The organism is Coraliomargarita parva, from assembly GCF_027257905.1.
In the GTDB taxonomy this organism is placed as follows: Bacteria; Verrucomicrobiota; Verrucomicrobiia; order Opitutales; family Coraliomargaritaceae; genus Coraliomargarita_A; species Coraliomargarita_A parva.
Genome location: NZ_JAPZEI010000009.1, coordinates 115,344 through 173,014, shown reverse-complemented (window position 1 = coordinate 173,014; position 57,671 = coordinate 115,344). Strand labels below are relative to the sequence as shown.

At 56.4% G+C, this 57,671-nt stretch carries 47 protein-coding genes (2 of these 47 cut by a window edge); 26 read left to right on the top strand and 21 right to left on the bottom strand.

Annotation, left to right across the window (positions count from 1 at the left end; all coding sequences use genetic code 11):
* The 5 genes from O2597_RS14200 to O2597_RS14180 all read right to left on the bottom strand — a co-directional run.
* Window positions 1-329: the 5' portion of an ExbD/TolR family protein gene (locus tag O2597_RS14200; RefSeq protein ID WP_269525911.1), read on the bottom strand. It extends 85 nt beyond the left edge of the window; 329 of the gene's 414 nt are visible here — the first part of the coding sequence; its start codon is at window positions 327-329; its stop codon lies off the left edge, out of view.
* 181 nt (window positions 330-510) lie between these two features.
* Window positions 511-2,133 (bottom strand): DUF11 domain-containing protein, encoded by a 1,623-nt coding sequence (locus tag O2597_RS14195; protein WP_269525910.1) that lies wholly within the window; start codon window positions 2,131-2,133, stop codon window positions 511-513.
* A gap of 245 nt (window positions 2,134-2,378) precedes the next feature.
* The gene (locus tag O2597_RS14190; protein WP_269525909.1) at window positions 2,379-3,140 is read right to left on the bottom strand and encodes a succinate dehydrogenase/fumarate reductase iron-sulfur subunit; all 762 of its coding nucleotides are present in this window, start codon (window positions 3,138-3,140) and stop codon (window positions 2,379-2,381) included.
* Window positions 3,141-3,172: 32 nt separating this feature from the next.
* On the bottom strand, window positions 3,173-5,116 hold the full coding sequence (locus tag O2597_RS14185; RefSeq protein ID WP_269525908.1) for a fumarate reductase/succinate dehydrogenase flavoprotein subunit: 1,944 nt from the start codon (window positions 5,114-5,116) through the stop codon (window positions 3,173-3,175).
* Window positions 5,117-5,137: 21 nt separating this feature from the next.
* Window positions 5,138-5,953 carry a succinate dehydrogenase cytochrome b subunit gene (locus O2597_RS14180; protein WP_269525907.1) on the bottom strand — a complete coding sequence of 272 codons (816 nt, stop codon included), beginning with the start codon at window positions 5,951-5,953 and terminating at the stop codon, window positions 5,138-5,140.
* 348 nt (window positions 5,954-6,301) lie between these two features.
* Here O2597_RS14180 and pyrG point away from each other — a divergent pair, with 348 nt between their 5' ends.
* From pyrG to O2597_RS14130, 10 genes are all read left to right on the top strand, one after another.
* On the top strand, window positions 6,302-7,897 hold the full coding sequence (gene pyrG, locus O2597_RS14175) for a CTP synthase (protein WP_345783018.1): 1,596 nt from the start codon (window positions 6,302-6,304) through the stop codon (window positions 7,895-7,897).
* A gap of 7 nt (window positions 7,898-7,904) precedes the next feature.
* On the top strand, window positions 7,905-8,522 hold the full coding sequence (locus O2597_RS14170; RefSeq protein WP_269525905.1) for a hypothetical protein: 618 nt from the start codon (window positions 7,905-7,907) through the stop codon (window positions 8,520-8,522).
* A 74-nt stretch (window positions 8,523-8,596) separates the two neighbouring features.
* Window positions 8,597-9,142, top strand: a complete 546-nt coding sequence (locus tag O2597_RS14165) for a DUF5069 domain-containing protein (protein WP_269525904.1) — start codon at window positions 8,597-8,599, stop codon at window positions 9,140-9,142.
* A 60-nt stretch (window positions 9,143-9,202) separates the two neighbouring features.
* Window positions 9,203-10,000 (top strand): indole-3-glycerol phosphate synthase TrpC, encoded by a 798-nt coding sequence (locus O2597_RS14160; RefSeq protein ID WP_269525903.1) that lies wholly within the window; start codon window positions 9,203-9,205, stop codon window positions 9,998-10,000.
* Window positions 10,001-10,102: 102 nt separating this feature from the next.
* Window positions 10,103-10,924, top strand: coding sequence for a 16S rRNA (adenine(1518)-N(6)/adenine(1519)-N(6))-dimethyltransferase RsmA (gene rsmA, locus O2597_RS14155; protein ID WP_269525902.1), 822 nt, complete (start codon window positions 10,103-10,105; stop codon window positions 10,922-10,924).
* Window positions 10,925-11,027: 103 nt separating this feature from the next.
* The gene (locus O2597_RS14150; RefSeq protein WP_269525901.1) at window positions 11,028-12,776 is read left to right on the top strand and encodes an ATP-binding protein; all 1,749 of its coding nucleotides are present in this window, start codon (window positions 11,028-11,030) and stop codon (window positions 12,774-12,776) included.
* A 48-nt stretch (window positions 12,777-12,824) separates the two neighbouring features.
* Window positions 12,825-14,159 carry a dicarboxylate/amino acid:cation symporter gene (locus tag O2597_RS14145; protein ID WP_269525900.1) on the top strand — a complete coding sequence of 445 codons (1,335 nt, stop codon included), beginning with the start codon at window positions 12,825-12,827 and terminating at the stop codon, window positions 14,157-14,159.
* A gap of 54 nt (window positions 14,160-14,213) precedes the next feature.
* Entirely contained in the window at window positions 14,214-14,672 is a 459-nt protein-coding gene (locus O2597_RS14140) for a RidA family protein (RefSeq protein WP_269525899.1), read from the top strand.
* A 31-nt stretch (window positions 14,673-14,703) separates the two neighbouring features.
* Window positions 14,704-16,170: a S1C family serine protease gene (locus O2597_RS14135; protein WP_269525898.1), complete on the top strand. Its 1,467-nt coding sequence runs from the start codon at window positions 14,704-14,706 to the stop codon at window positions 16,168-16,170.
* Window positions 16,163-17,617, top strand: coding sequence for a PDZ domain-containing protein (locus O2597_RS14130; protein ID WP_269525897.1), 1,455 nt, complete (start codon window positions 16,163-16,165; stop codon window positions 17,615-17,617). Before O2597_RS14135 ends, O2597_RS14130 begins: the two co-directional genes overlap by 8 nt.
* Before the next feature lie 20 nt (window positions 17,618-17,637).
* Here the strand turns inward: O2597_RS14130 and queF are convergent, their stop codons facing one another.
* Window positions 17,638-18,012 carry a preQ(1) synthase gene (gene queF / locus O2597_RS14125; RefSeq protein WP_269525896.1) on the bottom strand — a complete coding sequence of 125 codons (375 nt, stop codon included), beginning with the start codon at window positions 18,010-18,012 and terminating at the stop codon, window positions 17,638-17,640.
* A gap of 138 nt (window positions 18,013-18,150) precedes the next feature.
* Here queF and uvrA point away from each other — a divergent pair, with 138 nt between their 5' ends.
* On the top strand, window positions 18,151-23,793 hold the full coding sequence (gene uvrA / locus O2597_RS14120) for an excinuclease ABC subunit UvrA (protein ID WP_269525895.1): 5,643 nt from the start codon (window positions 18,151-18,153) through the stop codon (window positions 23,791-23,793).
* Between the two features lie 100 nt (window positions 23,794-23,893).
* Window positions 23,894-25,009 (top strand): AAA family ATPase, encoded by a 1,116-nt coding sequence (locus O2597_RS14115; RefSeq protein WP_269525894.1) that lies wholly within the window; start codon window positions 23,894-23,896, stop codon window positions 25,007-25,009.
* Window positions 25,010-25,082: 73 nt separating this feature from the next.
* On the opposite strand, the gene O2597_RS14110 is transcribed toward O2597_RS14115, so the two are convergent.
* The 4 genes from O2597_RS14110 to O2597_RS14095 form a co-directional block, all read right to left on the bottom strand.
* Window positions 25,083-25,325: a hypothetical protein gene (locus O2597_RS14110; protein ID WP_269525893.1), complete on the bottom strand. Its 243-nt coding sequence runs from the start codon at window positions 25,323-25,325 to the stop codon at window positions 25,083-25,085.
* A 128-nt stretch (window positions 25,326-25,453) separates the two neighbouring features.
* Window positions 25,454-29,278 (bottom strand): hypothetical protein, encoded by a 3,825-nt coding sequence (locus O2597_RS14105; protein WP_269525892.1) that lies wholly within the window; start codon window positions 29,276-29,278, stop codon window positions 25,454-25,456.
* A 115-nt stretch (window positions 29,279-29,393) separates the two neighbouring features.
* Window positions 29,394-30,023: a hypothetical protein gene (locus O2597_RS14100; protein WP_269525891.1), complete on the bottom strand. Its 630-nt coding sequence runs from the start codon at window positions 30,021-30,023 to the stop codon at window positions 29,394-29,396.
* 161 nt (window positions 30,024-30,184) lie between these two features.
* Window positions 30,185-32,239, bottom strand: coding sequence for a VIT and vWA domain-containing protein (locus O2597_RS14095; RefSeq protein ID WP_269525890.1), 2,055 nt, complete (start codon window positions 32,237-32,239; stop codon window positions 30,185-30,187).
* Window positions 32,240-32,395: 156 nt separating this feature from the next.
* On the opposite strand from O2597_RS14095, the gene O2597_RS14090 reads away from it, so the two are divergent.
* Both O2597_RS14090 and O2597_RS14085 read left to right on the top strand, forming a co-directional pair.
* The gene (locus O2597_RS14090; RefSeq protein ID WP_269525889.1) at window positions 32,396-33,874 is read left to right on the top strand and encodes a sigma-54-dependent transcriptional regulator; all 1,479 of its coding nucleotides are present in this window, start codon (window positions 32,396-32,398) and stop codon (window positions 33,872-33,874) included.
* An 82-nt stretch (window positions 33,875-33,956) separates the two neighbouring features.
* On the top strand, window positions 33,957-35,120 hold the full coding sequence (locus O2597_RS14085) for an ATP-binding protein (protein WP_269525888.1): 1,164 nt from the start codon (window positions 33,957-33,959) through the stop codon (window positions 35,118-35,120).
* Between the two features lie 8 nt (window positions 35,121-35,128).
* Here the strand turns inward: O2597_RS14085 and O2597_RS14080 are convergent, their stop codons facing one another.
* On the bottom strand, window positions 35,129-35,986 hold the full coding sequence (locus O2597_RS14080; protein WP_269525887.1) for a GNAT family N-acetyltransferase: 858 nt from the start codon (window positions 35,984-35,986) through the stop codon (window positions 35,129-35,131).
* A gap of 157 nt (window positions 35,987-36,143) precedes the next feature.
* Here O2597_RS14080 and O2597_RS14075 point away from each other — a divergent pair, with 157 nt between their 5' ends.
* From O2597_RS14075 to O2597_RS14065, 3 genes are all read left to right on the top strand, one after another.
* Window positions 36,144-37,517: a type IV pilus twitching motility protein PilT gene (locus O2597_RS14075; RefSeq protein WP_269525886.1), complete on the top strand. Its 1,374-nt coding sequence runs from the start codon at window positions 36,144-36,146 to the stop codon at window positions 37,515-37,517.
* A gap of 17 nt (window positions 37,518-37,534) precedes the next feature.
* Window positions 37,535-38,584 carry a type IV pilus twitching motility protein PilT gene (locus O2597_RS14070; protein ID WP_269525885.1) on the top strand — a complete coding sequence of 350 codons (1,050 nt, stop codon included), beginning with the start codon at window positions 37,535-37,537 and terminating at the stop codon, window positions 38,582-38,584.
* Between the two features lie 79 nt (window positions 38,585-38,663).
* Window positions 38,664-39,284 (top strand): acyl carrier protein phosphodiesterase, encoded by a 621-nt coding sequence (locus tag O2597_RS14065; RefSeq protein ID WP_269525884.1) that lies wholly within the window; start codon window positions 38,664-38,666, stop codon window positions 39,282-39,284.
* Here the strand turns inward: O2597_RS14065 and O2597_RS14060 are convergent.
* Together O2597_RS14060 and O2597_RS14055 are read right to left on the bottom strand one after the other, a co-directional pair.
* A complete protein-coding gene (locus O2597_RS14060; protein WP_269525883.1) occupies window positions 39,225-40,169 on the bottom strand; it encodes a DMT family transporter in 945 nt (314 codons plus the stop codon). The genes O2597_RS14065 and O2597_RS14060 overlap by 60 nt on opposite strands.
* Before the next feature lie 77 nt (window positions 40,170-40,246).
* Complete coding sequence (locus tag O2597_RS14055) at window positions 40,247-40,993, bottom strand: enoyl-CoA hydratase-related protein (protein ID WP_269525882.1); 747 nt, start codon at window positions 40,991-40,993, stop codon at window positions 40,247-40,249.
* A 211-nt stretch (window positions 40,994-41,204) separates the two neighbouring features.
* On the opposite strand from O2597_RS14055, the gene O2597_RS14050 reads away from it, so the two are divergent.
* A complete protein-coding gene (locus tag O2597_RS14050; RefSeq protein ID WP_269525881.1) occupies window positions 41,205-41,564 on the top strand; it encodes a hypothetical protein in 360 nt (119 codons plus the stop codon).
* Here O2597_RS14050 and O2597_RS14045 read toward each other — a convergent pair.
* Window positions 41,561-41,776, bottom strand: coding sequence for a hypothetical protein (locus O2597_RS14045; RefSeq protein ID WP_269525880.1), 216 nt, complete (start codon window positions 41,774-41,776; stop codon window positions 41,561-41,563). The two genes, O2597_RS14050 and O2597_RS14045, sit on opposite strands and share 4 nt — an antisense overlap.
* Window positions 41,777-42,060: 284 nt before the next feature.
* Here O2597_RS14045 and O2597_RS14040 point away from each other — a divergent pair, with 284 nt between their 5' ends.
* Entirely contained in the window at window positions 42,061-43,605 is a 1,545-nt protein-coding gene (locus tag O2597_RS14040) for an OpgD/OpgG family glucan biosynthesis protein (protein ID WP_269525879.1), read from the top strand.
* Between the two features lie 10 nt (window positions 43,606-43,615).
* Here O2597_RS14040 and O2597_RS14035 read toward each other — a convergent pair whose 3' ends face one another.
* Both O2597_RS14035 and O2597_RS14030 read right to left on the bottom strand, forming a co-directional pair.
* Complete coding sequence (locus O2597_RS14035) at window positions 43,616-43,903, bottom strand: hypothetical protein (RefSeq protein ID WP_269525878.1); 288 nt, start codon at window positions 43,901-43,903, stop codon at window positions 43,616-43,618.
* A 134-nt stretch (window positions 43,904-44,037) separates the two neighbouring features.
* Window positions 44,038-44,838 (bottom strand): tRNA threonylcarbamoyladenosine dehydratase, encoded by an 801-nt coding sequence (locus tag O2597_RS14030; protein ID WP_269525877.1) that lies wholly within the window; start codon window positions 44,836-44,838, stop codon window positions 44,038-44,040.
* Between the two features lie 150 nt (window positions 44,839-44,988).
* Between O2597_RS14030 and O2597_RS14025 the strand changes: the two genes are divergently transcribed.
* Entirely contained in the window at window positions 44,989-45,588 is a 600-nt protein-coding gene (locus tag O2597_RS14025; protein ID WP_269525876.1) for a nitroreductase family protein, read from the top strand.
* A 623-nt stretch (window positions 45,589-46,211) separates the two neighbouring features.
* On the opposite strand, the gene O2597_RS14020 is transcribed toward O2597_RS14025, so the two are convergent.
* The 3 genes from O2597_RS14020 to O2597_RS14010 form a co-directional block, all read right to left on the bottom strand.
* Entirely contained in the window at window positions 46,212-47,999 is a 1,788-nt protein-coding gene (locus O2597_RS14020) for a UTP--glucose-1-phosphate uridylyltransferase (protein ID WP_269525875.1), read from the bottom strand.
* A gap of 30 nt (window positions 48,000-48,029) precedes the next feature.
* The gene (locus tag O2597_RS14015; RefSeq protein WP_269525874.1) at window positions 48,030-49,994 is read right to left on the bottom strand and encodes a phospho-sugar mutase; all 1,965 of its coding nucleotides are present in this window, start codon (window positions 49,992-49,994) and stop codon (window positions 48,030-48,032) included.
* A 136-nt stretch (window positions 49,995-50,130) separates the two neighbouring features.
* Complete coding sequence (locus O2597_RS14010) at window positions 50,131-50,433, bottom strand: FtsB family cell division protein (protein WP_269525873.1); 303 nt, start codon at window positions 50,431-50,433, stop codon at window positions 50,131-50,133.
* A 76-nt stretch (window positions 50,434-50,509) separates the two neighbouring features.
* Between O2597_RS14010 and O2597_RS14005 the strand changes: the two genes are divergently transcribed.
* The 4 genes from O2597_RS14005 to uxuA all read left to right on the top strand — a co-directional run bounded on the left by O2597_RS14005 (window position 50,510) and on the right by uxuA (window position 54,897).
* The gene (locus tag O2597_RS14005; RefSeq protein ID WP_269525872.1) at window positions 50,510-51,328 is read left to right on the top strand and encodes an ExeA family protein; all 819 of its coding nucleotides are present in this window, start codon (window positions 50,510-50,512) and stop codon (window positions 51,326-51,328) included.
* Between the two features lie 54 nt (window positions 51,329-51,382).
* The gene (locus O2597_RS14000) at window positions 51,383-52,111 is read left to right on the top strand and encodes a hypothetical protein (protein WP_269525871.1); all 729 of its coding nucleotides are present in this window, start codon (window positions 51,383-51,385) and stop codon (window positions 52,109-52,111) included.
* Window positions 52,112-52,123: 12 nt separating this feature from the next.
* Window positions 52,124-53,674: a sulfatase gene (locus O2597_RS13995; protein ID WP_269525870.1), complete on the top strand. Its 1,551-nt coding sequence runs from the start codon at window positions 52,124-52,126 to the stop codon at window positions 53,672-53,674.
* Between the two features lie 173 nt (window positions 53,675-53,847).
* Window positions 53,848-54,897: a mannonate dehydratase gene (uxuA, locus tag O2597_RS13990; RefSeq protein WP_269525869.1), complete on the top strand. Its 1,050-nt coding sequence runs from the start codon at window positions 53,848-53,850 to the stop codon at window positions 54,895-54,897.
* Window positions 54,898-55,190: 293 nt separating this feature from the next.
* On the opposite strand, the gene O2597_RS13985 is transcribed toward uxuA, so the two are convergent.
* Both O2597_RS13985 and O2597_RS13980 read right to left on the bottom strand, forming a co-directional pair.
* A complete protein-coding gene (locus tag O2597_RS13985) occupies window positions 55,191-55,826 on the bottom strand; it encodes a ThuA domain-containing protein (RefSeq protein ID WP_269525868.1) in 636 nt (211 codons plus the stop codon).
* A 16-nt stretch (window positions 55,827-55,842) separates the two neighbouring features.
* The gene (locus O2597_RS13980) at window positions 55,843-56,487 is read right to left on the bottom strand and encodes a hypothetical protein (RefSeq protein WP_269525867.1); all 645 of its coding nucleotides are present in this window, start codon (window positions 56,485-56,487) and stop codon (window positions 55,843-55,845) included.
* Between the two features lie 191 nt (window positions 56,488-56,678).
* On the opposite strand from O2597_RS13980, the gene O2597_RS13975 reads away from it, so the two are divergent.
* Window positions 56,679-57,059, top strand: a complete 381-nt coding sequence (locus O2597_RS13975) for a SpoIIAA family protein (protein ID WP_269525866.1) — start codon at window positions 56,679-56,681, stop codon at window positions 57,057-57,059.
* A 109-nt stretch (window positions 57,060-57,168) separates the two neighbouring features.
* On the top strand, window positions 57,169-57,671 hold the 5' portion of the coding sequence (locus O2597_RS13970) for a FecCD family ABC transporter permease (RefSeq protein WP_269525865.1). 556 nt of this gene lie beyond the right edge of the window; only the first 503 of its 1,059 coding nucleotides appear in the window; it begins with the start codon at window positions 57,169-57,171; its stop codon lies beyond the right edge, outside the window.

The following is a 57,671-nucleotide window of genomic DNA, read 5'->3' as shown; positions in this document are numbered from 1 at the left end:
GGTGTCTCCTGGCTCGCGCGCACATGGATGCGAAGATCCGGCTTCTCCTCCAGGCACTGCCGTATCACGCTCTTCATCGCGGCGAGGTCTCCGCGTACCGATCCGACGTAGATATGCCCCGCCTCGTCGATTGAAACCGTTCCCCTGTTCGACAAGTCCTTCGGGACCTCGCTTTCCCAAGACTCAGGCAGCGCCACTTCCACCCGACGCCCCGCCTGCGCCAAGGTACTGACAGTCATGAAAAAGACCAGAAGCAGGAACACCATATCGATCATCGGAGTCATCGGGAAGTCTTCCTCCGGTGGACGTATCGATTTCCGGCGCGCCATAACTTCACATAGATGAGTCAATTTAAGCATGCATGTCGACACGAAAAGTTGACTACTGGAACGGGGGCTCCCAAAGCCGATCAGCCTGCCCGAATCTCAGACCTCCCCCTCATCGGCAATGAACCAAAAAAAGAGGCGCCCGCACATGCGGACGCCTCTGAAAGATCCGACCAGTCGGGTCTTAGTAGACCTGAGTGGATTCTTCTTCCGGAACCGGGCTCTTAAGGAGATCGGAGTTCATTTGTGCCTTGAAACGGGCGTCACCTTCAGTGACAGCCTTGGCCTTGACACGGAACTCGATGATTTCCTTGGCCTTGAGTACCGGATATGCTGCGAAGCTCACGTTACGACCGGAGATGGTGCCTTGAGTGGCACCTGAAGCAGAGACCACTTCGAGGTTGGACGGAAGTGCCACATTGAGTGTGACGTTGGTATCCGGAGCCGTACCTTGGTTGGTAATCTGCAAGATGTAGGTGGTTTCTTCACCAACGAGAAGCGGGTCTTCCGTATCGATCACCTCGATCAGGAGGGCCGGATAGCCACGCCATTCGGTGCAGGCGTCATCCGAAGCGCTCAGACCATAAGCCGAACAATCCGCAGCAACTTGGTTGCAGTAAGTGCCATCCTGAAGACCGAGAGCAGTCAGCTCGAACTTCTTGGATTCGCCTGCAGCCAGAGAGGTGATCCAAGTCGCGGTGTTGCCGTCGATTTGTGCACCCGGAGCCGACAGAAGCTTGTTCTGCGACGGCACGGTATCGGTCACGACCACATCGCTAAGCGGCACATCGCCGGTGTTGGTGGCAGTAATGGTGTAGGAGGCTTGCTTGCCAACGAACTGCATCGGAGTGCCGTCCTTGACCACGTCGAGGCCAGCTTCGACAACCTTGATGCATGCATCGTCCTGAGCCGAGCCAGCATTCGAGGAAGAGACCATCGCGACATTGCAGTGCTCACCCTTTGCAGTTACGGTGGTATTGACCGTGATGTCACGGCTTTCCCCCGGAGCAAGGGTTCCGATTTCGGTCACCAGCTCGCTGCTGCCGCTTTCGTGGGCCACGCCAGCGGGCAGTGTATCGGTGACAACCACGTCATAGGCACAGAAGTTACCTGTGTTGGTCACTGTAATATTCCACGGCACACCGGCATTGAGCAGAACTTGCTCATCCGGAGTCGACTTCACGATAGCCAGTTCCGGCACACCCACAGTCGTGGTGGTGCAAGCTTCCGGGTACGCTTCGATCGTTGCGCAATTGCTCAACTCGGCGACAGCAGTCGGAGTCACAGTCAGGCTAAGCGGCACAGAATCACCCTTTTCCAGATTGTAGAGGGTCCATGTGACGGAGCTGCCCTTCACTTCAGCTTCAGGGCTGCTGGACACATAAGTGGTGCCTTCAGGAATAGCTTCCTCGACCACAACCTTCTTCACCTTGTCCTTGGCGGTCACGGTGTAGCTGTAGGTGTAGGGCTCGTTCAGGGCCACTTGAGCCGGTGCGCTCTTTTCCAAGCGGACAAGATACTTGTCCACATAATCGGTCACCGTACCGGGAGTGCAGTCCTCGGCCGCAGGAGCCGGCGCCGCTTGTGCAACCGGAGCAGCCTGGGCAGCCGGAGCCGCAGCCTTATTCGTGTTAAAATCGTGTATGTGACGATTGATGGAAGGTGTTTGAAGATTAAACACCGTCGTGTTGGGAGAGTCTGACACCGTGAAGTTTTTGCCCTCGTCAACGTTACGTGCAGCAGAAAGCTGGGCAACGGAGAGGAACATCATACCTGTCAGTGCAGAAGCCCCGAGGAGCTTATTCATGATATTCATAGGTTTGCAGTTGTATGGTTAGGTTTGAGAAATGCGGGAAATGCCCACAGATAACACATAAGTGACTTGTAATAAGCACTTAGACAGTAACAAAGCACAGTTTTAAATCGAGACAAATCCTCGGTAAACTTTGGTTATGAAAATTTCATCCTTTTAGGAAATTTGTTACAATAAGGCACAAAAAAGGCCGCATTTCGCGGCCTTTTGAGAAAAAGAGTAACGTATTACCCCACGGACTACGCAATCGGCTGAAGGAAGTTCTTAACCTGGGCGGTCGTATAGTCACGGTTGAGCTGCGCAATCATGTCGAGCGAGATGCTCTTCGGGCAAACAGCCTCACACTCCCCGATATTGGTGCATCCACCAAAACCAGCGCCATCCATAGTCGAAACCATGGCGAGCGTACGGCGATCCTTCTCTGCCTTACCTTGAGGCAGGCTGTTCATGTGAGCCACCTTTGCCGAGGTGAAGAGCATGGCCGAAGCATTCGGACAAGCCGCCACGCAGGCACCACAGCCGATGCAGGCCGCAGCATCCATCGCATAGTCAGCGATTCCCTTCGGAATCGGCATGGCATTGGCGTCCACGGCACTACCGGTACGGTTGGTAATGAAGCCGCCGGACTGAATAATTTGGTCGAGCGGCGTACGGTCCACCACCAGGTCCTTCATCACCGGGAATGGCTTTGCGCGCCATGGCTCGATGGTGATGGTCTGGCCGTCATGGAAGTGACGCATATGCAACTGGCACGCAGTGGTGGCCTTTTCCGGACCGTGCGGGATGCCGTTAATTGTCATCGAGCACATACCGCAAATACCTTCACGGCAATCGTGGTCAAATGCGACCGGCTCCTTGCCTTCGGCAACCAGCTGCTCCGAAAGGATGTCGAGCATCTCCAGGAAGGAGGAATCCTCGGAAATATTTTCGAGCTTGTAAGTCTCGAACTTGCCCTCGGAACTCCCGTTCTTCTGGCGCCAAACCTTGAGGGTGAGATTCATTGTTTTGTCCATCGCTGTAAATCCGGTTCGGGTTATTTGTAACTACGGGTGGCAAACTTGACGTATTCGTAGACGAGTTCCTCCTTATGCAGGTCCGGGTCGACTTCGTCGCCCTTGTATTCCCACACTCCGGCAAAGGCGAACTTGTCGTCATGACGTTCCGCCTCCCCGTCTTCGGTCTGGTGCTCACTACGGAAGTGACCGCCGCAGGACTCCTCTCGCATAAGGGCATCACGGCAGAGCAGCTCGCCGAACTCCATAAAGTCAGCCACACGGCCGGCACGTTCAAGCTCGGGGTTCAAGCTGTCCTTGTCCCCCACGACCTTGACGTTCTCCCAGAATTCCTTGCGCAAAGCCTGGATCTCCTCGATCGCTTCCTTAAGCCCCTGCTCGGTACGGGCCATGCCGCACTTTTCCCACATGATATGGCCGAGGCGTTTATGGAAGGAACGCGGCGACTCGGTGCCGCCGACTGCCATGAGCTTGTCGATCCGGGACTTCACATCGGCTTCGACCTCGTCGAAAGCGGGATGATCGGTCGTCACCTTACCGGCAGCGGCCACGCCCTGCTCGCCAAGGTAGTTCCCCACAGTATAGGGCAACACGAAATAACCGTCAGCCAGACCTTGCATCAGCGCGGAAGCACCGAGACGGTTGGCACCGTGATCGGAGAAGTTCGCTTCCCCACCGACAAACATGCCGGGAATCGTGCTCTCCAGGTTATAATCAACCCACAGACCGCCCATAGTGTAGTGGACAGCAGGGAAAATCATCATCGGAGTGGTGTAAGGATCATCACCGGTGATGCATTCATACATCTCGAAGAGGTTACCGTACTTTTCCTCGATCACCTTCTTGCCGTCGCGCTTGATCGCGTCGCGGAAGTCGAGGAAAACACCGAGACCGGTGCTGGCCACACCGCGGCCGTCATCGCAGGCTTCCTTGGCGGCACGGGAAGAGATATCACGCGGCGCAAGGTTACCGAAACTCGGATACTTGCGTTCCAGGTAATAGTCGCGATCTTCGTCCGCGACTTCGTTCGGATTGAGCTTACCTTCACGGATCTTCTTTGCGACCTCACGATCTTTGGGTGCCCAGACGCGACCGTCATTACGGAGCGATTCGGACATAAGGGTCAGCTTCGACTGCTGGTCGCCGTGAACCGGGATACAGGTCGGGTGGATCTGCGTATAGCAGGGGTTGGCGAAGCCGGCACCGCGCTTGTAGGCACGGTAGGCAGCTGTCACATTACAGCCTTGGGCGTTGGTGGAGAGGAAGAAAACATTGCCGTAACCGCCGGTCGCGAGGATCACGCAGTCCCCGGCATGGCGGGAAACCTCACCGGTCACCATATTGCGGACGATGATCCCCTTGGCGTGGCCGTCGACCTTGACGACGTCCAGCATCTCGTGGCGGTTGTACATCTTCACTTTGCCAAGGCCGATTTGCTTGCTCAATGAAGAGTAAGCGCCAAGCAGCAATTGCTGGCCGGTTTGGCCGCGGGCATAGAAAGTACGGGAGACCTGTGCCCCGCCAAAGGAGCGGTTGGCCAGCAGGCCGCCATATTCACGAGCGAAAGGCACGCCAGAAGCGACACACTGGTCGATGATATTGGCGCTGACTTCGGCCAGTCGGTACACATTGGCTTCGCGGGCACGGTAGTCACCGCCCTTGACGGTGTCATAGAACAGGCGGTAGACACTGTCACCGTCGTTCTGGTAATTCTTGGCCGCGTTGATACCGCCTTGAGCGGCGATACTGTGGGCACGGCGCGGGCTGTCCTGGTAGCAGAAGCAGGAAACATTGTAGCCCTGCTCGGCGAGGCTGGCAGCGGCCGCACCGCCGGCAAGACCGGAACCAACGACGATGACGTTGTATTTCCGGCGATTGGCCGGATTCACCAGCTTCATCTTGAACTTGTGGCTGGACCACTTTTCAGCGAGCGGTCCCTCAGGAATTTTGGAATCCAGATTCATTTTTGTTCGTCCCTTCTGAAATTAGTGTTGCTCAAGGATGTGCTCGACAGCCGGAGCAGCCGCAGCTGCATCGTCGATGAAACGAGCATCGTTCTTCAGGATACCGGTCATGCACGCGATCGGGATAATCGCAAAACCGAGGAAAACAACCCAGCCGTACAGCAGGGCCACGACATCCAGGCGCTTACGCCAGAGCTTATTGCGAAGCCCCACCGACTGGAACATGCTACTGACACCGTGAGTCAGGTGCAGACAAAGCAGACCGGTCGCGATCACATAGAAGATCGAAACCCACCAGACCTGGAAGCCGTCGACCATCATGTCGTAGACATTGAAAGTGGAGACAGGCTCGGCGTTCTTGATCACCTCATGACCATGCTTGATCAACGGCACACTGTTCGGACTCAGGACCGAAGCCTCGTTGTACTCCATGCTGGGCACCACACGGGCAGTGTAGTGCGCGACATGGAAGACAATGAAAGCCAGCAGGATCACACCGCTCATCCGCATAGTACGGGAAGCGTAGCTGGCCTGAACCGGCTTGTCTTCGGCATAGCGTTCCGGACGGGCCTTCCGGTTGTCCAGAGTCAGCCAGACAGCCATCCAGATGTGGATGCCCACACAAGCCAGCAGGAAAACCCGGATCGCCCAAAGCGCCGAAGTCGGCAGGACATGGTGCAGCTTGTAAGCATACGCATTAATGACATCTGGCCCCAGGAAAATCTGGAGATTACCGAGCATGTGCCCGAGCACGAAGAGCACGAGCACCAAGCCGGTTAGGGCCATCAGGATTTTACGTCCGATTGTGGACTTTAGGAAACAACACTGTGTGGACATGTCGCTGGTGATTAAAGTTCGTCTTTTTACGTCTATCAGTCGAGTGAAACCACGTAGCCTTTGGAAAGCATCTCAAGAAGCAAGCTTTGCATCACGCAATGGCCCATGAAATGCCCTCCTATGGCACGGATTTACCGCATGGCTAAGGCTTTCATTGCAGAAGGTCCACTCTAAATTACAATTTCTAATTCAAAATTTTAAACTCAAACAGCAGAACTAATTGAGAATCATTGAACATCGAATTCCGCCAAAAAGGGTTTGCCATAGGAAAGAGGGGACGAATTGAATGCGAGCCCGTGGCGGCGGAAGCTCTGCTGACATAAACGCATCATGACCCAACAGACGAAGATGAAGTATATTTTTATAACCGGCGGAGTGGTTTCCTCTCTCGGCAAAGGCCTGACCGCAGGTGCCATTGGTGCGCTTCTGGAGCAACGCGGCTTGCGCGTGCGCATGCAGAAGTTTGATCCCTACCTGAACGTAGACCCCGGCACAATGAGCCCGTTCCAGCACGGTGAAGTCTATGTATTGGACGATGGCGCTGAAACCGACCTCGACTTGGGGCACTATGAGCGCTTTACCTCCGGCAAACTGAGCCGCTTGAACAACCTGACCTCCGGGCAGGTCTACGAAAATGTGATCCAGAAAGAGCGCCGCGGCGATTACCTCGGCGCAACGGTGCAGGTCATTCCACACGTGACCAATGAGATCAAGGAACGCATCTATGCGGGAGGCGGCGATGACGTGGACGTGCTCATCACCGAACTGGGGGGCACAATTGGAGACATTGAGGGCCTGCCTTTCCTCGAAGCCATGCGCCAGTTCGCTCTGGAAGTCGGGCACAACGACGTGCTTTTCCTACACTGCACCCTGCTCCCCTACCTGAAGGCCGCCGGCGAACTGAAGACCAAGCCCAGCCAGCAAAGCGTCGCCAAATTGCGCGAAATCGGCATCCAACCGGACATTCTGGTCTGCCGCACGGAAAAGCCGATGACCAATGAGATGCGTCAAAAGCTATCCCTCTTTTGTAATGTACCGGTCAAGGCCGTGATTGAGGAGTGCGACGTGGAAACCTCCATTTACGAACTACCTCTGGCACTCAAAGCTGAAAATGTGGACGACCTCATTGTCTCTCACCTCCAGTTGGATGCGCCCGACAACGAGATGAAGGCCTGGCACGATGTGGTTCGCCGCCTCAAGGCGCCCAGCCACAAAGTCGAAATCGGAGTGGTGGGCAAGTACATCGAGTTGCAGGATGCCTACAAGTCGGTCTACGAATCGATCACCCACGCAGGCATCGCCAACGACACCGCCGTGCGCATTGTCCGACTCGACGCGGAAGAAATCGAAAAGAACCCGGAAAAACACCTCGCATCTCTCGACGGCATCCTGATTCCCGGCGGATTTGGAGACCGCGGCACCGAAGGAAAGATTGCGGCTGCCAAGTTCGCCCGCGAGAATGGCACCCCCTACTTCGGACTTTGCCTGGGCATGCAGATCGCGGTGATCGAATACGCCCGCCACGTGGCAGGCCTGGAAGACGCCAACAGCACCGAGTTCGATCCCAAAACACCGCATCCGGTCATCGACATCATGGCCGACCAAAAGGATTTGACCACCAAGGGCGGCAACATGCGCCTCGGCGCCTGTCCCTGCCAGTTGCTCGACGACAGCTTCAGCTTCCACGCCTACGGCAAAACGGAAATCCAGGAGCGCCACCGCCACCGCTACGAATTCAACAACCTTTATCGCGAAAAGCTTGAAGAGGCCGGCATGCGCGTTGCCGGCATCAACCCGGAACGCGACTTGGTGGAAATTGTCGAAATCCCGGAACACCCCTGGTTTGTTGCGGTACAGTTCCACCCGGAATTCCAGTCCAAGCCACATCAAGCACACCCGCTCTTCGCCAATTTCATCGCCGCAGCCCTGAAATACAAGAAGTAAGCCGGGCATGCAGCGTTGTCTCGTCATAGTCGCCTTACTGGCCACGGCGGTCTTATTCACAAGCTGCGCCAACCTCAGGCCGGAGTCCTTCCTTAGTCATTTCACACTGGATGAGCCCAGCGTCGAGGACTTCGAGGTCTGCGCTTCGGCCGGTTGCCGCAGCGTCTCCCGCCTCGGGTACAGCCCTTCCGAGTGGGAGTCCATTGAGGCCATCTTCAGTCCGCCCCCGGTGAACGCGGCGGAGGAGCGAGAACGGGTCCGCATCGCCATCGCAGCGATGGAGACGATTATCGGGGCACAAAACGGGACCTCGGCCGACCACGCCCGGAACCAGCGCAAGGGCGCCACCGGCCCGCAACTCGACTGCATCGCGGAAGCCGCCAACACCACGGTCGGCTTATTGCTCTTGCAAAAGGAATCGCTGCTCCGCTTCCACACCGCCAGCTACCCGGCACACCGCGGATTTTTCCAACTTCGACTCCCCCACAACTCCGCGACCCTCAGCGAAAATTCGAGCGGTGAGCGCTATGCAATGGACTCCTGGTTCTTTGCCAACGGGGAAAAGCCGGCATGCGTACCGGTAAAGACATGGAAGGCCGGCTACAGCCCCCAAGAACCCGATTGAATCCAGCCGGACCGGCCAGAGAAATCCCTCCTGCGTGTTGCAGCAGGACAAAAAATGCTAAACTTGCCCCTCCTATGGAAAATTACAGCTACCAAAAGAGACTCAAGGCCATATGGGAGCAAGCCGTCCAACTCTACCGGGACGGCAACCGCGAACCGGACAGCTATTTCGACGCCGACACCCTGGCCAGCATGGCCTTAATCGGCCTCAACACAATGGACGTCTATGACTACGCGGAAGACTACGTTTGCGGAGGCGAACCGGACTTCGAAACCTTCCTCATGGTTTGTGAAGCCCGCCGCGACTATTTCCTCACCATCCAGAAAGGGCTCCATTCCAACCAAAAGCTCGACCCGGCCACGCTTCCAGCCAAGGACGCCGAGGTCAGCGGCATCGTCTGGCTCCCCCGAATCCTCCCCAAGGCCCGTGCCAAGCTCCGCGGCGAGCTCCCGCCCGAGACAATGTACGGCTGCGGCGGTGACCGGAACTTTTTCAAGACCAACAACATCCACCCCGCAGAATTCCTACGCGCCGTCTGGGCTTACGAGCAGGACGACGCACGGATCATCGAGTGGGTCGGCGCACGCCGCGCGGCGGTGACGCTCGAAACTGCGTCTTGATTTCGTCGCCAGAAATGTAGAGTTTACAAAGTCCGCCGGTACCCGGCGGACTTTTTTCGTATGGATAAACTCGCAGAAATCATGGCCGCCAAGCGGCACGACCTGAAAGACCGCATCCGCCCCGTGCACGAGCGCGAACTGGAACGTCTGGGGCAACTACAGACCCAGGGTGGAAGTTTCCTCGAAGCACTGGCACGGAAGGACCGCCTGTCCGTTATTGCGGAGATCAAGCGACGCTCCCCATCGGCAGGCCAGATCGCGGCGGCAGAACTGGACGCCGTGGAACAGGCCCGCACTTACATCAACGCCGAAGCCGATTGCCTCTCGGTCCTGACCGATACCGATTATTTCGGAGGCAGCCTGCAAGACCTCTGGGACGTCGTGGAATTCCTCGAATGCCACAACCGGAAGACCCCCTGCCTGCGCAAGGACTTCATGGTACACCCCGTACAGGTCGTCGAAGCAGCCGAAGCGGGCGCCCGCTGCATCCTCATTATCGTGCGCGCCTTGGAGGATGATGAAATCAAGGCCCTGCGCGACGCAGCGGGCATCGCCGGCCTGGACATCCTCTACGAGATCCATGAAGAGCGCGAACTGGAGAAGGCCCTACGCTTCGACCCGAAAATCGTCGGCGTCAACAACCGCGACCTCAAGCGGTTCAAGACCGATGTCGGCGTATCCGAAATGCTAATACCGCTCATTCCAGACGGAATCGTCAAAGTCAGCGAAAGCGGCATTTTCGAAGTGGAAGACGCCGAACGCGCCCGTGCCTGCGGCGCCGACGCCATACTTGTCGGCGAAGCCCTCATGAAAGCGGAAGATCCCGAAGAGTTGCTGGAAGCATTTCACAACGCCTAAGGAACATCGAACATTGCACTTTCAACTTCGAATTCTGAGTACCTCTTCTCCATTTAACATTCGATGTTCGATGTTGGACGTTCAACGGTCAAGTGAAGCGCCATGCCCTTAAGCCCAAGCCAGACTCGCGAACTGCTCGCCCAGATCGACCATCTCCCCAACAAGAAACTGGGGCAGAACTTCCTGATCGACGGTAATATCGTGCGCAAATCCATCGAGCTTGCGGAAATCGGTCCCGGCAGCCGCGTCGTGGAAGTCGGTCCGGGACTCGGCACGCTCACACAAGCGATTCTGGGCAGCGGCGCAGAACTCTGGGCAGTGGAACGGGATCGCACCCTCGCCTCACACATCCGCGAGCGGATCCAGCCCAGCCACACACGCCTTCATTTGACCGAAGGTGACTGCCTCGACCATCCCCGGGCAGAGCTGCCCGAAGATACAAGTAGTTTCCGCATCGTGGCAAACCTGCCCTATGCCGTTTCCACACCCTGGATGGATGCCGTCCTGTCAGGTCCGCTACCGGAGCGCATGGTCCTGATGCTGCAAAAGGAGGCCGCAGACCGCTACGTCGCGCCCTGCGGCAACAAAACCTTCGGTGCAATTTCCATCTTCCTGCAGGCGGCCTACAAGTTACACAGCCAGCATCTCGTTTCCGCCAACTGCTTCTATCCGGCACCGAAAGTCGATTCCACCTTGATCCGCCTGGACCTAAAGGATCAGCCCTCCGTCCTGCCCGCGCCGGTCAAGGATTGCATCCGGCGCATCTTCACCCAACGCCGCAAGCAATTAGGCGCACTTTGCCGAAAAGACCCCTACCAACCCGCAACCGAATGGTTTTCCAGCTTAGTCAAAAAAGGGTATAGCCCCACCGTGCGACCGGAGGAGATTCCAACCGGCGAATGGGTCAATTTATCGAAACATTGACAGGCAAATTGCCTGTTTCTACCAGATTGTCACATTTCCTGCAGCCTTACGCTTTGCAGAACGGGTAAATCAGTATATAATGCTAGCCCTCTCGAAATAATTCATGCTGAAGATCGAACAGATTTCACTTAGGGAATATGTTGCGCACTCAACCACGATTGATGCAGACCGTTCCATTGAGGAAGCGTTCGACTTGTCCCGGGAAATGGACGTGCAATACATGGCCGTGATGCGCAACGGCCACCTGATCGGGCTCTGCTCGGCCCAGCGAATCAACCAAGCGCTCAGTTCCCGGCACGGCCATGCCGTTTACGCACAAAAGGCGGTCAGGCACTTCATGGTCACAGACCCCTTTCTCATCCATGAAAACGCCGACCTGAAGCAGATCCTTAACCTGCTGTTCAACCGCAGCAAAGACTGCTTTTACGACGATATTCTTTTTATCGACCAGGACAACCACTTTGTCGGGCTCATCCCGATGGAAGCACTGATCCGCCTGCAGCACGAGATTTTGGTGGAACAACTCAAGTTCACGGAAGACCGGCGAGACAGCCTCAGCCGCGCCAACCGCGAACTCGCCCGGCTGGCCTCCGAACTGGAATCCGCCAATCTGGAATTAACGGCGGCGCGCAATGAGGCGGAACAGGCAACCCGCCTGAAAAGCGCCTTCCTCGCCAATATGAGCCATGAAATCCGCACCCCGATGAACGGGGTGATCGGCATGCTCTCGCTCCTCAAGGACACGGAGCTGGATGAGGAGCAATCCGAACTCGTTGAAACCGCTGAAGTCAGCGCCGACACCCTGCTCCGTATCATCAACGACATCCTCGACCTGTCCAAAATCGAAGCTGGCAAGCTTGAGGTCATGGAAGAACTCTTCGACCCAAAGCAACTGGTGGAAAGCTGCCTCTTCCTCTACAATGAGCAGGCTCGAAAGAAGAAAATCACATTAACGATGGAATGCGGCCAATTACCGGAAGCGCTGATCGGCGACGCGATCCGCATCCGGCAAATCCTGACTAATTTAATCAGTAATGCGGTCAAGTTCACCAACGAAGGCGGGGTCCTCGTACGCACCACGACTTCACCTGCCAAGAAAGGACGAATCAATTTCGAAATAAGCATTAGCGATACGGGGATTGGCATCTCCGAAGCGAGCCGAAACCGGCTTTTTCAACCCTTCGTCCAAGAAGACGGCTCCACGTCACGCATGTTCGGAGGCACAGGACTTGGACTTTCCATCTCACGCAGGCTGGCGGAGCTCATGGATGGTCGGGTCGACTGCGAAAGCGAGGTCGGGGTCGGGTCCATATTCAAGATGACCTTGCCCCTTCTCAAGTACCGGCTGAAAGGCACTGCGCCGGACCGGCTCCAACGGTTGCCGGAGCCGGAATCGACACAAGGCAGCACAGCCAGCAAGAATACACCGCCGATTGCAGCGGAACAAGGCAAGCGGATCCGCGCATTGATTGTAGAAGACAATCTCGTCAACCAAAAGGTCGCAAAGCATTTCCTGGAACGCATGAATTGCCTGACCGAGTTTGCCGGCAGCGGAGAGGAAGCCCTTCAGAAACTCGAATCGAACTCCTATGACCTCGTCTTCATGGACTGCCAAATGCCGGAGATGGATGGCTTTGAAGCCGCACGCAGGATACGAAACGGAGACTGCGGCCACTCGGTACGGGACGTTTTCATCTCAGCCATGACTGCCAATGCCATGCAAGGAGACCGTGAGCGTTGCCTGCAGGCCGGCATGGATGCCTACATCGCCAAACCCTTACGAAAAGAGGACTTCATCAAGGTCCTGGCGCTGTTCAAAAGCACACGGATCGACATCGTCGAAACTCCCTAATCTCATTTCGGTCTGGCATCTGGAAGTGATCCTGCTGATTCTGGCCGCATGACAGCCAACCCTATACGCTGGAGCTTGCACTGGCAAATTCTGCTGGCCCTCCTGCTCTCCCTACTCTTCGGACTGCTCATCCTGCCATCCATGGGCGATGCGGCCGGCTCCATGGAGACCACTTGCACCTTCCTGGGCAAACTTTTCATGAATGCCCTGAAGATGATCATCGTGCCATTGATCGTCGCCTCCATCATCAGCGGCGTCATGCGTCTGGGAGCAGACAAAGGCGTCGGCCGAATGGGCCTGAAGACACTGATTTATTACACTTTCAGCGGTGCCGTTGCGGTAATCGTCGGCCTGCTCGTGGTCAATCTGATCGGTCCGGGCAGAGTGGACCCGGAAACCGCCGGCGCCATGTTGGGCAAGGGCGCGGAAACCGCCTCCCTCCAGGGCTTGATGGGCAAAGTCGAAGGCAAGGGAGCCTCCGATATCGTGGAAATCTTCCTGCGTATGTTTCCACCGAATATCGTACAAGCCGCCACCGACAACGGCCAGCTCCTTGGCGTCATTACGTTTTCCATTCTGTTCGGCATCTTCATCGGCAAGCTAAAACCGGAACAGCAGGCGGCCCAGCACTTATTCTGGGACAGCACCCAGGAAGTCATGCTAAAGCTGACCGAGTTTATCATCCGCTTCGCGCCAATCGGCGTCTTCGGCCTGGTGACACCGGTCATCTACCACGCCCCCTTTGAGGAACTCGCCGGCGCCATCCTGATGTTCTTCCTCACCGTCTTCCTCGCCCTCTCGATCCATTTCTTCATCAACCTCGGCCTTGTCCTGAAATTCGTCGGCAAGATCAAACCGCAGGATCATTACAAAGGGATGGCTCCGGTTCTGCTGACGGCCTTTTCCACCGCCAGTTCATCCGCCACCTTGCCCCTGACTATGGATACGGTGGAAGAACGGGCCGGCGTCTCGAACCGGACCTGTTCCTTCACCCTGCCTCTGGGGGCAACCGTCAATATGGACGGCACCGCCCTGTATGAGTGCGTCGTGGTCATTTTCATCGCCCAGCTCTATGCCGCCGCCGGCGGCGTCGCCCTGACACTCGGACAACAACTACTGGTCGTGTTCCTCGCTCTCACCACCAGCATCGGGGTCGCCGGGATTCCATCGGCCAGTTTGGTCGCAATTTCGGTCATTCTGCCGGCGGTCGGCCTACCGGTGGAAGCCATCGGGGTGGTCTGGGTCACCGACCGCATCCTCGACATGTGTCGTACCGCGGTCAATGTCTTCAGCGATACGGTTGGAGCAGTGATTATTGCCAGGACGGAAGGTGAAGCACCGTATGAGAACCTCGAACTTCCAATATCGAACGCCGAACACTGAATTTTCTGATTTCGAGGTTCGACGTTCGACGTTCAATGTTCGAGGTTCTCGAGCATGACTACCGAACAGCGCCTCTCCGAACTCGGCATCGAACTGCCAGCCGCACCGGCCCCGGCCGGCAATTATGTCCCGGCCCTACAGATAGGGAACCTCCTGTACCTCTCGGGCGCCATCTGTCTGGTCAACGGCGAGATGACCCATACCGGTAAAGTCGGCGCCGACCGCGACCTGGCCTATGGACAAGCGGCTGCCCGCGTCTGCGCACTCAATCTGCTCGCCGTTGCGAAAGCGCATGTCGGCAACCTGGACAAGATCCAGCGGGTGGTCCAGATCAACGGCTTCGTCAACGGCGTGCCCGGCTTTGCCGACAGTCCGGCGGTCATCAACGGTGCCTCCGACCTTCTAGTCGAGATCCTCGGTGAACGCGGTCGCCATACGCGCGCGGCAGTCGCCGTCACCGGCCTGCCCAAAGATACGACAGTTGAGATACAAGCCGTCATGGAAATCGATTAAACAGACGAACTGCATCGTTCAAACACCCCTTATGACTGCCAAGCTACCCCTCCTTCTGGGCCTGCTGCTCGCCGGCTTGATCCGAATCCATGCCGCCCCGCCCGAACAGGCTGTCGTCCAGATTGTCAATTATACCCAGCGCCCGGACTGGGTCGAGCCCTGGCGTTTCAGCCGTATCAGCGGCGGATTAGGCAGCGGCTTCGTCATCGAAGGGGAGCGCATCCTGACGAATGCACACGTAGTAAGCTGGTCAAAGCAATTGATTGTCCACCGCTACCAGGACCCCCGGCCTTACCGCGCGGAAATCGAGTATATCGGACATGATTGCGACCTAGCCGTGCTCAAGGTAGCGGATCCGCAGTTTTTCGAGGGGATAGAGCCCTTGCCTATCGGCGAGTTGCCGGAAGTGCGCTCCACCGTGACCACCTACGGCTACCCCACCGGAGGCCGGCAGATTTCCTACACCCGAGGAGTCATTTCAAGGATCGAAATGCAGCTCTACGCCCACATCTACAACCGCAGCTTTCTCGCCGTCCAAACCGATGCAGCCATCAACCCGGGCAACAGCGGTGGCCCCGCCATCCAGAACGGCCAAGTGGTCGGCGTCTCCTTCCAGGGCAAACCCGACCTTGAAAATGCCGGCTTCTTCATTCCTCCCGGCATTATCCGGCACTTTCTTGAAGACATCGAGGACGGCCAGTACGACGGCTTTCCCGATGCTGGCATCAGCACGATGAGCCTGATCAATCCGGCCCACCGAGCCTCCCTCAAACTGCCACAGGACGATATCGGTGTCCGAATCGACCACCTCTTGCACCCCTTTCCGGAAACCCACCAACGACTGAGGGAAAATGATGTTATCCTGGCAGTCTCCGGCTACCCGGTCGACAGCGACGGCATGATCCGCTACAAGGGCAACCGTGTCCACGCGGCAGTGCTTTTCGACCAAATCCAGCATGGCGAACAAATCAGCCTGAAGATTTGGCGAGAGGGATCGGAGCATACCATCGATCTCCCGATCTACGCGAACCGCGAGGATCGAATTTCCGGCAATCAATACCACGCGCCGCCCTACTTGCTGGTCGGCGGACTGGTCTTCACCGAACTGAGCAGCAACTACTTCGGATCGCTCGGTCGCGACTGGCGAAAGAAAGTCAGCCCTGAAGTCGTTTACGCACTGCACTACCGCGATATCCAGTCCGAATCGATTGCCCGCAGCAAGCCAGTCGTCTTATCGAAGATCCTCAAGCACCCGAGTAATCTCGACTTCGGCATTAGCCCGGGTTCGGTCCTCAAGGAAGTCAACGGCGTCGAAATTCATTCCATGCGCGACCTCCAGCAGGCACTCAATGCCAGCACAGACAAGTTCCATCGCTTCCGCTTCCTGTCCGGACACGAGGAAGCACTTCAAATCGAGGCCGCTCAGGCCGCTGACGCTGCCCTTATTCGGCAGTACAACATCCCTGCCACACACAGAATGGAGGACGACGATGCTTAAACGCCACTGCTTGCGACTCCTTTGCCTCCCCACACTCCTCACGCTCCTGTGTCTAATCCCGGCAAGCGCCGAAACCGCGTTCGATCCGGCCAAGTCCCTCGTTCAAATCGAAGTCACAAAGGTAGTCTATGACTACAATATTCCCTGGAACAGCCGCAACGCGCAAACCCGAAAGAACGGCATTCTGATTGGAGATCACCGCATCCTGACGACAGCGGACGGACTCTCCGGACAATACCTCTGCCGTGTCAAAAAGGGAGGCCATAGCCGTCAGTACACCGCCAGCGTGTCTTGGGTCGATTTCTACGCCAACATCGCAGTGCTCGATGTCGAGGAGGCGGAATTCTCGCAGGGCATGCAAGCGGTCCAATTGGCGGACACCGTACCGCAATCAGGCAACCTCCAGATCTACCGCTGGTACTCTGGACGGATTGAGGAACGCGCCGCGGAAATCATCCGCCTCTACAACGGTCGCAGCAAGACCAGTTATATCCACCATCTGCACCTCCTCGTCTCTTCTGAGATCGATGCAGCCGGCTGGTCCGAGGTGGTCTTCGACGGCAAGCGCCTGATCGGCTTGACCACCTCTGCGAACAAGTCGAAACGCTTGACGATTCTACCCGCCCCGGTCATCCGCCAGGTCCTTGAGAACCATGCTCGCGACACCCCGGCAGCCATGGGCGTATTCGACTTCGACTATATGTATGCGAGAAACCCCGCCCTGCTCCAGTCGAGAGGCCTGGACCGCCGCGACGTCGGCGTACTCGTAACCGAAGTCGGACGCCGGCGCCTCGCCGCCAACACCCTGAAGACCGGAGACATCATCCTTGAAATCGACGGCTTTGCGATCGACAGCGAGGGCAAATACATCGACCCGGTTTATGGCCGTCTGGCCATGGACGGACTGTCCACACGCGCCCACGTCGCCGGCGAAGCCATCCCCATGAAAATCTGGCGCGACGCAAGCGAGCAGGACATAGGCTACCAAATGCCGGTAGCCGACTTTGAAAAAAGCCTCATCGTGGAGAAACGCTATAATCGCAAGCCCCGCTACCTCATGGCGGGCGGCCTCGTGTTTCAGCCCTTGAGCGGCCCCCTGATGCAGGCACTCGGCGATGATAAGCCGTTCCTGCTCGACTACTACAGTACCCGCCAAGCGGAAGAAGCGCGAAAAAACCTGATCCTGCTGACCATGGTTCTGCCCGACGACTACAATGAAGGCTACCAAAGCCTCCGCTACATGATTGTCGACCAGATCAACGGTCAAGCCATCCAGTCACTCGAAGACATCGAAACCGCGCTGCAGTCGCCCGTGGATGGCTTCCACTCGATTCGATTCATGCACGACATGTCGGCCTCCGAGATCGTCCTCGACGCCACGACCATGTCAGCCACGACGAAGCGCCTGCTTCAACACTACCACATCCCCGCCGCCAGCTCCTTTTAAGCAGCTACCCGACAGGCAGACTAGCCGCGAAAAGGCTCGGTTTTCGGGCCCTCATAGCCGTCCTGCTGCGACTCGACCACAACATTCGAGCGGATACCACCCCGCCCCCGCCAAATCGTCTCCAGTCGGGCCCAACGCGGCTTCAACTCGCCGTAGAGGTCTTCAAAGATCTTGTTCGTCACGGCTTCAAAGAAAATCCCCTTGTTCCGGTATTCGTGCAGGTAGAGCTTCATCGACTTGAGCTCGATGCAGATTTCATCCGGCACATAGGTAAACACCACAGTGGCAAAATCCGGGTGTCCGGTCATCGGGCACATGGAGGTGAATTCCTCCTGTATATGCTGGATGGTGTAATTGCGGCCGGGATTCGGATTCGGGAAAGTTTCTATATCCATGACGTCAGCGTCTCCAGTTCCCCGGAAAATTCAACACCTTCTTACACATCAGCCAATGCCCACCCAACGGGCTTTCGGGCAAAATAAAATGCGGGAAGTTGAAGTAATCCGGCAGTCATGCAAGCTGCAGCCTGTCCCATGCCCTCGAAAGAAAATCACATCCACCTCCGCGGCGTCCACCAGAACAACCTGAAAGGCTTCGACCTCGACCTACCAATCGGTCAGCTCACCGTCGTCACCGGCTTAAGCGGTGCCGGCAAGTCCTCCCTCGTCTTCGAAACACTCCACGCAGAGGGACAACGGCGCTACGTGGAGACATTCAGCCCCTACACCCGCCAATTCCTCGACCTGCTGGACCGGCCAAAGGTCGATTCCGTCGAGAACATCCGCCCTTCCATCGCGATCCAACAGTCCAACACGATCAAGACTTCGCGCTCCACAGTCGGCACCATCACGGAGCTCTGCGACTACTTCAAAGTATGGTTTGCCAATGTCGCCACCCTCTACGACCCCGCTACCGGACAGCCAATCACAGACGACAACCCGCAATCCGTCTGGAAAAAGCTCTTAGCCGCCCACAAAGATGAAAGCTGCATCATCGCGTTCCCCATCACAAAACCCGGCAAGCTGAAATGGTCAGAGATCCTTCAATCACTCTCCGGGCAGGGCTACACCCGCGTATCGGTCAACAGCGCGAACACGCGCATCGAGGCCATCAAGGTCTCGAAACTGAAAAGCAGCGCCGAGCTATGGGTCATTCAGGACCGAATCAAAATCGCCCCCGCCAACCGGAACCGTTGCATCGAGGCCTGCCAGACCGCCTTTAATTTCGGCAAGGGCCGCATCCTCATACTAAATTCGGACGGCGCGCCGGTCACCGAGTTCACTCAAGGGCTCAGTTCACCCGAAACCGGTGAAATATTCCGCCCGGCCGCACCCGCCCTGTTTTCCTTCAACTCCCCGATCGGTGCCTGCCCAACCTGCCGCGGCTTCGGCCGCGTCATCGAAATCGACTATCGCCTCGTCATCCCCGACCAGAGCCTTTCGATCGACGAAGGCGCCATTCGCGCATTTCAGGGCGAAGTGTACAGCGAAAGCCTGCGCGATCTGCAGCGGGCAGCCAAGAAGCATAAAATCCGGACCAACGTACCCTTCTCGGAGCTATGCGAGAAAGAGCGCCATTTCGTCATGGAAGGTGAAACCGGCTACGAGGAAGGTTACAACCGCTGGTATGGCGTCCGCCGCTTCTTCGACTGGCTCGAGAAGAATCTCTACAAGATGCACGTCCGCGTCTTCCTCTCCAAGTTCCGCAGCTATACCCTTTGCCCGGACTGCCACGGCGCACGCCTGCAACCCGAGTCCCTCAACTGGAAATGGCAGGGACACACCCTCCCCGACCTCTACCGGAATAGCGTCGGCGAGTTACTGAACCTTTTCAGGGAGGGCGACTGTCCCCAGTCGCCGAGAGCAGCAGTTGAGGACAACCGATCTCCAGAACCTGACTCCGCCCTCCAAGGCATCCTCTCGCGACTCAACTTCCTCGATCAGGTCGGACTGGGCTACCTCACTCTCGACCGCAGTTCACGCAGCCTTTCGGGCGGCGAGACCATGCGCGTCAATCTCACCTCCTGCCTCGGCTCGTCCCTGGTCGACACGCTCTTCGTGCTCGACGAGCCTTCGGTCGGCCTGCATCCCCGCGACATGGATCGCCTCATTTCGATCTTACGCCGCCTCACCAACCTTGGAAACACCGTTGTAGTCGTCGAACACGATGAAGCCGTCATGCGCGCGGCCGACAACCTGATCGAGATCGGCCCCCGCCCCGGATCCGGGGGCGGCCAGCTGAGCTTCATCGGGAATTTCGAACGTATCCTAAAGTCTGATACGCACACCGGCCGCTACCTATCCGGCCGCGAAACAATCGACACACCGGCCCAGCGCCGCGAATGCAAGCGGGCACCGAAGCTTTCGATCTACAAAGCCAGCAAGCACAATATCGAGAACCTTACGCTGCATCTTCCGCAACAGCGCTTCGTCTGCCTCAGCGGGGTCTCCGGTTCCGGAAAAAGCACTCTGCTCAACAACGTCATCTACCAGAACCTGCTCGCCCGGAAGGGACAGGTCGCGGACAACCCGGCCGCGCTCAAGGACATCGAATCCGAACTCCCGCTCTCCGACATCGTGCTGGTCGATCAAAGCCCGGTCAGCAAGACCCCACGCTCCAACCCCGCGCTCTACTCCGGGGCATGGGACGAAATCCGCAAACTCTTCGCCAAACTCGAAGCGGCCCAGTCCGCCGGCATGCAGGCGGGGCATTTTTCCTTCAACAGTGGCGAAGGTCGCTGCCCGAACTGCGGCGGCCTCGGCTATGAGCGGATCGAGATGCAGTTCGTTTCGGACGTCTTCGTACCCTGCGAGAGTTGCGAGGGGCGACGCTTCAAGGACGAAGTGCTTGAGATCGAATACAACGGCCGCAGCATCGCCGGCATTCTCGACCTCGATGTCGAGGAGGCGCTGGTCTTTTTTGCCGACAACAGAAAAATAGCCCAAGCATTGAGACCCCTCGTCGAGGTCGGACTTGGCTATCTTAAGCTCGGCCAACCACTCAACACCCTCTCCGGCGGCGAATCGCAGCGCCTCAAACTCGTCAGTTACCTCAGCAAAGTAAGCTCGGGCAAAAAAGGTAGCGGCGCTTGTCCCCAAGCGCCACATGCCATTATCCTCATCGACGAACCCACCACCGGCCTGCACCGCGCCGACGTGAAGCGTCTGATTCAAGTCCTGCAAAGCCTGGTCGATGCCGGTAACTCACTGATCGTCATCGAGCACAATCTCGACGTTCTGAAAGTCGCCGACTGGATCATCGAAATGGGCCCCGAAGCCGGAAGCTCAGGCGGCAAAGTCATCGCCGAAGGCACGCCGGAAGACATATCCAAAGTGAGTTGCGAAACCGCACCCTATCTCAGCGACGCCTTGGGAGGGACGCCGTCCCCGGCGTCCGCCGTAGCTGAAAGCAAAGCCACGTATAACCAGACACCTTCAGACCTTCATACTTTCGCATCTTCGCAATCGCCAAACACGCTCCGCGTGGTTGGTGCCCGAGAGCACAACCTCAAGAACGTCTCCTGCGAGATAAAGCACAACGCCATGACGGTCGTCACCGGCGTATCCGGCTCCGGGAAGTCCTCGCTGGCCTTTGATATCATCTTTGCGGAGGGCCAACGCCGCTTCATGGAATCGATGTCGGCCTATGCGCGACAGTTCGTCGAGCAAATGCCACGCGCCGAAGTCGACGAACTCAACGGCATTGCGCCGACCGTTGCGATCGAGCAACGCGTCACCAAAGGCACCCGAAAATCCACCGTCGCCACGATCACGGAGGTTGCCCAATATCTGCGACTCCTTTACGCACGCATTGGTATCCAGCATTCCCCTACAAGCGGAGAGCCCGTTGTCAGCCAAACCGAATCAGCACTCCAAAAGCGCCTACAAAAGCTCATAAAAGAGCACAGCAAGGAAAAACTATACCTTTGCGCACAGCTCATCCGCGGGCGCAAAGGCCACCACCAGCCGCTAGCGGACTGGGCCCGGGACCACGACTACGAACTGCTTCGCATCGACGGCAAGCTCACCGAGATTTCAAAGTTCAAGAAACTGGATCGCTATAAGGAACACGACATCGACCTGGTCGTCTCTGATCTCAACTCTCAACCTTCAACTCTCAACTCGCAACTCGCAACCGCCCTCAAACTCGGCAAAGGCACCGCCTTTGTCATGGCAAAGGATGGCAGTGTTGCTTCCTGGCTCTCCACCCGCCGCACCGACCCAACCACCGGCGAAGCCTTTCCCGAACTCGACCCGAAGCACTTCTCATGGAACAGCCCGCGCGGCTGGTGCCCCACCTGCCGTGGTTACGGCCAGCTCTTTGACTGGATGGCCAGCGAAGAGGAAAACACCGTCGACCATCTGGACGACTTCGAGCACGGCGACACCTGCCCGGACTGCCAAGGCACACGCCTGAATCCGCTCAGCCGAGCCGTCCGCTTACCGCTAAAGACCACAAAAAATTCCCCTCCTAAATTAGGAGGGGTGGACCGCGAAGCGGGACGGGGTGGTATTAAGTCAGTCTCCCTCCCCGAACTCCTGTCCCTAACACCAAGCCAACTCATCGAAACGCTCAAACAGGTCAAAACCGACAAGCGAAGCGGTCCCGTGCTCAACGAGCTGCTCCCTGAGATCGAAGAGCGCCTTCGTTTCATGGATCGCGTCGGACTCGACTATCTGGGACTCGACCGTGCCACTGCTACTCTCTCCGGCGGCGAAGCACAACGTATCCGGCTGGCGGCACAACTCGGCTCCAACCTCTCCGGCGTGCTTTACGTCCTCGACGAGCCTTCCATCGGACTGCATGCGCGCGACAACGAACGGCTGATTGAATCGCTGGAACAGCTCCGCAATCGCGGCAACACCCTCATCATCGTCGAACACGACGAGGACACGATGAAGCATGCCGACCGCATCATCGACCTCGGCCCCGCCGCCGGCATCCACGGCGGTGAAATCATTGCCGACGGCACCCTCGCTCAGCTAAAAAAGAACAAAGCCTCCCTCACCGGAAAGTATCTACGCGAACCGATGACGCATCCGCTACGCGGCCAACACCGCGAACTGCCTCCCTCCTGGTCGCCCCGCAAAAAGAAGGGCATGGAAGACTGGATCGCCCTCCAAGGCGCGAGCCTGCGCAACCTAAAAGACTTCGACGTCGCCTTCCCAAAGAACCGCCTCACAGTCGTCTGCGGCGTCTCCGGCGCCGGCAAGTCAACCCTTACCCGCGACTTACTAAAGCCACTCGTCGAAGCAGCCATCGAAGCCAAAGCCGACAAGCTAACCCCGAACTCCAAGAAAGTTCCCCTCCTTGCCAAGGAGGGGTGGACCGCAACGCGGGACGGGGTGGTGTTTAAATCACTTCAAAGCGCCCACGACATCCGCAAAGTGATCGAAGTCGATCAATCTCCCATCGGCAAAACGCCGCGCTCGACCCCGGCCACTTACATCGGTGCCTTCGACATCATCCGTGATATCTACGCCAGCCTGCCCGAAGCAAACATGCGCGGCTACACCGCCGGCACTTTCTCGTTCAACACCAAGGGCGGACGCTGTGAAACCTGTAAAGGCGCCGGACGCGTGAAGTTGGAAATGAACTTCATGCCCGACACCTACGTCACCTGCGAAGACTGCAACGGACGCCGCTACGGTGCCGAGCTCGACGACCTGCGCTGGAACGGCAAGAGCATCGCCGACGTGCTGGAACTCAGCTTTGAAGAAGCCGCCGAGTTCTTCAGCTTCCACACCCAGCTCAGCAACCTCATGCAGCTCATGGTCGAAACCGGCCTTGGCTACATCACCCTCGGACAATACTCGCCCACGCTTTCCGGTGGCGAAGCCCAGCGCCTGAAACTCGTCAGCGAACTCTCCCGCGGACTCCCCAGCTTCCGCGAACGCAACAACGGCAAAGGCCAGGGCAATCTCTATATCCTCGAAGAACCCACCATCGGCCTCCACCTCTCCGACGTCGAACGCCTCATCGAGCTCCTCCATCGCCTCGTCGACAAAGGCCACACCGTCCTCGTCATCGAGCACCACCTCGATGTCATCAAAGATGCAGACTATCTGATTGAGATTGGCCCCGACGGAGGCGATGCCGGCGGTGAACTTTTGTATCAAGGAAACGTGGCGGGCATGAAAAAAGACAAAGGCAGCGTGACGGGGAAGTTCCTCTGAGTTGGCGAAACGAGCAGGTGCAATTCCTGTCTCACATTGCACCATTTAGCATTGCACCATTTAGTGTAATACTATTTAGTGCAATTCATTCGAACGAGTTATGGCCAAACAACAGACAAATCCTTTTCGCTTCAATCAGGTCGTAGAAAAAGAATATTTCTGCAATCGGCCTGAGAATATCCTCGTTTCCGATCTGATAAAATCCGCTCAGAATGTGGCCCTAATCGGCCCCCGCCGCACGGGCAAGACTTCGCTCGCACTGGAAGTCTGCCGCAAGACCAAGCACAAGGTCATACACTGCGACCTGATGCGTGTCGGATCGTATGCTGAGGTGATTCGTCGCCTGGTCGAAGCTGCGCTGCGAGACAGCAAAGCGCCAAAAATCGAAGGATTCATAAAATCATTGGCGCACTTGCGCCCGACATGGACGATCGATCCGATCAGCGGCGGCACTCAGTTCACCGTCACGCCATCCGAAAAGAGCACCCCCGAGAATGTGATCGATACGCTCCGCTTGATTGAAAAGCGCTGCGTCAGCACGGACAGCATTCTTTTCATCGATGAATTCCAAGACATCACCGCCCTACCCAAACACGAAAGTTTCATTGCGCAGATGCGCTCCGAGACCCAGCGCTGGCATGACACTGCCATCCTCTTTGCCGGCAGTGATCGTGAGAAAATGAAAGCACTCTTTACAGAGTCGAGAAGCCCATTTTACCAGTCAGCAACGGTCTTAATGATCAATCAACTCGAAGAAGAAACTTTCAAGCGCTACATCGGGAAACGCTTCGAGCAAACAGGTAAAAGCATCGAGCCTGAATGCATCAAAGCCGTTTTAGAAATTACCGAACAACATCCGAACTCGGCTCAAAAGCTACTGCACTTTGTTTGGTCAAAAACTCCCGAAGGTGCACTGGCCAACTTAGAGACTTTAGAATCCGCCCTAAGCCTGACCATTCGTGCCGAGCAGGATGAATTCGAACGAACTCTGGACAATTTAACGCTCATGCAGGGACGCGCCCTCAAAACGATTGCCCGACTCGGCGGCGAAAGCACGACGAGTCTCGAGTTCCTTGAAGCTGCGGACATCCGAAACCCAACCTCATCCACCAAAGCACTCATGCGCTGCGTACAGTTAAAGATCCTGCTGAAAGACGGATCGACCTATCGTTTCACGAATCCGTTCTTCAAAGCCTGGCTGCAAAGACTGCCCTAGGAAACAAGAAAGCTGACAATACTCGCCCACGCTTTCCGGCGGCGAAGCCCAGCGCCTCAAACTCGCCAGCGAACTATCCCGCGGACTCCCCAGCTTCCGCGAACGCAACGACGGCAAAGGTCAGGGCAACCTCTATATCCTCGAAGAACCCACCATCGGCCTGCACCTCTCCGACGTCGAACGACTCATCGAGCTCCTCCATCGACTCGTCGACAAAGGCCACACCGTCCTCGTCATCGAGCACCATCTCGACGTCATCAAAGATGCCGACTATCTCGTAGAGATCGGTCCCGACGGCGGCGATGCCGGCGGGCAACTACTTTATCAAGGGAACGTGGCCGGGATAAAGAACGCGAAAGGCAGCGTCACGAGGAAGTTCCTCTGAGTTGGCATACATATACACGCATATAAAGACTAGGTGTAGCCGACATCGCAGCTAAGATTCTACTCAAAGCGCTCATTCTCTTCACGAGCACGCTCAGCCTCCCAACGCCTTTCTAATTCAATGCGTTCACACATTCTCCTCTGTGCACCATCAATCCATTCGGAGACATGAATGTCAGGTTCTGACCGCAGCAGGAGCAATACAGAAAGCCTTTTTTCCATAATGAGCGCTCTAGATCCTGACCATGAATTGGGACACAGATATTGTTCAAACTCGTCGAGAACAATATCTGGTTCGGGAGCCATGCGTAGAATTTTTAGAGCTACTTTAGACCAGACCAATCCATCGGCACTACTGTCCTCAAAGGGATAGAATAGAATCGCAAACTTCCGGCATCTAGTTGCCGGATCCCCTTGCAACCATTTTCCGAGAACTTCGACATCAATATCACTTAATACACTTTTCTCTGAGTCTCGAAACGGATTAACGATAAAGTTTCTAGCTTCCTGAATTTTATCGAATTCAGGAACAAAAAAGCCTTCTAAAAACGCTTGTGGCTGACACTTGATAAGTGTCTTCAGAGAACTGGTGTAATCATGCGCAGAAATATAATTTTCAACACAGCAAACAGCCATATTTCGAGAGACATCCAAAGCGCAACTGTAGTCGTCCTCCTGATTTAAGAAAGAACCGAATACTAAACTAAGAGTGTGGTCTCTAAGTCCATCCTGCTGATGATCATGTGAGAAAACAAAACGTGACAGTAAGATCTGGCCAAACGACCTCACCTCAGAAGCTACCTCAAATGAATCATCGAACTGCTTCCCATAACGAAAAGCCAGGATCTCCAAACACACATCGTCCCCGCCATCATATTTGGAAACAATCTTCATTAGATTAAGCAGATCATCGTCAGATATCGTCTGATGTCGCCTACCATAGGCAATTGTTTCGACCTCCCGAACAGCCACACCATTGGTGTGCTTTAAAAATTGAACTATTCTCTCAATTTCACGTTTGCCGATCCTCAAGGAAAGTTGCAGCCGAAGAAAGGAACGAAAAAGTGTATGGTCTGGAATAATCGAATCAAGGATCTCATCTACTGAATCTTGTTCAGCAAGAGACAGCTCGGACAAAAAACCGCTGGCCAAGGATAAATTCAGCTTCCCGCCTTCAATCCCTGATGATTCTTCAACTATTCGGTTCCAAATCAACATGGGTGACTTCGCAGCCCCCGCCAACCCACGCCCCAAATCATACAAGTGAACTCCCGGCTGAGTCATGCAATCTCTAATGAGATCGTCAAATACGTCGTGAGCTTCCGACAATTCACACCCAAGTTCATAAGTAATCTCATGAACTCGCAGAAGCGCTTCATGCGGGTCGCCATCGACTGTCTCGTCTATGTCATGGGCGAAGTGATTAGAGGTCAAAGCGTAAAGCCGGATTCTATCTTTTAACGCAACAGGTGCAGCTACGCGGGAGAGTTCCTTAAGTCTCTCAACCATATCCTCTCCAATCACTTCTCTGTCATAGCGAAGCGTGGACTTGATAGCTATCCAACCTTCATTCCACGGACCTAGGGAGGAAAAATCCTCTACAATGCTCCCAAGCAAGTCACGTAAGCCACTATACTGCCACAATCCTCTAAAATTTTTTGATATGACAGTTTTAACAGCTTCAGAGTAGTGCTGTCCGGAAAGAGCTAACCTACGAGCAAAGTCTAAGTATAATCGATACCATCCCTCAACTTCATCCTGAGTCTTAGGCCAATAGCCATAATCTCTCTTTCGTGCTCCAAAATCATGAGATGAACTACTCATAAAGTGAGAGGATTGGAGCGCTGCGTTTAAGCATTCTACTGCCAATTCTGCTACCCTCAATTCCACACCTCCCTCATCAAACCACTGCTGGAGCAAGGACAACCGTTGCTGAGGGAGCGCGTTCGTCCCAGATAGTAATATCCAGAAAAATCGGTGAAGGCGCTCGCGCGCGTTGCTCATATTATTACTTTTTTCCTCCTTTATCGCATAAAGGAGGACCACTCTCATCGATCGACTAAAAAACTCTGCTTCATATGCAATATCGCAGACAAGGCGAACAACCAGATGATACGATTTGCTCGCTTTCGAAGTAAACGAGCCCGATTTATCACATTCAACGGCACGCTCTACAGCAGCCAAGACTAAGTCCGGCTCCACTGGTGCAATATTTTTTAAAACCTCTAAGTCTAAGCCTGTAAATCTACCAATATCTCCAAAAACTCCCCCTTTAGACAACCAACCTGAGACAAGACTCACGGCAATTTTACTTTCGTGCAAATACCCCAACCTTCGTGAGAATGATCGAAAAATCCGCATTTCAGAATCAGCACCAAAGGCTTTCCGAAGTTGATCCACTGGACAGTTTTCAAGCGCCGCCAATGCTAGCTGATTCGCGACTGCATGGGGCAAAACAGCACGCCAAACACCTCGCCGCTGAAGCAGACCTCTCCTCGAAAGTTCGGACGAATATCTGTATAATTCACGAGCAGAAAGAGAAGAAAAGGAAGCCAATTCGGGCAACTCACAACCATCGCCGTCTGCTTGAAACGAATAAACAAGAGAAAGGGTCTCAGCTGCTATCAGTAACCTATTATCAACTTCTCGCCCTTGCCAAAAGAGACGCTTGAATAATTCGCGATCTCTTAACCCGACCAATGAGTCATGCCTTTCGACCGTCTCTGACAACGCGATAGCAATCCGCGCATTTCCACCAGAAAACTCAGCAATTCGCTTCGAATCCACTTGGCTCACATTCTTATACCTCTGACATACAAGTTTCTCAATAACCTCAATAGAGGCATCTCCCATTTGAAAGACGTCTGTGCCTTCAGGCTGATCCTCTCGAATGTCATATTCTACAGTTATCAGACTTAAGTGCTTCAAACGACTCCGAATAAGAGCCGTCAGTTCTCGATGTAAATCCGAACCACAATTATCTACCACCAAAACTGAGTTTCTGAATAGCCCGTCAACATTCTCAGCAAAAGTTAATGGCTCAGGACTCGGACCACTGGCAATATCTGTATAAAAGACGCATGATGGGTTGAGTGACCGCTCACCAATGCGGGAGTCAAAAAGTGCTTCCAAGAATCTTGTCTTACCGACTCCAGACAAACCAACAAGTCTCACGGATGCTTTGGGGCTAGATAAGATATCGCGTATCTCCAAGAGACCATCCTCTACAGACAGACCGTTACTGCCATCAGATATAGACGCTCCTTTGTAAATTCTAGCACTGTTATCGTGTAAATATACGTCGCTCGCATCACTCGGCTTATTAGACCAATTGCCATAAGCTCGCCACCCTTGGACAGCGACGCCTATACGCTCTTTAACCCACAAAATAAACGAAGGGTGCTCCCGCACCCATGAAGCAACACGACCTCGATCATAAAAATCCAAGTGAAGCGTGGATTCGAAATCCGTGCCAGCTATGGCCTCTCTCATCGCCCGCAATCGTTCACGTAACGCTTTATCTGTTAGATTGGAACCGCTACTAACTATAACATAGGCTCCCGCCAGCTCACCGACATTTTGAATAGAATCTCGAAGATCTCCATTAGGCTGCATTTCCTTAAGAATTCCTGATCGAGATAAGTCAGGCTTCTTTACTTGGAATACCGTTTCCTTGCGTGGCACAAAGCTAACTCCATCAGAAATCGAGGAAATTGATACACGAACGTCGACACCACCATCAGAGGCATCCTGATCCCCACCCCAAGTGACGCCGGAGGATGAATGACCAAGAGCACGCATCTCGGATTCACATAGCAATCCGATCAGTGATCTCAAATCTGCATCACTCAGCTTAAAAATGTCATCACCAGAAACTTCCAACATAACGGCACCATAAAATGAAATCTCATTTAGTGGCAACGCTCGGAAGATAAAGAAGATACATTCGTAACTTCAAAGCAGGCAAGAAAGTCAACTACTCGCCCCCTCAGACGAACGCCTACGTTTTTCGGACGCACACTGAAGCCATCCAAACACCACCAAGCAGCATCCCCGCAATATGCGCACTCGGAAGCGGAACCACACCGGGGCCAAGGTCGCTGACGAAGAGTGCGGAGCCGGCGGTTAGTTCGTAGATGATTTTACCTGTTAAGGCCGCCAAGGGGACAAGGCCGAAGAGTAGACGATCCCAGCCTTTACTGAATACAGCGATGCCGAGGCAGTAGCGGGTGAAGAGCATGGAATCGAGGGCGGACAAGCCGCGATACTCACTTAAGCCGGGATCGACCCGGAACACGACGATCGAGATCAGGGGTGCGGCGATGAACAACCACAGCCACAAGCGCCAGCGTTCTTCACGCCAGAGCAGGCAGGCGAAGCCGACGAACATGAGCGCATCCCAGACAAAGTGCTCCAGCGTGTAGTGCAGCAGGTGTCCGGTCCAGAGTGTGAGCAGTTGGTTGTTCGCCAGCGCGTGCGTGGTCAGCATCGCCCAGGACTGCCCCTGCAGGAAGCACCCGCTCAAAGCAGGAATCAGGATGCAGAGCAAGCATCCCCACCCCTCCGGATGGGAAAGGCTCCGGGCACCTTGCGGCACCCGAAGCACACGACTTTCCCTCTTATGAATCATGGCAAGTGATCGTGGAAATTTGTTTTAATACCACTTCGATTTTAGCGTCTCGAGGAATCCGTCATCGACGTGACCGTCGATGCTACAATCGACCCAATGTAGCATACGGCGTGAGCCGGATGATCGCCGATTCCAACAGAATCATCGAGAACGGGTATAAGTTAAGAACGGCGCAAGCGGCGGAACCAGACGCCGAGACCGGTCAGCATGAGCAAGGCGATCGATTCCAAACCGAAGGCACCGCCGCCTCCGCCACCACCGCCGATACGGGGCGCGTTACTTGGGAACATCGGCTTCTTGTCGACACGCGGACTTTGCACCGGTTGGCCGGCGGCAGCATTGTTGGCGTAAGTGGCCTGACGTTGGGCCTGCGCTGTATGTTCTGTAGCAATACGTGCCTTATTCTTACGGTCGATGCCGTGACGCTGGAATCCTTCGTCCGCCATCACGATCATCGAGGTCTCATCGGTCACCAGTTGATAGGCCACACCGAGGTCGCGGATGCTTTCCTTCGATTCAGTGGCCGAGAGTTGACCAATGCTTTGCTGCAGCTCGATCTGCTCGATCCGGCTCATGGCCCACAGACGTTCAAGCTCCGGATAATCGAGCGCGCTGTCGGGGAAATCGACTATGGTATCGAAATTGAGTTCACCAGTCGTCTTCCGTGCATCGAGGCTCAACTGTGCTTCTCCTCCTGCCTGGTAGCGACCAAAGATAGTGAGCTGCTGCCCACGAAAGACCTTTCCACTGAAATCCTTGGTCAGGTCGCTGGTTCGCAGGCCTTTGATTTTGACGTCCACATCAAGCAAGGCTTCGTAGGCGATCTTTTCCTTAGCCTGCAAGATCTTGCCCACGATGTCGTCCGCATTGGAGACGCTGGAATAGAAACCATCGGAAGCATCGCAGATCGCACGCATGAGCGGCCAGTTCGAACTGTTGCCCATTAGGAATCCAAAGAGGCGCACATCATGTTGCTTCAGCAGCTTGTGAAAGTCTGCTGGGTCGAGGGCGCCGGTATTGGTGACCGCGTCCGTGATCAGGATCACATTGGTGGGACGGTCGTCGTCCAGTTGCTTCAGGCCGAGGCGAAGTCCATCGTAGAGGTTGGTGCTGCCGTCGGCTTTGAGTCCGGCGACTTGGTTGAGCAACTGGTTCACGTTTTCGGAGGTCAGCGCCACCCAATCGCGCGTCAAATTTCTGGCGGCATCCGCAAAGGTCACGATGTGAACGCGGTCTTCCGGACGCAGCTTGCCGATGGCCTTCTCGACGCCCGCGGTGAGAGTTGCCATCTTGCCGTTCATGCTACCCGAGAGGTCGAGAATGAAGAGATAGTCGGAACCTTGCGTGATCGGCGCCAAATCCACCCCAGGTGTCAGCGTCATCATGAAGTAGCCCGGCTCGGCTTCGCTGGCCTTGTAAGTCAGCATATCGACCCGACCCGGCAGATCGCGGGCGAGTTGATAGTAAACCACCAAATCCTGATTGAGCGTTCCGCCCGGTGCATCGTAACGCCAGGTGTAGGTGTTGGCATCCTGCTTCACGGGGTCGCCGGGGAAGCCTTTGATCCGGATATCGTCGAGCGGATAGCCCGAGCGCACGGTCACCTCCGCGGAAAACGCACGGGCGACTTTTTCGTTCCGTGTCCAGAAGGACTCGGCTTCCTCGTCCGTGCCACCCTCTTCGATGGGATAGACATAGCGTCCCACCCCGAGATCGATCTTCAGTGGTTGATAATACACCACTTCGATCCGGGTCTCGACGCCGGGACGAACCGGGAAGACGCGAAACTCGAAGCGCTGGTAGCTTTCCTTCGAGCCCATGCCGACGTCGTTGCCCTTTGACTTTTCCTCTTCGTAGATCCGCTCGGCTTCGGCCCGTGGAATCACTTCGCCCTCAAGCACCGTCTCGCCGGAATGGATCGTGATCTCGGAGAGACTGGCCGACTCCGGCACGGGGAAGGCATAGAGCGCCTCGACATCATGCGGATTCGGATTGCTGAAGGTTTGCTGAATAACGGTCCGGGCAAAGCCATCCGCGATGCGGACATCGACATGATGGTCCATGATTTCGACCGGCTGGTCGGCGCTACCCGTCGGCGTCAGGATGCCCGCAGCAGAGAGTGAAGCAACAGACAGGCAAGAGGCCGCCGCGCAAAGCAACGACGTCAGAAAAGCCCGACCGGAATGAATGTTAGGGATGCGTGTTTTGTGTTTCATAACGCCACCCTCTAAACACTGAACATGCCAACCAACCCCGCATCCCCCACTACTTAATACCTAACAATAACTTACAAAATTTAACAATTCCCACACCACGCCAACCAAAACAATAAGATAGCATTTCGTGAATTAATATATTACATTTTATGTCACATGAATAAAAGCCAGCTGGAGTTCATTCTATCCGAAGTGCACGCCCTCACCTTCGTGAATCCCTTCAGCGCCGAACGCAACGAGCGGGAAAACGCGATTCTGGCCAAGCTCGGGGACGCGCCCAGTGCAGCCCCCACCGAGGGCCCATTCGGCTTTCGATTCAAAAAGCTGCTCCCCTGGTTCCGCGAAGCCGAACGCAGCTTGCTGGCCGATACGAAAAGCACCCTGCCCGCGAAGTGGCGCGAGCAGCTCGCCTCGCTGGCCTTCTTCACCCTCTACCACGAAGTCGCCGCCGACCTCGACCGGCTCATCCAACGCGGCACGGCGGACCCGATGCCGAATCGAAAGCTCTACCGGAAGATACAAGACGGCGTCGCCGCCCGCCACCGCCTGATCGAGCACGGTCCCGAAAGGATCTGGAACCGCCCCGACCACCTCTTCGCCTGCTTCTACCAACTGCGCCGGGCCTACTACTACATTCACAAGGAAATCGTCGGCGAGAGCCGCCCGATCTGCCAGCTCCGCATGCAGGTTTGGGAGAGCGTCTTCACCAAGGACATGATGAGCTACCAGCAGTGGATGTATGACACCGTCGGCCGCTTCCCCACGCTCATTCTCGGCCCCTCGGGCTCCGGCAAGGAAATCGTCGCCCGCGCCATCGGTCTTTCCCGCTTCTTCCCCTACAATCCGAAGACCGCACAGTTCGAAGCCAGCCCCGAGGACAGCTTCCACCCGGTCAATCTCTCCGCGCTGTCCGAGCACCTCATCGAATCGGAACTCTTTGGTCACCGCAAAGGTGCCTTCACCGGGGCAATCAGCGACCGCGAAGGCCTTTTCGCCACTGCGGGCAACTACGGCAGCGTCTTTCTCGACGAGATCGGCGAAGTCGGCGAAGCTACCCAGGTCAAACTACTCCGACTTCTCCAGTCCGGCGAATACCAAGCCATCGGCGACAATCGCCCCGACCACTTCACCGGCAAGATCATCGCCGCCACCCACAAGGATCTCATCGCCGAAATGGAAGCCGGTCGCTTCCGCGAGGATTTCTTCTACCGTCTCTGCGGCGACCAAGTCCGCACAGCCGCACTCAAAGACATCCTACAGGACCGTCCGGAAGAACTCAGCACTTCGATCAACTACATCTGCAAAAAACTCTTCGGAGCCGAAGGCGCACGCGAGCTCGCCGGACGCGTGCTCACAACGCTCGAGCAACAAGTTCCCAAACACTACAGCTGGCCCGGCAACTTCCGCGAGCTAGAGCAAGCCGTCCGCAACATCATCGTTCGCAACGAATACAAACCAGTCAGCCCGCAGCCGAACAACCAAATCGAGCAGGCCTACCAGAACACCAGCCTGACACTTCAAGAGTGGAATCAGTTGTATGCGAAAAAGGCCTACGAAAACACGGGCAGCTACCGCGAAGCCGCCCGGCGGTTAAATGTGGATCAGCGAACATTGAAGAAACTGACCACCACTTAGGCCAAATTTGCCACGAGCCCCCACCCGATTAGGTGCAATTCAGGACTTGAACTCCTGAATTGCACCATACATTCTGCAGGACATGCTCATCGAGCGACAGATTCTAAAGGAACTCGAAAACCTGCTAAAGGAATACCCGGTGGTGACAATCCTCGGACCACGCCAAGCAGGAAAAACGACTTTAGCTAAAAAGTTTCTGAAAGGCTACAGCTACACCAACTTGGAAGACCCTGAGCGCAGAGCCATCGCCGAAAACGACCCCAAGGCCTTTCTATCAAACCTTAAAGGCAAGGTCATCATCGACGAAATTCAGCGCGTTCCAGAACTCCTCAGCTACATTCAAGTTGAGGTGGATGCGCATCCGGAGAACGGACATTATATACTGACCGGCTCTCACCAATTGAGCCTACGGGAGGCGATCACCCAATCGCTGGCAGGTCGCACGGCGATTCTCCACCTACTCCCACTCTCCATTGCCGAATTAAGCAACGCAGGGATCCGGTTCAACAGCTTTGAGGAATACGCCTACACGGGCTTTCTCCCTCGCATCCACGAACAATCACAACGCCCGACGACTGCTTACGCAAACTACTACCAAACTTACGTCGAACGGGATGTCCGCCAGTTAATACAGCTCAAGGATGCCAGCTTGTTCGAGAAAATGCTGAAGCTACTGGCCGGACGAAGCGGACAAATCGTCGATTATAATTCACTCGCCAACGATGTCGGCGTGGACGCCAAAACGATCCGACACTGGATCTCAATTCTAGAAGCGTCGTTCATTCTCTTCAAACTTCCTCCTTATTTCGAAAATTTCGGCAAGCGCGTCATCAAGAGTCCGAAATACTATTTTACCGATGTCGGCCTGCTTTGTTTCCTGCTCGGAATCCGAGAAGCAGCCCAAATCACACGTGACCCCTTGGTTGGACAGATTTTTGAAAATCTCGCAGTGATCGAATGCCTGAAACAGCGCTACAACGAAGGGCAAATCGCAGACCTGTTCTACTTCCGGGATCACAAAGGCAACGAAGTCGACCTCGTGCTGCAAGCAGGGCGACAGATCAAAGCAGTCGAAATCAAATCGGCAATGACCTTCAAAATGGAACAACTCAAGGGCCTTCGTCGCTTCAAATCAATTGCTCCAAATGTCAGTGACAGTTACCTCATCTACAACGGCGATGCACAAAAACTGAGCGACAACGTAGAGGCCCTCAACTTTAGAATCTGCGGGCAGATCGAGACGTAACAGAAGCCTCAGCCCAACTCGAAAGTCGTAATTCCGAAGATCGACTGCCAGGGCAACTGTGGCGCGGGCCCCAGATACATCCGCGCACAGCCAAAGACTTCTTTCAGCCCATACCGCTCAGCCAAGGCCATCGCCGCCGGATTAATTTCCGGCACATCCAGATAGACCGGTTGGCCGGCTGCGTTCGAACTGAGCGCAACATAGAGCGCATCCGCGACTTCCGTCGACGCGGCAAAGAGCGGACCGATCTTGTACCCTTCACAACACTCGCGAATGACACCAAAGCCCTGAAGCACCCCGTCCTGAACAATCCCCAGCGAGACGCCGTGCTCCTCATGGATCCATCGGCGGAGAAAGTCCTCACGGGCAAAGCCGAAACAACGGAGGTCCATCGCACACACGTGCTCGAAGGGAATCTCCGCGAGCGGGGTCACCGGTAGCGATGGAGTACCTCCAACCGCGGTGCCCGCCATGCGCAGGTTACGATGACTGAAAACGAAACCGCCCTTTGCATAGAAGTCCTGCATGTCAAAGACGCCGTCCATTCCAACCGCCGTCCCCGGCTTGAGTCGATCCAGCAGTCGAGCCTTGCGCCAATGCCAGAACCTGGCACCGAGCCCCTGCCCCCGTAAGTCAGGACGCACGATAAAGAACCCCATGAAGGCAAAGGTGCCGTAACTCACAATGGAACCGGTACCGACGACTTCGTCGCCGAGTTCGATGCAAACAAAACCTTCGGGGTCGGTATGCCAGAATGTATCGGCATCCCCCAGCCCCGGGTTCCAGCCTTCTTTGGCGGCCCATTCGAGCGCCCTCAGGAACTCACCGTGTGTCGCTTGCCGAAAGACTGCCAATTCCAAGTCCATGCCCAATTAATACTAAGGAAAAAGGGCTCGGAATCAACCTATTCGACAAGCTGCGTGGAGACCTTGAAGCAAATTCAATGTAAAAACAGGCAACAACTGGTCTCGAAACCAGAGAGAGGCATTGCATTTCCTCCAAACCTGCACATATCCCTCAGTCATGCGCCCCGAAACCCACTGGTTGCTTCACTTCTGTCACGACAATCAATTGCTGACGGACAGTCAGGTCCAAGGCATTGCCTCGAATTTTGACGCCTCCACCGACGCCCAAACCTGCGCCCGCATGCTGCTGAATGCCGGCTGGGTCACGGACAAGGACTTCCTCGATTCCGCGGTGGATGCCGCGATCAAGAATGCCCGCGAAGGTTTCGACCTACCGGAGCTGCCCGGCATCAGCTCGGGGGGAAGCGAGAATCCATTTAATTTCCCGGACTTCAACGACTTCAAGGAGCTGGAAGGGAGCGCTCTCGAACGCGAAGTCAAAGCGCTCTTCCTCCGCTGCCAGCAGATCGGCGCGAGCGATCTGCACATTACCGCGGGCGCGCGTCCGAGCATCCGCCACCACCGGCGCCTTGTCTACCTGAGCAATGCCCCGCTGCCGGATTCTCTGGCGCGGAAGATCAACCTTTGCCTGTTGAACGAGGCACAGCGGACAAAGTTCGAGACCGACATGGATCTCGATTATGCCTTGGCGATCGGCGAATCCACCGAGGGCTATCGCACCCGCTGCCGGGCCAATTTGATGGAGCAAAAAAAAGGCATTGCCGGCACCTACCGAATTGTCGCCGACCATCTGATGAGCCTGGAAGAACTAGGCTTCCCAAATGCGGACGACATTCGCAAGCTGCTGAACTACAACAACGGCATCATTCTGGTGACCGGCCCCTTGGGCTGCGGCAAGACCACCACACTGGCCACGCTGGTGCATGAGTTGAACCAGAACCGTCGCGAACACATCATCACCATCGAAGACCCGATCGAGGTCCGGCAGAACTCGGAAAACAGCATTGTCACGCAGCGCCAGGTCGGTGAGCACACCACATCTTTCAATTCCGCGCTGATGTCCGCGCTCCGCGAAGACCCGGACATCATCGTGGTCGGTGAGATGCGCGATCTGGAAACAATTGAAATCGCAGTCACGGCCGCTGAAACCGGGCACCTGGTGATTGCCACGATGGACACACGGGACGCCAACTCGACACTGAACCGCATGTTGGACGTCTTCCCGCCCAGCCAGCAGAACCAAATCCGGTCCATGACCGCCGGTTCGCTCAGAGGAGTGATTTGCCAGCGACTCCTGCCCTCCACCGATGACAGCGTAGTCCTCGCCTGTGAGCTTCTGGTCAATAACAGTGCGGTCGCCGCGATCATTCGCGACGGTAAGGAAACCGGCCTGAACAACGCCATGCAGTCCGGCAAGAAATTTGGCATGCGCACGATGAACGACTCGATTCAGGCTCTGCTCGAGGCTGGCCGGATTACCGAAGAAGTCGCCCAAGCCAACCTGCGCAGCAGCGAAAGCAAAAAATCCTAATCCCCGAGGACACACAGATGAACGATCTGGATACTTTACTAATTGAAATGCTCGAGAAAGGCGGTTCCGACCTCCACCTGACTGCAGGCGCGCCCCCGAAGGCCCGTATCGACGGGGTTATCTACAGCCTGCGCGAGGAAGCGATCCGCGCCGAAGACCTGGAAGCCATGCTGAAGGAAGTGACACCTCCGAACCGCTGGGAAAGCTTCCTGCAAACCGGCGATGTGGACTTGGCGCATGAGATCCCGGCCCGGGCCCGGTTCCGGATGAACCTGTTCAAGAACAGCTGGGGCATCGGCACCGTCTTACGGCAGATTCCGTCCCGAGTGCAAAGTATCGACGAGCTGGGACTTCCCAAAGCACTCAAGGACGTAGCCATGTATCCGGAGGGCTTGGTACTGGTCACCGGCCCGACCGGCAGCGGAAAGTCCACCACGCTGGCGGGGATGATCAATCACATCAATGAAAAGAGCGCGAAGCAGATCATCACCCTGGAAGACCCGATTGAATTTACCCATGACGACAAGCAAAGCACCGTCCTGCACCGTGAAATCGGGGATCATACCCGCAATTTCGAAGCAGGCCTGAGAGCGGCGATCCGGGCCGACCCCGACGTCATTCTAATCGGTGAGATGCGTAGCATGCGCACCATACGCCTGGCCTTGAATTGTGCGGCCATGGGCATGCTGGTGTTCGCAACCCTACATACCAACGGAGCAACCAAGACAATCGACCGAATCATCGACGCCTTTCCCGCGGACGAGCAGAACCAGACCCGCACCATGCTGGCAGAATCGCTGCGTGCGATCGTCTCCCAGCAACTTTGCAAGGGTAAGGACAAAGGCCGCGTTCCGGCCTTCGAGATACTGCTCAGCCACAGTTCGCTTCCGAACTGCATTCGCAAGAACTCACTCGCAAGCATCAGCAACATCATCGACCAGAACCGTGAGGATGGCATGATTTCGCTCGATGCCTACCTGCGCGACTTGGTCGAGTCCGGCGCGATCAGCCGCGAGGAAGCCTATATGAAGGCGCAGAATAAGATGCAGTTTGCGGATCCGGAATAGGAACAATACATCCGAAACCATTCGGGATTGCGACCCTACCATCAAAACCTTTGACTGTCCTAGATCCCCCACCTGCCCTATGAACTACCTCGCCCACGTGTATCTGGCCGATGAAGAGGATTCCGCATCCATCATCGGCAATCTCCTCGCCGACTTCACTAATCCCCAGAACGAAGCCTGCTTTCCCGAATCCGTCCGCGAAGGGATTCGCCAGCACCGGGCCATTGACCGTTTTACCGACCAACACTCGGTCTTCATCCGCAGCCGTGATCGGATCGATTCCCGTTTTCGCCTGTTGAAAGGCGTACTCGTCGACCTCTTTTACGACCATTTCCTTTCCAAGCACTGGGAGGAGTTCCATGCCCGCGAATTGTCCCGCCACTGCAGCTATGTCTACCTGATGGCGGAACCCTGGCTACCAAGGCTCCCCATCCGGATGCAGCGAATGCTTCACTTCCTCTTTGCCGAAGCCGGTGTGCTCGAGTACGGCAGTCTCGAAGGAATCGAAGCCGCCCTGCACGGCATGTCCGGACGCCTCAGTCGCCCGAATCTCCTGCATCTGGGAACCGAAGCTCTGGTCGCCGATTACGAGGCACTTGAGGCCGACTTCATGGAGTTTTTTCCACAGCTGATCGAGTTCTCACGGACGTATGCCCCGGCCTGCCATGGCCGCATCTCCGACGCGGGACATCATGACTAGGCAGCTCAGCACGATCAGGGTCCCGAAGACGACGCCGGGCCGCAGTCTTTCGTCCGGAATAAACAGGATCGACTCAAGAACGCCCATCAAAGGGATCAGGAAGCGATAGGTGGAGAGCAGGTTCACACTGTAGATTTCAATCAGTCGGTTCCAGACGGTAAAGGCTGCCGCGGAAAGAAACGCCAGGTACAGCGTCACCCAGAATGTAGTCCAATTGAAATGGGACAGATATGCCGACCAGGATGGAAGTGCGGTCAGCAAGAGTAACAGTCCGCCCGTCGCAAGGGAAAAGGAAGTGGTCGTCCTGCTTCCGGAGACAGGCGCGACGATTTTCATGTAAGTCGCCGCGACCGCACCGGAAAAAGAGGCAGCCAGAAAGGCCAACACGCCGATCCCCACATTCCGCATCGGCAACCCCGGGGTGTAGACCGCGCAGAGCACACCCAAGGTACATCCGGCGAACAGCAACCAGTGGATACCGTGGGGCTTGGGAGTCTTCAGTATAAGCGGTGCCAGCAGCATCCACCAAAAACTACCGGCACCCACCAGGATCGCGCCAAGAGTGCCCGTCGACACACTCAATGCGTAGTAGAAAAACAAATACTGGAAATAGGTCTGCCCGAGCATAACCGCGGCCAAGCCGACTTTCGGGGCCCGACTTATGCTCTCCACAAAGCGGCGTCGGCAAAACGGCAAGACCATCAGGCCGGCTAGCGTAAACCGGCTACCGGCAAAGACCAACTGTTCCCCATAACTTTGAATATTCAGAGCCGAATAACTGTTCTTGATCACCGGGAATGCACTGCCCCAGAGAACGGCACAAAAAAGCACCTGGAGATAGAACGAAAGCGGCAAACGCTCGGAATTTCGGATCGACGAGGACATTCAGGCCCACAGCGAAGCAAGTTATACCGGATTGGCAATGCTTGTGGAGCCCTGATCGCTCTCAGGGAACCTGAGCTTCAGGAGATATGGTTCGACTCCCAGTAAAACCAATGGTCCAAAGCATCCCAATCCGGATGCAGTGCACCTTTCAAGGCCCGCAGGTAGTTGATGTTCTGATCGAGATAATAATCCGCTTGCTGCTTAAGCTGGGCTTCCACCTCACCTGCCGGACAGACGGAATGACACAAGCCCAGATCCAACAACTGCCGGGAGCTGACAGGTTCCGGCTGGGACAGGAGCTCGAAGGACTTCTGGTGGCCGAGACGTTCCTTCAAAAAGTAAACCACACCGCCCACCGGGATCGTTTTGAAACGAAGATTCGGGTTCTCCACCACGGAAGTCGTGCCAAGGACACAATAATCGGCAGCCAGACCGAGGCTCAGGTAACTCATGGTCATACGTCCGCCGTCACCAAACAGGACGATCTGTGGCAATTTCAGAATGCGCCGAACCAATTGCTGAAAGACACTCAACATTCGGACCGAGGCATGCTGCGCCTTGCCTTCTTCCGATGAGGCCCATTCTTGCCATTCGACATACTCGGCGCTGCCCCGCTTCTCAGGGTTTCCAAGCATGAGGATGCATTTGATCTCCGAGTTGCGCTCAAGCACATTCAGGTAGTCAATTAAACCGATGACATTCTCGATTTCAGCGGATTGCCGGAGCCAATGCCGCTTGAACCGAATCGTCAGCGTGTGGGGAGATGTTTGCGAGGCTGCGAATAACTTCTCGTCGGCCTCCAAGGGGTTTGTGGCGCTGAACATAGTGTGGGGGTTTGGATAACGAATCTCCGGTAGCCATAGCCTGCCGGACATTAGGATTATGGAGGTTTATACGGCTTAAAGCAAGCCATGGTCCACAGCTATTAGCCAGTCTCACAAACTGTATTATGCGAAGCCTCCGCGCAAAGAAGCGAGCCGTCCGCAACGACTCCGCATTCGACAATTCATCGCACGAATGTCATAACTGCCGGAAATGCGGAAAATCAAAGCAGTTATCTATACGATACTGGGCCTGGTCATGTGCACCTACACCTTCCGGCAGGGTAACTATTTCCTGACGGCAGGGATCGCCCTCTTCGTGGGTGGAGCCGTCTATCTGGCTCTGGCCTCGCTGGGGCAGAAAGTCGTCAGCTGGGACGAATCCGGCATCACGGTGAGTCGCTTCCGCAAGGATCCCGTCCGCATACGCTGGTCGGAAATCAAGAAACTCAAAGTCGACCACCTCGGCTATCATGTGATCGGCGAATATGGGCAATTTCACCTGGGAAAGGAAAACATGCCCGCAAATCTGCTCAGCCGCATTCGTAAGGCCTTGCGCGAACGGAAAAACTAATACCGCTTCTGTCTCTGTTCGGCATCCAAGTGCGGTTCCATCCGCGCCACCGTTGTCTGGACGACCGCAAGCACACGGGGCAGGCTTCGGTGCAGGTCGATGAAGATCTCCTGAGCCAGGTCCCCAAAGGCACGCTCACTCCCGGCCTGGGCGGCCACGATGTCGGGAGTGAGATGCCGGGAAGCATCCGTGGCATTCGAACTTTCGCGCATGATTCGGACTTCGTGGCGGATCTCCTGATCAGGGAGCCCCGCCACATTGCCGAATCAGAGTCGAACGGTCGCCGGTTCAACTCGGAACGCTTGGTTCATCATGGCCACGTCTACTGACTACTAGTTAACAACAACATCCATAGATCGTGGATTCAGGCGGAATGTTTCATAAAAACTTCGCCCCGCCCCGTCGAAAGCTGCAATAACTTTGGCGGCAAACCGTTCCCACGGTTTTGCGTCGTTCGAAAATATGGATTATTTCATGGGGCTAAATAAGCCAAGTGATGCGACTTCCCTTCAAATTACTCCCCTTCTGCCTACTGGCTTACTCCAACGTGATTGTGGCGGCGGAGCCCTTTTCCTATGCCTGGCTCAAGGGCAAGGCTCGGCAGCTGTCCACAACGCCCTACGAAAAGCGCACCCATGCCCTGCCACAAGCAGTCGAGCAGCTGACCTGGGACGAACACCAAAGCATCCTCTTCGATCGCGACCATGCCCTCTGGAACAAGGAAGACAGCCATTTCAGGGCGGAATTCTTCCATCTCGGCATGTATGTCCGCACCCCCGTCACCCTCTACGAGGTCGACCATGGTGAAGCCCGGCGGATCGACTACAACGGCGACTTGTTCGATTATGGTAAATCCGGCTTGGCCCCGGACACACTTCCGGCTGACCTCGGATTCGCCGGCTTCCGCGTGCATGCCAGTACGGATTGGGAACGTGATGTCATCGCCTTTCTGGGGGCCAGTTATTTCCGCGCCGTCGGTGCCAGCATGCAGTACGGCCTGTCTGCCCGGGGCTTGGCCATCGATACCGCACTTCCCCGACCCGAGGAATTCCCCATCTTTACCGAGTTCTACCTTCAACAACCCGCCCCGGGCGCCGATCAGCTCGAAATCTACGCCTTGCTGGACTCGCCGAGTGTCTCCGGCGCTTATCATTTTTCGATTCACCCCGGAGAGCCCCACATCGTACGGGTCGACGCCGCACTCTATCCGCGCAAACCGATCGAACGCCTTGGCATCGCCCCGCTGACCAGCATGTACCAGGTGGGTGAAAACGACCGGCGCATGGCTTGGGACTGGCGACCGGAAATTCATGACTCGGACGGGCTCGCCCTGCACACCGGAAACGGTGAATGGTTATGGCGCCCGTTGGCCAATCCACCGTTACTGCGATTCAACAGTTATTTCGACACGAACCCGCGGGGTTTCGGACTGCTTCAGCGGGATCGTAATTTTGACCACTATCAGGACGACGGCGTCTTTTATGAAAAGCGTCCCAGCCTCTGGATCGAGCCTATCGGAGATTGGGGTGCCGGCGCAGTCACCCTGACGGAAATCCCCACAATCGATGAAACCTTCGATAACATCGTCGCCTTCTGGCAACCGGCCGAAGCCGTGCAAGCCGGCGAGGAGTACCTATTCAGTTACAACATGTACTGGGCCGACAAGGCACCCGCACGCCCTCAACTCGCCACCACCGTGGCCACACACAGCGGGCTCGGCGGGGTCATCGGCCGGCACCGGGAATACTACAGCCATCGTTTCGTCATCGATTTTACCGGCGGCCCGCTCGGGATGCTCGGACCGGACACGAAGGTGGAAGCAGTCGTCGAAAGCTCCCGGGGACACGTGGAAACTGTCTCGGCCCGCCCCTTGCACAGCATCAACGGCTACCGGGCACGCTTTGATATCGTCCCCGGTGACTCCACCGAACCGGTCAATTTACGCATGTACCTCAAGGCAGGCGACCGCCCTCTGAGTGAAACGTGGATCTACCAATGGACGCCGCCCCCACTCGAGCAAAGGGAACTCTACAACCGCTGATCCAACCGGATTATTCTCCGACGACCGAAGCCGCACTTTCAAAGACCGAATAATCATCTTCGAAAGTCTGCAGCAAGTTCACCACTTTCTCGCGTCGACTGGGTGAACAGGTCAGGTAGAGTTCGGCACCTTTTTCCGTCTCCACCCCCATCCAAAGCTTCACCGACTCGTACTGCTGCAAGAGCCAGCCAAGCGCTTCGTACATCGCCGCACCATCTGTCGGCAGCTCGTAAAAATCGGCTTGTCGGTTACTGTGTGACCAAACGACGGATCTAGGATTGTCCAAGGGGGAAGGCACGTAGAGAGGAGTAGAATGAACCGCAGACACGTTCAAGTCTTCCGCTGAAAAAATGAGCCGCTTTAAGAAAAATTAGCAGACGCTTTACATTTACAAGGCCACACTGCGGACTACCCGTAGTCCCGCTATGGGTACTAGTCTTCAGCCTTTTCGGCCGAAACTTTAGATGAAGCAATACAACGCACGACCTGCGCGGCCAGCACGAAGCCCATGGTTCCGGTCACAAAGGTCGCGGAACCAAAGCCCTGATCGCAATTCAACCGGTAATCCGCCCCCGGTTCCCGTTCACAGGCCACCGATCCATCTGCCTGCGGGAACACCGGAAATTCATCGGTATAGACACAGTCGATCTTGAATTTCTGGCGTGATTTGCGGGGAAAATTGTACTCCCGACGCAACTTTTTCCGGACCTGCAAGAGAAGCGGATCGTTGATCGTCCGAGACAAATCGGCGATCTGGACACGGCTCGGATCGATTCGCCCACCGGCACCGCCACAGGTAATCAGGGGTAAGCGACGCTTGCGTGCTTCGGCAATCAGGAGGCACTTGTGCTTGGTCGCATCGATCGCATCCACAATATAATCGTAGCCCGGCGCCAACAAGCGCTCGGCCGAAGATTCGGTAAAGAAACAGACTTCGACATTCACCTTGCAGTCCGGCGAGATCCGGGCCACTCGCTCGGCCAGTACCTCCGCCTTCGATCGGCCGACGGTCCCGTCCATCGCATGTATCTGCCGGTTCACATTGCTCAGGCAAACCTCATCCATATCCACCAGGGTCAATTCGCCCACGCCCGTCCGGGCCAAGGCTTCAACCACCCAGGAACCGACCCCGCCGAGCCCGATGACCGCGACATGCGCGGCCTGTAGACGCGTCAAACCTTCGGCTCCGTAGAGCCGCCCCAGAGCGCTGAATCGTGTGTGATAGTCGGACATGATACAGGCAAGAGAAGTTAGAACTCCGCCATCGGAATCAATCCTATTTTCACAGATCAGTCGCCGCAACAAATGTGGTGTACCGAATCAGCGTCTTACAGAATTCCCTCGCCGCTTGATTCTGCGACAAAAGCGGGCATGCTCCGAAAGATGGATACCTTCACTGCCATTCGCGAGCGACGCTCGGTCAAGCATTACGACCCGGAACACAAGATGACGGATGCCGAAATCCGCCAGCTTCTAGAAGCGGCCCTGCTCTCGCCCACGTCTTTCAATATGCAGAACTGGCGCTTTCTCGTGGTCACCGACCCCGAGGAGCGTGCCGCCCTCCGCGCCGCGTCCTGGGATCAGGCACAGGTCACAGATGCCTCGATTACGCTCATTCTTTGCGCCAAACTGAAGGCCCACGAGGAAGGTGAACGCTATTGGACCAATGCCCCGCAGGCCGCCCAACAAATGGTCGTGCCGATGCTCAAAGGTTACTACGACGGGCGGGCCGACCTGCAGCGCGATGAAGCGCTGCGCTCGATCGGGATTGCCTCCCAGACGATTATGCTCGGGGCCAAGGCCATGGGCTATGACAGCTGCCCCATGGTCGGATTCGATTTCAACAAGGTGGCCGAAATCATCAAGCTGCCGGAAGACTACATGATCGGCATGATGATCACCGTCGGCAAGGCACTCAAGCCGGCCAATCCACGCGGCGGCCAGCTGCCCTACGAGGAAGTGGTGCTGAAGGATACGTTTTAAAGCGAGCCCTGGTAGGGTTCGACAAAGGATCTCCAGCCCTGCCTTTTTCAGGTTCATCGTGAATAGCACGGACTTAATGAGGGGAATTGAATATTTGGGCCGATAGAGGCTTGGGGCGGTAGTGGCTGCTTTAGCTGCCATATTACGTCCTGCAGGTGCGTCGACTTGCTGGCGACTGAAGTCGTCACTACGGGTCATTGCCTTAAGTCCGTGCCATTCACGTTCATCGTCGATTTCCGGGTAAGGGCTTGTTGAAGTGGACGGATTCCATCGGGTCAGACTTGCGTAAAGGTTATCCGTGGGCTCGATCCAGCCGAGTGATTCAGTGAGTAGGCTTGGTTGCCTGAACCCCTCCGTCCCGGACAAGCCGGGACACCTCCCCTTGAAAGAGGAGGAGCTTTTACGTTCCCGCTCCGTATGAGTGAACGCGGGTAACCCCGGCCGACATGTGGAGTCAGCCCGTGAAGCCAACCACCAACATATAGCTCCTCCCCTGCATCAGGGGAGGGGGACCGCGCAGCGGTGGAGGGGTTCAACGCACACTGCCCTGTCGTTGACGATGTATACAAAAAAGCCCCGGCCATCTCGACCGGGGCTTTCATTTAAATAAGAACGGTAAACGGCTATTCGACCGTATACTCGCCGGGTTCGGTAAAGCAGTGGACCTCGGCACCGCGGTCTTCGATGCGGTAGCCGCGGATGCGCAAGTATTCCGGAGTGGCTTCGTCGGCGAGTTCCACGTCCGTCAGTTCGACGATTTGGAAGCCGTCGTTTGCCACCTTGCGATTGCAAACAGTCACCTTGGCACCCTCACAGGCTTTGATCACGAGTGCAGCACCCTCGGCCACATCGACATCCTGCAATGTGATGTCTTTGCCTTCGAGCACCAGCGTGGCGTCGCCGGCGATACGGCCGCCCTGGATCTTCGAGCGGACTTCCTCTAAGGTCAAAGCGAAGGAAGGACGAAGGAGCACACGCGGGCCGGTAATCACGGGGATGCCAAGGATCGCCTTTTCATCAGATACATTGACCTCCACACCGGCGGCCTGCAGGCGCATGCGACCGCCCAGATAGAAGTCAGCCTCGGCGGTGGCACCGGATTCCGGTGGGCTGCCGGCAGCGGCCTTGGCAGCGGCGTCCTTGATGTTGTTCTTGTTCGCGGAAAAGCTCCACTTCCGGTCGAAGATAGTAACACCCACCTTTTCGTCGGGCCCGAAAAGCTTCGGCAGGTCCTGCATCATGGTCTCGAGGCGGGTCGGCTTCTTGAAGGTCGTCTTGCTTTCGTCGGCATACTTCGGGTTGACGAATTCGGCGATGATTCCCTTCGAACGATTCAGGATCTCGACATAGGAAGCCACCTTGATCACGAGAATATTAATGTTGCCGGGAAACATGGAGAAGCCCTGTTCGTTCGGCACATCCCCTTCCGGACTGACGGTGGCACGGAGCAACGGATCCAACTGGTTATATTCGACGTTCAGCGTGAGTTCCTTATCGCCCTTGACCAGCTTGGCGAGTCCTCCGACTGCTTCACCGGGGACGCGGTTGACGGCCATCGAGTTGAAATCGAAGTCCTTGTCGACGGAAGCACCGATCGCTGCAGGCAGCGCGTTAAAGGCTTGCCCGTTGGTGTCCTGAATAAAGGCGAAATGCTCGATGCCCTGCTCCGCCATCTTGGCGGCCACACCGCTAGTGTAGAGCAGCATGTGTATGTCCCCGTGGCCATGCGGCTTGAGGATGAGCTCGTATTTCTCCTTCAGGGCGAGGCGGCCATCGTTATCGGAAATCGCGGGCACCAGCTCCTGCTTGAGGATGTAGACCTGCTCCTTCTTAAGGCCGTAGTAGTTGTTCGACTCGAGCGAGGTCCGGGTCTTGGCTTCCGTGTCTTCGGAAACCATAATGATAAGCGGCACCGGACGCGGATCGGCCATGCGGGCTTCCATCGCCAGAAGGTTGGCGGCGTAGTGCGCGATGTAGGCCGTGGTCTCGGTCACCTCGACCGGAATATCGATCTTAATGCCGGAGTAGCCCAGCCGCTCACCAAGACCACCGGCGACCATGACAAAGGCGGTCTTGTCGAAATGCGCCGCACCGATCGACTCGTAGCGGTCGTATTCGGCATCGAACTGCGTGAGGTCGACTTTGTCCGGTTGCTCGGGGACGAAGCCCTCGAAGGGATTATCGCCTTGCTTGGCCTCGGCCAAGAGCTTGCGCGCGTTCTCGATGTAAGCGCTGAGGCCTCCGGGATAGGAAGCATTGGCATGCTCAAGCGATTCGACAAAGGCACACTTGGCCGAGTCGTTCACACCGGGCTCATCCCAGTCGGCAAAGAGGTGTTCCTGGCCGTTGGCACGAAGTTCATCCATGAGCGCCTGCTGGCCCTCGTTCGGGATCCATTGTTCGGTATCCATAAGATCGATCGAATTGATTGTGTCAGTCAATTAGCCTTCCGCGCGCTGACGGGCGTCGGCTTCGATGGCTTCGAGCATGTCCTTCATCACACCGGCCGCTTCGGCCTTGACCTTGAGCAGGTCGTCCGGATCGAGGACATCGCTACGGCCGAAGACGTAGAACTTGATCTTGGGCTCAGTACCGGAGCCACGAACCGCGAAGCTGTAGCCGTTGCTCAGTTCGAGGAAGTAGAAATCCTGCGGCGGGATCTTCTTGCCGTCGGCGTCGATGATCTCGTCCTTGCCGAAATCCGTGAACCCGGTGACTTCGACCTCACCGAAGGCCTTGGGCGGATCATTCCGGTAGGAGGTCAGGATGTTCTTGATCTTCTGGCTGCCGGCGGCGCCTTCGTAGTAGATATTGATGTTCTTCTCCTCGTAGTAACCGTGCTGCAGGTACAGCGAATCCAGCATCTCGGTGAAGGTCATCTCCTGCGCCTTCAAGTAGGCGGCCAACTCGCAGAACATCACCACCGCCGCATTGGCATCCTTGTCGCGCACCTTGTCGGTCGCGAGATATCCGTAGCTCTCTTCACCGCCAAAGACGAAGAAGGTCGAATAATCGAGCAGCAGGTCGGCGCGGGTCCAGACGTCACAGGCGTCGTAGTCGACCGCGATCCCTTCTTCCTCCATGAGCTTGGCCTTCATTTCGGCCTCATAGTCGGCCAATTTCTCACCGATCCATTTGAAACCGGTCAGCGTGTTGATCGTCTTCAAGCCATGCCATTCGGCCACGGCTTCCTGCATCGGGCTGGTCACGAAAGTCTTGATCAGGCACGCGCTCTCGCTGCCTTCTTCCGGGAGGATTTCGGCATCCTTCAAAGTCGCGATCCGGTATTCCGCCAAGAGCGTACCGATCTGGTTACCAGTCAACAAGATCATCTCCCCTTCGGGGTTGCGCACGGCCACACCCATGCGGTCGGCATCCGGATCCGTCGCGATCACCACGTCGGCTTCGGTCTCGTTGGCCTTGGCAATCGCCATCGACAGCGCTTCGGCATTTTCCGGGTTGGGCGACTTCACTGTCGGAAAGCGCGGGTCCTGCACCATCTGTTCCGGCACTTCGATCACATCGATTCCCAGATTCTTCAGGGCCGGGATCGAACTGATGGCTCCGGTCCCGTGGATCGGGGTGAAGACCACCTTGGCCTTCTGTTTTTCCATCACTTCCTTATCCAGCACCATCTCCTCGAGCAGTTCGAAGTAAGGCGCGTCGGCTTCCTCGCCCAGAACGATGACCTTGCTCAGGTCCTTCTCCAGGAACGGCGGCACTTCCTCCAGCGTCACTTCACCAACATTCGCAACGATGGTTTCGGCATGCGGGGAGACCACTTGCGCCCCGTCCTCAAAATACACCTTGAAGCCGTTGTCATGCGGCGGGTTGTGGCTCGCGGTGATCACCGCACCACAGGTGGCCTTGTATTGACGAACGGTAAAGCTGAGTTGCGGAGTCGAGCGGGGACCTTCGAAGATGATCGCCTGACCGCCGAGCTGCGTCCAGGTCGACGCCGCCAGCTCGCAGAAGTGGCGGGAAAAATGACGCACATCGTGGGCGATCACAAAACGCGGCAGGTCGTAGCGGCCACTCGCCTTCAGGTAAGCATCCACATAGCGGAAGAGCCCGATAGTCGCGCGCACGATGTTGAAGTCATTCAACACATTGGTTCCAACCGCCGGATGCGCAGGCGTGCCCTGCTCCGAAGGTGTCCCGATCTCGGTCGAGGCGGAGACGCGCCCGATGGTGCGGCCACGCATGCCGCCGGTGCCGAAGGCCAGGTTCTGGTAGAAGCGGTCGTTCAATTCGTCCCACTCCCCCTTTTCCACCAGTTCGGTGATGCTGGCACCCACCCAATCCGGTAGAAAATCAGCGCCCGCCCAGATCTTCAGGTTGGCGACTGTGCTATCAAGAAGGGAACCCTCTGCTCCCGCGGCTTCAATTTGTTCGATAAGGCTCATGGCAATTCGAGTGGATGGCTACTAAGTAAGAAAAAATGATTCGATAGAACGTGAGTCGGTCGAATGCAAACATCGATCCAATACGGAGGTAAAATCGAGGTTAAAAGGCGGCACACGCCTGATACCGGCTCCATTCTTATTCATCGTTGAAACGGAAGAGCAGCTCGTCCGGACGCGCATAACCAAGCCGTTCGCGCACCACCCGCTCGAGAAATTCGGGATCTTCCAGCATTTGCGCAAGATAGGCTTCCTTTTGCTCGAATTCTTTTCGAGCTTGTGTGAGTTTCGTCTCGATCCTAGTTTCCCGCGCCTTGAAGTGCTTGTACTCACGGTATGTCTGCACGATGAGCCCTCCGAAAAAGAATATCAGAACCATCAACACAGCGAAGAGCATCGCCAGAATGACGCGTTCCTTTTTTTGTGAGCTGGATTTTGACATGCGAACAGTGAAACAAGGCCATTTCACCGCTTTTGAAAAGGGCAATCTGCCTCGGACCTAGAAGATTCCCGCAGCTATGTATCAGGACTATTTTGGATTTTCGGAAATGCCCTTCCACGTGACGCCCAACCCGCGTTTCCTATATCTCAGCCCGACCCACGAGGAAGCGCTCCAACATCTGCGCTACGGGATCGAGGACAAGAAGGGCTTTATCGTCCTCACCGGCGAGGTGGGCTGCGGCAAGACCACCCTCTGCCGCAAGCTCATGGAGGAGCTGGATGCCGATAAAAATGTGGACACCGCGCTCCTGCTGAATCCCCGGGTCTCGGAAACCCAGCTGTTGCGGGGCATCATGAAGGAACTGGGAGAGGAAACCAAATCCCGGTCCAAGAATGACCTCCTCGACACGATGAATGACATCCTGCTCGACCGGATCGATAAAGGCCGGGAAATCGTCGTCATCATCGACGAGTCCCAGAACCTGTCCTTCGAGGTCATGGAAATGCTCCGCATGCTCTCGAACCTGGAGACTTACGACCAGAAGCTCCTCCAGATCATCCTCATGGGCCAACCCGAACTGACAGCCAAACTCAAGGAGGATCGCCTTCGGCAGTTCCGCCAACGCGTGCTGGTGCACTACGATCTCCAGCCCCTAAATGTCCATGAGGTCCAGCTCTACATCCTGCACCGGCTCTCCCTCGCCGGCAGCAACGGCCAACCCCGGTTCACCGCGCGCGCGCTCAAAAAGATCGCCCGGGCCAGCCTCGGGATTCCCCGCATGATTAATAATATTTGCGACAAGTCCCTGCTCTCCACCTTCATCCGCAACGGCAATGACGTGAACTGGTGGGACGTGCGCCGCGCCCTCAAGGACATCAACCGGCTCCACCGCTGAGCCGACAAGCTTCAACTTTCCCTCGAACCCGCCAGCCGAGCGCCCTCCACCGACATGTCATTAATCAACCAAGCACTCAAGAAAGCCCAACGTGACCGCAACCCGGGACAGTCTGCCGCCGACAATGCAGAGAACGGAGGAGGCAGCCCTCCACCGAGAACCCCGGGCATGCACATGCCCCCCCCTCCGGGAGGGATGAATAAGGGCATCCTTTTCGGCGCCATCGCGGTCTTCGCCCTACTAGTCGGTCTCGTTGCCGGACTCACCGTGCTGCTATTGAAGGACCAGGAACCAGCGACCAGCAGCCCGGACAACGAAGCCCCTCTGGTGACCGAACAAAAAGCCGCACCGGCACCCGTCCAAGCCAGCGGGAGCGCTCCGGAAGCCTACGCTCCTCGTCCCCTCCCGCCTGTGACCGAAAGCACGCCGGAACCCGCAAGCGGGGGAAGCAGCACGATCGTCGACCAATTGCGCCAGGCTCGTGAAGATGCGGAGAGCAAAGCGGCTGCCGAAGCGGCAGCTGCGCGAAAGGCCGAAGAAGAAGCACGCCGACTGGCCGCGGCGAAAGAAGATGCCAATCCATCCGTCATCGACTGGCTCAGCCAGGCAAAGGTCACCGGAGTCCGGATTTCCGAAAGCGGCAGCAAGGTCATCCTCAACGGCAAAGCCTATTCTGTCGGGGAAACCGTCAACTACAGGCTCGGCCTGAAGATCATGGTCGTGCAGGAAACACGCCTCCTCTTCATCGACGGCAACGGGGTGAAATATATGAAAGCCCTTTAAGTTCCGGTCACATTGTCCGCCCCACTCGCCCTCTTGATGCACACTTTCCGCCATCGCCTCAAATCAGCCCTGTTACTACTGGGCTGCATCCAGTTTCTAAGCGCGGGAAAACCCAACGTGCTGTTTATCGCGGTGGACGACCTCAAACCGGACATCTCGGCTTATGGCGCGATCATTCCCACCCCGGGGATCGACCGCCTCGCCGAAGGCGGCACCACCTTTCTCAACGCCCATTGCCAGCAAGCCGTCTGCGCCCCGTCCCGGGCCAGCATCCTGACCGGGCGACGACCGGATGTCACCCGGGTCTGGGACCTGAAAACGCAGATACGCGACATCACCCCGGACATCCTCACACTCCCCCAGTATTTCAAGCAGCAAGGCTATCACACGCTTGGTGTCGGCAAGATTTTCGACCAGCGAAGCGTTGACGACGGGGCCGACTCGGTTTCCTGGAGCCAGCCCTTCACCGAGAACTGGATGCTTGATTACAACGAAAGCACCGGCAAGCCGACAGCGCATTACCACAATGTCCGTTCCCGCGCGATCGGCGCCGAAGCGGACGCGGCAGGCGTGGAAGGCTGGGGCGCACGTAATGAATTCCTGCATGAAAGGCGCGGCTGGCCGGTTGCCGAATGCATTGATGTGCCGGACGACGCCTACAGCGATGGAGCCATCCGCAAATACGCAGTACAGGAGCTCTCCAAGCTGGCCGGCAAGGAACAGCCCTTCTTTTTGGCAGTCGGCTTCCAGAAACCGCACCTTCCTTTCGTCGCACCCAAAAAATATTGGGAACTGATCCGCCCCGTCCACACCAAGCGGGCCAGCTTCAAGGAACATGCCAAGGGAAGTCCCGACTACGCATGGACCGATTTCCCAGAGCTACGTTCCTATAACGGCATTCCTGACAGCGGACCACTCAAACCACTGCTGCAACAGACCCTCATTCATGGCTACTATGCCTGCGTCGCCTACATCGACGCACAAATCGGCGCACTGCTGGACGAACTGGAAGCGCAAGGCCTGGCCGGAAATACCATCGTTGTGCTATGGGGGGACAACGGCTGGCACTTGGGTGACCACGGGCAGTGGACCAAGCATACGAACTACGAACAGGCCACCCGTGTGCCTTTCATCGTCAAGATGCCCGGTCAAAGTACCCGCTCCACGACGATGCCGGCGGAACTGACCGACCTGTTTCCCACGCTCTGCGAACTGGCGGCACTCCCACTGCCGGAGGATCTCGACGGCGTGAGCCTGGCCCCCACGGTGCTCGACGGACAGGAGGACCTGCGCGACTTTGCCGTCAGCCAGTATCCCAGAGGCGAACGTATGGGCTACGCACTTCGCAACGAGCGCTATCGTTTCGTCGCTTGGTACCAGACCGGTCCGGACCGTGCCGCCAACGGAGACGAAGCGATCGACGCGATTGAGCTCTACGACTATCAAGAAGACCCGCTGGAAACAGAAAACCTGGCTGAACTTGCCGGCTATGCGGAAACGGTAAGCCAGCTACGGCAACAGCTGTCCGATTTCCTCGCAACAGAGTCTGCGAAACGGCAATAAGCCTCCAAACCGGAGCAGGAGCGAGGACTTAACTCGGGTAGTTGCGCAACTAATAGCGTATCTTCCCCGTACCGTGAATGGATTCTGGGGTTGCCCGCAAGCGAGCATGTACTAGTCAGCCAGACTCGCACGACAGACTGGAACCTGTTTTAAACACAGAGAAAATTGAAGCTATGAAAATGACCATGCGTTGGTTCGGCGGGGATGACCCGGTAAAACTGGAACGAATTCGCCAGGTATTCGGTGTCTCCGGTATTGTGAGTGCGCTCCATGATATGCCGGTGGGATCCGTCTGGCCCCTCGAAGCCCTGATGGAACTGAAGGACCAGATCAATGCCGAAGGCCTCCAGTTTGAAGTTGTGGAAAGTATTCCGGTACACGAAGACATCAAACTGGGCCTCGATACCCGCGACCAGTACATCGCAAATTACTGCGAGAGTATTGAAAACCTGGGCCGGGCCGGCATCCGCACACTGTGCTACAATTTCATGCCGGTGTTCGACTGGACCCGCACCAACTTGAGCCACCCCTATGCGGACGGCTCACATGCGCTCAGCTTCAATTACGAAGAGCTGCAGAAGCTATCCAATTCCAGTGACCTTGTGGATGCCCTGCCCGGCTGGGCCGAGGTCTACACACCCGCACGCTTCAAATATCTGATGGAATCCTTCCAGGGCATCGGGCAGGACGCCATGTGGGAAAATCTCGAATATTTCCTCAAGAAAGTCATTCCGGTCGCCGAAGCTTCCGGCGTGAAGATGTGCATCCACCCGGATGATCCGCCCTGGTCCATCCTCGGGCTGCCGCGCATCATTGTCGACGAGGATGCCCTCATCCGCCTGGTCAACATCATCGACAGCCCCAGCAATGGCGTCACACTCTGCACCGGTTCGCTCGGCGCATCGCTCTGCAACGACCTCCCGCAAATGGTGCGCAAGCTCCACAAGCGGATTCATTTCGTGCACATGCGCAATGTCGCAGTGGTCGGACCAAAGAGCTTCCACGAAGCGCCCCACCTCTCCGCCATGGGTAGTGTGGACATGTTTGCGGTCATGCGGGCCTTGGTAAAATGCGGCTACTCCGGCCCGATCCGGCCCGACCATGGACGTATGATCTGGGGTGAAATCGGCCGTCCCGGCTATGGTCTCTTCGACCGTGCGCTCGGCGCCGCCTACTTGCAGGGCCTCTACGAAGCGGCCCACAAGACCGTCAGCTACAGCTAGCAAATCACCGCACCCGCGGCGCAGCCAGCATTCAAAGTTCTTAACTTGGATGAGGCCGCACCGCGGGTGAATGGCACGACCTGAAGGGAGGGAGGCTGTCCCAGCCGCCGCGATTCGGCAGACCGAGCCCAGATTAACACGACTTGTTTCCGCGGCGCGGCAATTTTGTGAAGGCTTCGCATCACGAAGTACGTAGCACGGCGACTCAAAGACCACTCTCCTCTCAAATCACGCTTAAGGTAGTGCCATTCGCACCGCGGGGAGCGTCCACTCACTGCCGCTTGCGGAAAGCCTTAGCGCATGGCCCAGAGCAGCCCGGCTACGGTCATCTGGAGCACATACGGATGTGCATCAAATTCCGCGAGCGTATGGCCGAGCGCCGAATAAAAGACACGGCCCTGCCCCCAGTTCCGGGTCCAAACCACTGGCATCGTCACCGGCCCCCCGGCGGTCCGGTACTCCGTGGTCGCAAGGACGTCAACCGCCGGGTCGACCATCATATAATATTGCTCGGAATCATAGGTGAAGCGTTCCGGCAAGGCTGCGACTGCGGGATGGGCGGGTTGGCAGACATCGACCTCAAACAAACCGACATGCGGATGAGCCAGGAAGTGCCCCCCCACCATCCACTCGTATTCCAGATTCCCACGAAATGCATCGCCCATCCCCCCATGCATGCCTCCCAAGCCGGTACCTGCGTGAACCGCCTCAACCAGCGATTTGGTAGCCGTCGAGGACAGTTCGCCCATCGACCAGTTGGGCACGATCAAGTCATACTTATCCAAACCTTCCCGATCCTCCAGCACTTCCAAAGAGGCGGACAGCGTGGCTTCCACCCCATTTCCGGCCAGTTCCAGCGCCAGGCGTTCGGCAAACTCCTGCGGAGCATGCCCCGGCCAGCCTCCATAGACAATAAGGGCTTCTTTCATGGGAATCGGGCTTGGGTTAAAGCGCTGCGACAATTATCGCGACAATGCAGAGAATGGCAATCGCAAGTACCGCCCAGGCGGCCGGCGAAGTCCGGCATTTCACCCCCGGCGTTGCGGCGATAATCTCCTTGTACTCAGCCGAAAGCACCATGCTCCCCTTCGAAGAAAACAGCAGATACAGGATGTAGCCATTTATGATCGTGAAAATCGGAAAGCCCAAAAGCCCGATACCGGAAAGGATCGCCCCCGGCACTTTCACCCACGCACGCAGCTTGCGGTAGCCACGGCCGACAATGATGCTGAGAATCGCCAAGATCGAGTAGATCGTAATCATGGTGCCGAAGATGGCGCGTCCTTCAGGGAAATCCCGGAGCGTGATGCTCATGGAGAACACACTGAACAACATGAAGAACGCCCCCAGATAAAGCAGCAAGCCCAAGGATCTCAGCGATGACTCATGGCTGATGTGTGCTTCCCGGATGGCCACCCACTCCGAGCTTTCCAAGGCTGGCACCCCTTCCTGGATACGCTGTTGAAAAGCGTCCCGGCAATGGGGACAGACATGAATGGAACCTGCGGGGATCAAGTAGTCGGGGTCCACTTCGGCACCGCAGTTCGGGCAAACCGTCAGGCTTGGATCAAGTTGGGGAGAGTCAGACATGAAAAATCAGGGTTGAATGCGGGCCGGCCTCTCTGCCATGAGAACGGGCAAGGTCAAAGCTTAGCTCCCTCCTGTTAGCTGACAAGCAGATTAGATGCGTCAACCGGACCGCGGATTCGACAATTCCCCGACCTCCATCTATACTACCGGTAGACATGCGTTGCCCGCATCACATGAACGAAAGGACCCCCATGAAAACCATACGCCACGGACTCTCCATCGGCATCCACCGAGTCGGAGATCAATTCTTTCTCACCCTAAAAGCCACAGGCAAGCTCACCCACCGGGACTACGAAGTCATCACCCCAGTCATCGACTCCGCGCTGCAGGGCGTCAGCGCGCCCAGGATCAACGCGCTGATCGACGGCACCGAGCTGGAAGGCTGGGAACTGCGAGCCGCTTGGGACGACTTCCGGCTGGGCCTCAAACACGGCAAGCAGTTCGAGAAAATCGCCATCTTTGGAAACAAGAACTGGCAGCAGCTAGCGGCTAAAGTCGGCTCTTGGTTCATCTCCGGAGAAGTCAAATACTTCGAAGACGAGTTAAGCGCCCTCGACTGGCTCCACGCCTGAACGGTGCAACACAAGGCTGCGTGCTTCCGCGGCCGAAAGCTTCACAAATAGGCGGCCAGTCCGGAGCTTTAGTATTTACCTAGTCGGCTGATTGACAAGGCTGTGGGACTTGCAATCACCCGCACAGTCCAGCTCAAGACGCACCACCGTTCTCTTTCTTGGAATTGTGGCGGCCATTGCCGTGCTGGTGTTTTTCAGCATCGGGATTGGCAGTGTGCCCCTGCCCTTGTCCCAAGTGCTGGACTGCCTGTTGAACCGCCCGGAAGCGGATCCCGTCATTCGCCAGATCATCGTGCAGTTTCGCCTGCCGAACATTCTCACCGCGGTTCTGGCCGGTGGCGCACTGGCGACTGCCGGCCTGATGATGCAAACCGTCTTCCGGAACCCGCTGGCGGACCCCTTTGTGCTCGGAGTCAATTCGGGAGCCAGTCTGGGCGTGGCCATCGTGCTGCTCGCCCTGGCCCCCTCCGGAATCAGCCTGACCGACGGTCTCGGCACATCGGGACAAATGCTGATCGTGCTGGCATCCAGCGGCGGCGCAGCCGCGACCCTCTTTGTCGTCCTCTTCCTTTCTCGCCGGGTCGACATCATGTCGGTCTTGATCATCGGCCT

Excerpts from the sequence above, each read along its gene's own strand:
- O2597_RS14195 (WP_269525910.1), bottom strand. The coding sequence starts at position 2,133 with ATGAATAAGCTCCTCGGGGCTTCTGCACTGACAGGTATGATGTTCCTC.
- O2597_RS14190 (WP_269525909.1), bottom strand. The coding sequence starts at position 3,140 with ATGAATCTCACCCTCAAGGTTTGGCGCCAGAAGAACGGGAGTTCCGAG.
- O2597_RS14185 (WP_269525908.1), bottom strand. The coding sequence starts at position 5,116 with ATGAATCTGGATTCCAAAATTCCTGAGGGACCGCTCGCTGAAAAGTGG.
- O2597_RS14180 (WP_269525907.1), bottom strand. The coding sequence starts at position 5,953 with ATGTCCACACAGTGTTGTTTCCTAAAGTCCACAATCGGACGTAAAATC.
- pyrG (WP_345783018.1), top strand. The coding sequence starts at position 6,302 with ATGAAGTATATTTTTATAACCGGCGGAGTGGTTTCCTCTCTCGGCAAA.
- O2597_RS14170 (WP_269525905.1), top strand. The coding sequence starts at position 7,905 with ATGCAGCGTTGTCTCGTCATAGTCGCCTTACTGGCCACGGCGGTCTTA.
- O2597_RS14165 (WP_269525904.1), top strand. The coding sequence starts at position 8,597 with ATGGAAAATTACAGCTACCAAAAGAGACTCAAGGCCATATGGGAGCAA.
- O2597_RS14160 (WP_269525903.1), top strand. The coding sequence starts at position 9,203 with ATGGATAAACTCGCAGAAATCATGGCCGCCAAGCGGCACGACCTGAAA.
- rsmA (WP_269525902.1), top strand. The coding sequence starts at position 10,103 with ATGCCCTTAAGCCCAAGCCAGACTCGCGAACTGCTCGCCCAGATCGAC.
- O2597_RS14150 (WP_269525901.1), top strand. The coding sequence starts at position 11,028 with ATGCTGAAGATCGAACAGATTTCACTTAGGGAATATGTTGCGCACTCA.
- O2597_RS14145 (WP_269525900.1), top strand. The coding sequence starts at position 12,825 with ATGACAGCCAACCCTATACGCTGGAGCTTGCACTGGCAAATTCTGCTG.
- O2597_RS14140 (WP_269525899.1), top strand. The coding sequence starts at position 14,214 with ATGACTACCGAACAGCGCCTCTCCGAACTCGGCATCGAACTGCCAGCC.
- O2597_RS14135 (WP_269525898.1), top strand. The coding sequence starts at position 14,704 with ATGACTGCCAAGCTACCCCTCCTTCTGGGCCTGCTGCTCGCCGGCTTG.
- O2597_RS14130 (WP_269525897.1), top strand. The coding sequence starts at position 16,163 with ATGCTTAAACGCCACTGCTTGCGACTCCTTTGCCTCCCCACACTCCTC.
- queF (WP_269525896.1), bottom strand. The coding sequence starts at position 18,012 with ATGGATATAGAAACTTTCCCGAATCCGAATCCCGGCCGCAATTACACC.
- uvrA (WP_269525895.1), top strand. The coding sequence starts at position 18,151 with ATGCCCTCGAAAGAAAATCACATCCACCTCCGCGGCGTCCACCAGAAC.
- O2597_RS14115 (WP_269525894.1), top strand. The coding sequence starts at position 23,894 with ATGGCCAAACAACAGACAAATCCTTTTCGCTTCAATCAGGTCGTAGAA.
- O2597_RS14105 (WP_269525892.1), bottom strand. The coding sequence starts at position 29,278 with ATGTTGGAAGTTTCTGGTGATGACATTTTTAAGCTGAGTGATGCAGAT.
- O2597_RS14100 (WP_269525891.1), bottom strand. The coding sequence starts at position 30,023 with ATGATTCATAAGAGGGAAAGTCGTGTGCTTCGGGTGCCGCAAGGTGCC.
- O2597_RS14095 (WP_269525890.1), bottom strand. The coding sequence starts at position 32,239 with ATGAAACACAAAACACGCATCCCTAACATTCATTCCGGTCGGGCTTTT.
- O2597_RS14090 (WP_269525889.1), top strand. The coding sequence starts at position 32,396 with ATGAATAAAAGCCAGCTGGAGTTCATTCTATCCGAAGTGCACGCCCTC.
- O2597_RS14085 (WP_269525888.1), top strand. The coding sequence starts at position 33,957 with ATGCTCATCGAGCGACAGATTCTAAAGGAACTCGAAAACCTGCTAAAG.
- O2597_RS14080 (WP_269525887.1), bottom strand. The coding sequence starts at position 35,986 with ATGGACTTGGAATTGGCAGTCTTTCGGCAAGCGACACACGGTGAGTTC.
- O2597_RS14075 (WP_269525886.1), top strand. The coding sequence starts at position 36,144 with ATGCGCCCCGAAACCCACTGGTTGCTTCACTTCTGTCACGACAATCAA.
- O2597_RS14070 (WP_269525885.1), top strand. The coding sequence starts at position 37,535 with ATGAACGATCTGGATACTTTACTAATTGAAATGCTCGAGAAAGGCGGT.
- O2597_RS14065 (WP_269525884.1), top strand. The coding sequence starts at position 38,664 with ATGAACTACCTCGCCCACGTGTATCTGGCCGATGAAGAGGATTCCGCA.
- O2597_RS14060 (WP_269525883.1), bottom strand. The coding sequence starts at position 40,169 with ATGTCCTCGTCGATCCGAAATTCCGAGCGTTTGCCGCTTTCGTTCTAT.
- O2597_RS14055 (WP_269525882.1), bottom strand. The coding sequence starts at position 40,993 with ATGTTCAGCGCCACAAACCCCTTGGAGGCCGACGAGAAGTTATTCGCA.
- O2597_RS14050 (WP_269525881.1), top strand. The coding sequence starts at position 41,205 with ATGCGGAAAATCAAAGCAGTTATCTATACGATACTGGGCCTGGTCATG.
- O2597_RS14045 (WP_269525880.1), bottom strand. The coding sequence starts at position 41,776 with ATGCGCGAAAGTTCGAATGCCACGGATGCTTCCCGGCATCTCACTCCC.
- O2597_RS14040 (WP_269525879.1), top strand. The coding sequence starts at position 42,061 with ATGCGACTTCCCTTCAAATTACTCCCCTTCTGCCTACTGGCTTACTCC.
- O2597_RS14030 (WP_269525877.1), bottom strand. The coding sequence starts at position 44,838 with ATGTCCGACTATCACACACGATTCAGCGCTCTGGGGCGGCTCTACGGA.
- O2597_RS14025 (WP_269525876.1), top strand. The coding sequence starts at position 44,989 with ATGGATACCTTCACTGCCATTCGCGAGCGACGCTCGGTCAAGCATTAC.
- O2597_RS14020 (WP_269525875.1), bottom strand. The coding sequence starts at position 47,999 with ATGGATACCGAACAATGGATCCCGAACGAGGGCCAGCAGGCGCTCATG.
- O2597_RS14015 (WP_269525874.1), bottom strand. The coding sequence starts at position 49,994 with ATGAGCCTTATCGAACAAATTGAAGCCGCGGGAGCAGAGGGTTCCCTT.
- O2597_RS14010 (WP_269525873.1), bottom strand. The coding sequence starts at position 50,433 with ATGTCAAAATCCAGCTCACAAAAAAAGGAACGCGTCATTCTGGCGATG.
- O2597_RS14005 (WP_269525872.1), top strand. The coding sequence starts at position 50,510 with ATGTATCAGGACTATTTTGGATTTTCGGAAATGCCCTTCCACGTGACG.
- O2597_RS14000 (WP_269525871.1), top strand. The coding sequence starts at position 51,383 with ATGTCATTAATCAACCAAGCACTCAAGAAAGCCCAACGTGACCGCAAC.
- uxuA (WP_269525869.1), top strand. The coding sequence starts at position 53,848 with ATGAAAATGACCATGCGTTGGTTCGGCGGGGATGACCCGGTAAAACTG.
- O2597_RS13985 (WP_269525868.1), bottom strand. The coding sequence starts at position 55,826 with ATGAAAGAAGCCCTTATTGTCTATGGAGGCTGGCCGGGGCATGCTCCG.
- O2597_RS13980 (WP_269525867.1), bottom strand. The coding sequence starts at position 56,487 with ATGTCTGACTCTCCCCAACTTGATCCAAGCCTGACGGTTTGCCCGAAC.
- O2597_RS13975 (WP_269525866.1), top strand. The coding sequence starts at position 56,679 with ATGAAAACCATACGCCACGGACTCTCCATCGGCATCCACCGAGTCGGA.